The sequence below is a fragment of the Ventrimonas faecis genome (assembly GCF_040096075.1).
GTDB lineage: Bacteria > Bacillota > Clostridia > Lachnospirales > Lachnospiraceae > Brotaphodocola > Brotaphodocola faecis.
The window spans coordinates 1-54,923 of sequence record NZ_JBBMFJ010000009.1 but is presented as its reverse complement, the minus strand read 5'-3'; the positions used below and the strand labels follow the sequence as shown (position 1 = coordinate 54,923).

Below are 54,923 nucleotides of genomic sequence, written 5' to 3'. Positions count from 1 at the left end.
ACCGGAAAGGATCGCGCGGTCTACAGAGAAGCAGTCAATCTGCTTGGTAGCCAGGGCCTGAGCCAGTGCCGGGTAACCGTCAAATTCCTGGAACTCCGGATTTACGTTGAGGGCTTTTTCCTCCACATAGGCTTTGAAGCCATCCTTGGTGGTGGAGGACTGGGCTACGCCGATGATCTTGCCGTCCAGATCTTCAATGGACTCGATGCCGGAATCGTTGTTTACCAGAAGGCCAACGGCGTCGGTGTAGTACGGAGTGGAGAAGTTGTAGGTTTCTTTTCTCTCATCGGTAATGGTAAAGGTTGCGATAACCAGGTCAATCTCGCCGTTCTCCAGAAGCGGTCCTCTGGTCTTGGCGGTAACGCCCTGGAACTCAACCAGTTTCTTGTCTTTGGCTTCCTCCGGAGTGCATCCGAAGATTTCACCGGCAATGTTGTACGCCAGATCATCTTCAAAGCCTTCGTATTCACCGGTTGCGGTGTTCTGCAGGGAGAAGTTCGGAACATCGGATTTGCATCCTACTTTTAAAACGCCGCGGTCAACAATTTTCTGTACGTCTGCGCTGACATCGCCAGAAGCAGCAGCCTCTGTGGAACCAGCTTCGGAAGCTGCGGCAGTGGTTTCCTCTGCTTTTGCGGTAGTGGCAGCAGCGGTGGTCTCAGAGGATGAGGAACCACATCCGCCTAACAGTGCGGCCATCATAGCGGCCATGGTCATGGCAGTTACTTTTTTCATGCTCTTTTTCATAATTGTTTCCTCCTCATAGAAAAATTAATGTAAAATCTTGCTTAAGAACGCTTTGGTGCGCTCATGCTCCGGGGCGGTGAAGAAATGCTCCGGTGTCCCTTCCTCAACAATATATCCACCGTCCATGAAGATCACCCGGTCAGCGACCTGTCTGGCAAATCCCATTTCATGAGTGACACAGATCATGGTGATATTTTCCTTGGCCAGCTCGACCATAACATTTAAAACCTCCTGGACCATTTCCGGATCCAGTGCTGAGGTAGGTTCATCAAAAAGAATCAACGGCTGATTCGTGCAGAGTGCTCTGGCAATGGCTACACGCTGCTGCTGCCCGCCGGAGAGCTGTACCGGATAATTGCCGGCCTTGGCCTTTAATCCAACCCGGTCCAGACATTTTAACGCAGTGGCTTTGGCTTCTTCCTTTGGAACGTGCTGCAGCTTGATGGGAGCGAGTGTCAGGTTTTCCAGTACCGTCAGGTGCGGATAAAGGTTAAACTGCTGGAAGACCATGGAAGAATATTTCTTGGCCATGTCCAGGTAGTTCTTTTTGGTAACAGGGGTTCCGGCGATGGAGATGGTACCCGAGGTCGGATCCTCCAGATGGTTGATGCACCGGATAAAGGTGGATTTACCGGAACCGGACGGGCCGATGATGACCAGCTTTTCGCCTTCCTTTACCGTCAGATTGATATCTTTCAGGACCTCAAGGTCCCCGAAATTTTTTTTCAGATGTTCGACTTTTACCATGTCAGCCATGTCATTCACCTTCCAGAACTGCTGGAACAACCGGCACTCCTGGCCTTTCTGAATAAGATGCGAAAAGGCGCTCAGAGAATCAGATCTCCAAGCGCCTTTGCCTGTTTTATTGATCCGGAATGCGCGGCGGCACATTCGCTGTGATCGGTTTGGGTCTTAAGTTTATGGTTTGCATTATAGGCAGACAAAAATAAAATGTCAAGTTAAAAAATGAATGAAATTTTGACAGAAATTTTCTGTTTTCCACAAAAATAAGCAGATAAATTATTTGAATAATAATAAAAGGAGAGGACAGTGCGCCTTCCCTTGACAAAGCGGGCAAAATGGCTTAAAATCAAGCATTAGAAAACGACAGTGAAGAGGATTAGTAAGCGGACATTACATTACAGAGAGAGGGCCATCAGGTGCAAGGCCTTTATGTCACTGGAAGCTGAACCGGCCTTGGAGTCCTGCAGCGAACTGCAGCGTAGTTTCCGGCGTTAACGGAGCATAGAGTGAGTGATTCTGCACGTATTGCAGCGCTAATCAGGGTGGTACCGCCGAATTTATCTGGTCATTCGGTCCCTTGTCAGAGATGGCAGAGGACCGGGTGACTTTTTTTATAAATAAAGGAGATTAAACATGGCAAAGGATAAGAAAATGGTAGAAGCCATCACATCCATGGACGAGGATTTCGCCCAGTGGTATACGGATGTGGTAAAAAAAGCAGAGCTGTGTGACTACGCGAGCGTAAAGGGCTGCATGGTCATCAAACCGGCTGGTTACGCAATCTGGGAGAACATTCAGCATGAACTGGACCGCCGCTTCAAAGAGACCGGCGTACAGAATGTATACATGCCGATCTTCATTCCGGAGAGTCTGCTGGAGAAAGAGAAAGATCACGTAGAAGGTTTTGCGCCGGAGGTTGCATGGGTAACCCACGGTGGTCTGGAGCCGCTGCAGGAGCGCCTGTGCGTACGTCCGACTTCTGAGACTTTGTTCTGTGACTTCTATGCAAAGGATATTCACTCTTACCGTGATCTGCCGAAGGTATATAACCAGTGGTGTTCCGTAGTAAGATGGGAGAAGACCACCCGTCCGTTCCTGCGTTCCAGAGAGTTCTTATGGCAGGAGGGACACACCGCTCACGCAACCGCAGAGGAGGCTGAGGCAAGAACCATCCAGATGCTGAATCTGTACGCAGATTTCTGTGAGCAGGTTCTGGCTATTCCGGTGATCCGCGGCCAGAAGACCGATAAAGAGAAATTTGCAGGTGCAGAGGCTACCTACACCATTGAGTCCCTGATGCACGACGGAAAAGCCCTACAGTCCGGTACCAGCCATAACTTCGGTGACGGATTCGCAAAGGCATTCGGCATTCAGTACGCAGCAAAAGACAACACCCTGCAGTATGTGCACCAGACTTCCTGGGGCATGACAACCCGTATGATCGGCGCTATCATCATGGTACACGGTGACAACAACGGCCTGGTACTGCCGCCGAGAATTGCTCCGACTCAGGTTGTGATCGTTCCGATCCAGCAGCAGAAGGAGGGCGTTCTGGACAAAGCATTTGAATTAAGAGATGTTCTTTCCAACTTCAGGGTAAAGGTAGACGATTCCGACAAGAGCCCGGGCTGGAAGTTCAGTGAGTCTGAGATGCGTGGAATTCCGGTACGTGTGGAGATCGGACCGAGAGATATCGAAAACAACGAGGCTGTTCTGGTTCGCCGTGATACCCACGAGAAGATCACGGTTTCCTTAGACGAGATTGAGGCAAAGGCAGGCGAGCTCTTAGACACCATCCAGAATGATATGCTGGAGCGCGCAAGAGCACACCGCGATTCCCACACCTACGTTGCAACCACTTACGATGAGTTTGTAAAGACCATCAATGAGAAACCTGGTTTTGTAAAAGCTATGTGGTGCGGCGATCAGGCCTGCGAGGACAAGATCAAAGAAGACACCGCTGCAACCTCCCGCTGCATGCCGTTCGCACAGGAGCACCTGTCCGACAAGTGCGTATGCTGTGGAAAACCGGCTAAGAAGATGGTTTACTGGGGCAGAGCATACTAAAAATTTGATATTGCAATAGAAAAATGGTTCTGGAAGACGCCGGATGTGGTGGTTTTCCAGAACCATTTTTGTTGAAATATTTTATTATGTCCAGAATTCACGGACCAGTTCGATGAAGTATTTTGCTGCTTCACTTAAGTATCCGTTCTTGCGGTAGTTGGCCACAATATCCCAGGACGGATGGGAAGCAAACGCGAAACAGCTGATCCCTTCTGGCAGTCTGCGCACATAGTATTCTGGAACCACGCCGCAGCAGAGGTTTGCCTCAATCATGGATAATACCGTGTTGTTGCTGGCAGTTTCAAACAGCACGTTTGGGGTGAAGCCGGACTTGCGGAAAATCTCATCGGTGATGGCCCGGATCGTGGATTCCTTGTACATCAGGACAAACGGCTCGTACTGAAACAGGGCCAGGTTGGCAATGGGATATGGCACGGCTGACTGCTGATTGGTGGCGTGATGTGGACCTGGTGCAACTGTTTGTGCGGCCGTCAGCTGTTCCACAGCCGGATGAATGCTGGGCACCAGGAGAAAAATCTCCTCCTCACCAAGCTTTATGTACTCACTGTCGGTTCTCTGGCGTTCGGAAAGTGTCTGAAAACCAATATCCAGATTACCCTGGGATATCATCTGCTGCTGGCGGTGTACGCTCAGTTCATGGGGTTCCACGACAACATTCGGGTAGGACTGGTGAAAGGCCGGGTAGACATGGGTAAACATTTCACTGCCGCGCCCAGGCGTAAAGCCGATGGAGAGGCGGCCTTTTTTTGCATCGGTCATGTCGTTGATCAGATTGTAGGTACGCTGCTTGATCCGCAGGATCTCCCTTGCGTTGTCTAAATAGACCTGACCAATTTCGGTGGGGCGCATATCTACCTTGCTGCGGTGGAAGAGTGGCGCACCCAGCTCCTTTTCCAGCCGCAAAAGCTGCTGGTTTAAGGCAGACTGGGTCACGAACAGCTTCTCCGCCGCGCGGGTAATGCTGTGCTCATCATCAATTTTTACGATGTATTCAATTTGTTTTAAATCCATAAAAATGCCTCCGATATGACATGCAGGCCGGGCAGCCGGTACCTTGTCCTGTTACGCATGCTTCTGTTTCTCCCATTCATTGTAAAGCTCTTTCCAGGCATCGGCAAAGCGTCTGGACACTGCGGTTGGGTTGCGGCGCAGGATGGATGGGCGAATCGCGGTTTTTTTGCTGTTTAAGAGACGGGTGGTTTCGTTCATCTTTGCGTTCAGTGTGCTGATGCGTGCAGCCAGGGCAGCTTTGTGTGCAGCGGCAGTTTCGGCCAGTTCCTCCCTGCGGGCAGCCACAGTTTCTCTGTGGGCTTCCACAGCCTCGACCAGTTCCTCCTTCCGTGCCTCAATTGCTTCTTTGTGAATCTCAGCCGCAGTAGCCAGCATTTCCCTGTGAGCCGCAGCGGTTTCCGCGAGACGATCCTTTTGAATCGCAGCCGTCTCGGCCAGTTTTTCTTTTCCGGCGGCAACGGCATCTTCCAGTGCTTCTTTGCGGGCAGCCACCATTTCTTTGTGTGCTTCGACACTCTCAGCCACGGTTTCACGCAGCTCTGCCTTAGCGGTTTCAATATTCTGCGCGGTCTCAGCTTTTAAGAGTGCAAGCTGCACCTGCATATCTTCCAGCTCGGCCCGCAGCTTTGCAACATTCTCCAGGGCCTTGGCCAGGTTGAGCGCTTCCTTCGTGGACTGGATGGTATCCATGACAAAGCATCCGCTGATTACGCCCAGCAGGCACCATTCCAGTGCCGGCGGCAGGTTCAGCACAAAACGTTCGATGGGTTTGTGGATGACTTCCGTCATAAAGATGGTTAAAAATCCCCAGGCAATGGAGGAGGTCAGGCAGATGTAACCGTGGAGGTTAAACCTCTGATTGCTGTAATCCCAGTAGCGGACCTTGAACAGCCGTTCCATCACGTAGCCGGTCACATATTCCAGCAGGGTGGCAGCCACCACGCCGGAGCAGTAAACGAGAAACAGATTGTCTTTGACTGGCAGGGATACCCACAGCATCATGACTGCGCCGGTGCCATAAAGGGGCAGCATGGGGAGCCGCAGAAAACCACGATTGACAAAATGGTGCTGTTTTAAGGAAACATAGGTGGATTCAAAGATCCAGCCGCAGAAACAGTAAATATAGAAGAAAGTAAGCCAGTGATACCAGGCGTAAGTGTACATAATCAAAGTCCTCTTGCTGTATTCAATAATTTCCCGTAACTGTGAAGGTACTGAACAGTTACAATTTTCCTCAGTTTAGCATATCCGAAAAAAACCTTCAATACACATTGAATGCCTTTTGTTCACAAAGAAAGCATGGACAAATGATATTTGCCTGTGCTACAATCAACAAAAATGTAGTTACACAAAATTGTAGCTGTATAAAACGTATTCACTGAAAAGGGAGAAAGGAAAGAGAGCTATGAACTTAACATATCAGAGCACAAGAGGCGGCGAGAGCGGACTGACTGCATCTCAGGCTATTTTAAAAGGACTGGCTGACGACGGCGGCCTGTTCATGCCGACTTCAATCCCGAAGCTGGATGTAACGATGGAAGAGCTGGCAGGCATGACCTACCAGGAAACGGCTTACCGCGTTATGAAGCAGTTCTTAACAGACTTCACCGAGGAGGAGCTGCGCTACTGCATCGACCACGCTTACGACAGCAAGTTTGACACCGAGGAGATTGCTCCGCTTGTCAAGGCAGACGGCGCTTATTATCTGGAGCTGTTCCACGGAAGCACCATTGCCTTCAAAGACATGGCGCTGTCCATTCTTCCGTACCTGATGACCACATCCGCAAAGAAGAATCATGTGGAGAATGAAATCGTCATCCTGACTGCAACCTCCGGAGATACCGGAAAGGCCGCTATGGCTGGTTTTGCGGATGTACCGGGAACCCGTATCATCGTGTTCTATCCGAAGGGCGGCGTCAGCAAGGTTCAGGAGCTGCAGATGGTAACCCAGAAGGGCGCAAACACTGCGGTTGTTTCCATTCACGGCAACTTTGACGATGCCCAGACCGGCGTAAAGAAAATCTTCGGTGACAAAGAGTTTGCTGCAAAACTGGCTGCAAAGGGCTTCCAGCTCTCTTCCGCAAACTCCATCAACATCGGCCGTCTGGTTCCGCAGGTGGTTTACTATGTTTACGCTTACGCAAAGCTGGTTCAGAATGGCGAGGTCCGGAACGGCGATCTCATCAACGTGACGGTTCCGACCGGAAACTTCGGAAACATTCTGGCTGCCTACCTGGCAAAACAGATGGGCGTGCCGATCAAGACCCTCATCTGCGCATCCAACGACAATAAGGTCCTGTATGACTTTTTCAAGACCGGCACCTACGACCGCAAGAGAGAGTTTATCCTGACCAATTCTCCGTCCATGGATATCCTTATCTCCAGCAACTTAGAGCGCCTGATTTATTTAAGCACCGGATGTGACGCGGCAGCAAATAAAAAGCTCATGGAAGATTTAAGCACCAAGGGCGCATACACCGTTACCGACTCCATGAAAGCCTTCATGAAGGATTTTGTGGGCGGTTACGCAACCGAGGCTGAGAATGCTGCCGGCATGAAACATCTGGCAGATGAGACTGGATACATCATTGATACGCATACTGGCGTAGCTTCCTGCGTATATAAAAAGTATGTGGCAGAGACCGGAGACAAGACACCGACCGTCATTGCGTCCACCGCAAGCCCGTACAAGTTCTCCCACAGCGTTATGGCAGCTGTAACCGGCAAAGAGGCAGAGACCGATGAATTCGCTTCCATCGACGCCCTGTGCAAGGCATCCGGCGTAGCCATCCCGCGCGCAGTCGAGGAGATCCGCAATGCTGAGATCCGTCACACCAGAGAGTGCGACGCAGCCGACATGGAGAAGAACGTGGCAGAAATCCTGGGCCTGTAAGGATTGTCAGAATTGTAGAAACAACTGACGCCGGAATTTTGTTATCCGCTTCACAAAAAACTGTTTTTGTAATATAATAAAGACAGTTGTAACCCCGCAGCCTGTATTTGGGACAGGCCGTAGGGCAAACTATAGAAAAACGGAGGTTTTGAACATGTTAGTATCTGCAACAGAAATGCTGAAAAAGGCAGTAGAAGGACACTATGCAGTAGGTCAGTTCAACATCAACAACCTGGAGTGGACCAAGGCCATCCTGGCAACCGCACAGGAGTTAAATTCCCCGGTTATCCTGGGCGTATCTGAGGGCGCAGGCAAGTATATGACCGGATTTAAGACCGTTTCCGCTATGGTAAAAGCCATGATCGAGGAAATGAACATTACCGTTCCGGTAGCACTGCACTTAGACCACGGCACCTATGACGGCTGCTATAAGTGCATTAAGGCAGGTTTCTCATCCATCATGTTCGATGGTTCTCACTATGCCATCGAGGAGAACATAGAGAAAACCAAAGAGTTAGTAAAGGTTGCTCACGCTATGGGCCTTTCCATCGAGGCTGAGGTTGGTTCCATCGGCGGTGAGGAAGATGGTGTCATCGGTATGGGCGAGTGCGCAGATCCGAACGAGTGCAAGATGATCGCAGACCTGGGTGTAGATTTCCTGGCAGCAGGCATCGGCAATATCCACGGCAAATATCCGGCAAACTGGAAGGGCTTAAGCTTCGAGACTCTGGCAGCAGTCAAAGAAAAAGTAGGCGATCTGCCGTTAGTTCTTCACGGCGGTACCGGTATCCCGGCTGACATGATCAAGAAAGCCATTGACCTTGGCGTAGCAAAGATCAACGTTAACACCGAGTGCCAGTTATCCTTCGCAGATGCTACCCGTAAGTACGTTGAGGCAGGCAAGGATTTAGAGGGCAAGGGCTTCGATCCGCGTAAGCTGCTTGCACCGGGCGCAGAAGCAATCAAGGCTACCGTAAAAGAGAAAATGGAACTGTTTGGTTCCGTTGGAAAAGCCTGAAAATCAGTGCTTTGAAAAAAATACGGAAAAATGCAAAAAAACACTTGCTTTTTCCAACCTGATGGTTTATTTTAATTAGGGAACGATGGTGTTCTTCCACAAAGGAAGAGCACCATTTTTTTTAACCAGATACCCAGCTTAAGAAAATTAAGTATAAATAAAAATAATTTAGGGCAGGGTGAGGAGACCGGGAACGGCAATTCTAAGTGAGAGGAAGGAAAAGTCTATGAGCGAAGTTATGAATGTAGCTGAGATTTTTGGCAAGAACGTCTTCAACGAAACCGTTATGAGAGAACGCTTACCAAAGAGTGTTTTCAAGAAAATGAAAAAGACCATCGAAGATGGCGCTGAGCTGGATCCGTCCATTGCAGATGTGGTTGCACACGCAATGAAGGACTGGGCGATCGAGAGAGGGGCAACCCATTATACCCACTGGTTCCAGCCGCTGACCGGCGTAACCGCAGAGAAGCATGATTCCTTCATTTCTGCGCCGGATGCAGAAGGCAAGGTCATCATGGAGTTCTCCGGCAAAGAGCTCATAAAAGGCGAGCCGGATGCATCTTCCTTCCCGTCAGGCGGCCTGCGTGCTACTTTCGAGGCAAGAGGCTATACCGCATGGGACTGCACCTCTCCGGCATTCTTAAGAGAAGATGCCTGCGGCGTAACCCTTTGCATTCCGACCGCGTTCTGTTCCTACACTGGCGAGGCACTGGATCAGAAGACTCCGCTTCTTCGTTCCATGCAGGCCATTGATGAGCAGTCCTTAAGAATCTTAAGACTCTTCGGCAACACCACCGCAAAGCGTGTATGCCCGTCCGTTGGACCGGAGCAGGAGTACTTCATCGTAGATCGTCAGAAGTACTTACAGAGAAAAGACTTAATCTACACCGGCCGCACCCTGTTCGGTGCTATGCCTCCGAAGGGGCAGGAGCTGGATGACCACTACTTCGGTGCCATCCGTGAGCGCATCGGTGCTTATATGAAGGCAGTCAACGAGGAACTCTGGAAACTGGGCGTTACCGCCAAGACCCAGCACAACGAGGTTGCTCCGGCACAGCACGAGCTGGCTCCGATCTACGATCAGGCAAACCTGGCAGTAGACCACAACCAGATGGTTATGGAAACCTTAAAGAAGGTTGCAGGACGTCAGGGCCTTACCTGCCTGCTTCATGAGAAGCCGTTTGCAGGCGTGAACGGTTCCGGTAAGCACAACAACTGGTCCCTCACCTCCGATGATGGTGTAAACCTGTTAAACCCGGGCGACACCCCGCACGAGAACATCCAGTTCCTTCTGGTTCTGGCCTGCATCTTAAAGGCAGTGGATACTCACGCAGACCTGCTTCGCGAATCCGCAGCCGACATCGGTAACGATCACCGTCTGGGCGCAAACGAGGCACCGCCAGCCATCATTTCCGTATTCCTGGGCGAGCAGCTGGAGGATGTCATCGATCAGCTGTGCAGCACCGGTGAGGCAACCCACTCCAAGAGCGGCGGCACCTTAAAGACCGGCGTTGCAACCCTTCCGGATCTGGACAAAGACGCAACCGACCGTAACCGTACTTCACCGTTTGCTTTCACCGGCAACAAGTTCGAGTTCCGTATGGTAGGTTCTTCCGATTCCATCGCTCCGGCAAACGTAGTCCTGAATACCATCGTGGCAGAGGCCTTCAAAGAGGCAGCAGATGAGCTGGAGAAGGCAGATGACTTTGATACCGCAGTTCATGACATGATCAAGAAACTGTTCCGCGACCACAAGCGCATCATCTTCAACGGCAACGGTTACTCCGATGCGTGGGTAGAAGAGGCTGGCAGACGCGGTCTTCCGAACATCCGCTCCATGGTAGAGGCAATTCCGGCTCTCACTACCGACAAGGCAGTAAAACTTTACGAGTCCTTTGGCGTATTCACCAAGGCAGAGCTGGAGTCCCGTGCTGAGGTTGAGTACGAGGCATATGGCAAGATGATCAACATCGAAGCAAGAACCATGATCGATATGGCAGGCAAGCAGATCATCCCGGCAGTCATCAAGTACACCACCCAGTTAGCCGGTTCTCTTGGCGCAGTCAAGGCTGCATGCCCGGAGGCAGACACCAGTGTACAGGCTGAACTGCTCACCGAGACCTCCGCACTGCTTTCCGATATGAAGGTAGCTTTGGCTGCCCTGATCGATATCACCGAGGAAGCAGCAGGCGTGGAAGGCGCAGAAACTCAGGCGCATGTTTACCACGAGAAAGTGGTTCCGGCTATGGCAGCACTCCGCGCACCGGCTGATAAGCTGGAGATGATCGTGGACAAAGATCTGTGGCCATTCCCGAGCTACGGCGATCTGATGTTTGAGGTATAAACATTATTACATAACAGAAAATTCAGACAGGCTTCCGCATTTTCGCGGGGGCCTGTTTCTTTATTTAATCGTAAGAATCAATTTTCGAGAATTGGTTGAATAATCTGCCTGTTATTGCTAAAATGAAAAACATAAGAGACCGCCTTGGGAAAGAACGCGTTCACAGACTGACTGAACGAAAGAAACAAGCAGCGGCGCAACGATACGAAGGAGCTTTTATATATGAAGAAAACGGGGTTGGCAGTATTTGTCCTGGCGGCAGTCATGAGCCTGGGCGCGGTGGGTGTCACCGCTTTCGCGGCAACAGGCTGGGCACAGGAGGGCAATAACTGGGTATACTACAATAACAATGGAAGCAAGGTAACCAACGCATGGCGTCAGGCGCAGGACGGAACCTGGCGTTATCTGGAAAGCAGCGGCGCCATGGCAGCTGACAAATGGGTCGATAACGACGACTATTATGTAGATTCCAGCGGTATCATGATCACCAACAAGTGGCTGCAGGTGGCAAACAGCCGCAAAGCATCCGGGTATGACTGGTATTATTTTGGAACCAACGGCAAGTGCCTCAAAGAAAAATGGGCGCAGATTGATGGCCAGTACCGTTATTTCGGTGATACCGGAGCCATGGAGACTGGTTGGATCCTCGATAACATGTACTACTGCGACGATTCCGGTGTCATGGTAACCGGTTGGAAGAAGCTGACTCCGCCGGAGGAATATCAGGATGAAGATACGCACACCGGTCCGTTTGAGACTGCCAGTGACGGTCAGTACTGGTATTATTTTGGCACAAATGGAAAAAAGGTAGTTCCGAATGAGAACGGAACCAATGTAAAACAGAAAAAGATTAACGGAACCTACTACTGTCTGCGGGAAGACGGAGCGGTTCAGACTGGCTGGGTCTGTGTTACCGGCGACGAATCGGACAGCATTGAAGATTACCGCTTGGTGGATACGGACGGCAAGGTCCGCACCGGCTGGTACTCTGCAGAGCCGCCGGAATATCTGGCGAGCCATTATGACCACGATGTGGAATGGTTCTATTTCAATTCCAAGGGCGTTCCGGAAGTGGGCCCGGCAAAGGGCAGTGCCAAAACCAGTGATTTAAAGCGCATCAACGGATACACACATCTGTTTAACGAGTACGGAACTCCGGTATACGGAATTCAGAAGGTCTATACCAGCAGCAATGGAAACGAATACACGGCATATTATTTCGGAAATTATCCGCAGAGCAGTATGCTTACCGGCAAGTACAACATTACCGAGGGCGGCGTTTCCTGGCCGTATTATTTCAATTCTACCGGAAAGGGTTATACCGGTGTGTACGACAATTGCCTGTATTACATGGGCAAGCTGCAGAAAGCGGATTCCGGAAGCAAGTATGAGGTATTCACCATTCCAACCGGAAACAGCTACAAGAACTATGTGGTGAACACGTCCGGCAAGATTGCCAAGAACACTACGGTAAAGGACAGCAATGGCGTAAAATACAAGACCAACAGCAGCGGCATCCTGGTAAAAGAGGATGACGAGAGCGTAGCTGGAGGAGATTACCGCAGCCCGGAGGAGCCGGAGTGGGATAACGATTAAAATAAAAAATGAAAGAGAGCTGATACAGTAAATTGCTGTGCAGCTCTCTTTTTCATTTTCTTATTTATTCCAATAGCTGAAAAGCGTAATGACAGTTTGAAATGGAATTAGATTGTATACAAATAAAAACATAAAAATAATGGCTAAAATGCTTGCTTTTATGGAAAGACTATGGTAATATACAAAGGCTGTGACATGATAGCGATGAAACGTGAGGTTGCTGCCCACATGGCAGGTTTTCCGTGGAGCGAATGTCAAGTTAGGAAACTGACGACAAGTCACTGTACCAATTTAACAGCTGTAGTAAAAGAGTAATTGCAGTAACGCAGTGTGTAGTCCGCGCGACACACACGGAGATGTGTACAGTCACCGCTTGTCGTACTTCAAACAAAAGTGCGAAAAGGAGGCGACTTTTTTTATGGCAAGTCAAGTAATGAGAATCACATTAAAAGCTTATGATCATCAGTTAGTTGATCAGTCTGCTGGAAAAATCATCGAGACCGTAAAGAAGACAGGGGCTCAGGTGAGCGGACCGGTACCGTTACCGACCAAGAAAGAGGTAGTAACTATTCTGAGAGCGGTACACAAGTACAAAGATTCCAGAGAGCAGTTCGAGCAGAGAACTCACAAAAGACTTATCGATATCACCACTCCGAGCCAGAAGACAGTTGATGCATTAAGCAAACTGGAAATGCCGGCTGGTGTTTATATCGACATCAAAATGAAACAGAAATAAGCTTTAGTATGATTGCCGTAAAAGGTAATCCGCTGTAAGGAGGAAATTGAAATGAAGAAAGCTATCTTAGCTACCAAAGTCGGAATGACTCAGATCTTCAACGAAGATGGCGTGTTAGTTCCGGTAACCGTTCTTCAGGCTGGCCCGTGCGTAGTAACCCAGGTTAAGACCGTTGAGAACGATGGCTACAAAGCAGTTCAGGTTGGTTTTGTAGACAAGAGAGACAAACTGGTTAGCAAACCGGTTAAGGGACACTTCGACAAGGCAGGTGTTTCCTACAAGAGATTCGTCCGCGAGTTCCGTTTCGAGAACGCAGAAGAGTATTCTGTAAAGGACGAGATCAAAGCTGACATCTTCGCTAACGGCGATAAGGTGGATGCAACCGCTGTTTCCAAAGGTAAAGGTTTCCAGGGCGCGATCAAGAGACACGGCCAGCACAGAGGACCTATGGCTCATGGTTCTAAATTCCATCGTCATCAGGGTTCCAACGGTGCTTGTTCTGATCCGAGCAAGGTATTCAAGGGTAAAGGCATGCCGGGACATATGGGTTCCAAGCAGGTTACCATTCAGAACCTTGAGATTGTCCGCGTAGACATTGAGAACAATCTGCTTCTGGTTAAGGGCGCTGTTCCAGGACCGAAGAAATCTTTAGTAACGATCAAAGAAACAGTGAAAGCTTCCAAGTAAGCTTTGACGAGAAAGGAGGAACACACAGATGGCAAACGTATCTGTTTACAATATGGAAGGTAATGAAGTAGGCAAGATGGATTTAAACGATGCTGTATTCGGTGTTGAGGTTAACGAGCACTTAGTACACATGGCAGTCGTTGCACAGCTTGCTAACAATCGTCAGGGTACTCAGAAAGCAAAAACCCGTTCTGAGGTATCTGGTGGCGGTAGAAAACCGTGGAGACAGAAAGGAACCGGACATGCACGTCAGGGTTCAACCAGAGCTCCGCAGTGGACCGGCGGCGGTATCGTATTCGCTCCGACTCCGAGAGATTACACAATCAGACTCAACAAGAAAGAGAAGAGAGCAGCTCTGAAGTCTGCACTGACCAGCAGAGTGCTTGAGAACAAGTTCATCGTTGTTGACGAGCTGAAGCTTGATGAGATCAAGACCAAGAAATTCCAGAACGTTCTGAATAACTTAAAGGTTAACAAGGCTCTGGTAGTAGTTGACGAGAACAGCGACAACGTTGTTAAGTCCGCTAAGAACATCCAGTCTGTAAAGACCGCTTATGTCAATACCATCAACGTATATGACATTCTGAAATACAACACCGTAGTAGCTACCAAGGCTGCTGTTGCAAATATCGAGGAGGTGTACGCATAATGGCTAACGTTCAGTACTATGACGTCATTCTGAAACCGGTTGTAACCGAGAAGAGCATGAACGCAATGAGCGAGAAGAAATACACTTTCCTGGTTCACACCGATGCGAACAAGTCCATGATCAAAGAAGCTGTTGAGAAGATGTTCCCGGGAACCAAAGTTAAGAGTGTAAACACCATGAACAGCGAAGGCAAGAACAAGAGACGTGGTATGACCTTCGGCAAGACCGCTGCAACCAAGAAAGCTATCGTTCAGTTAACTGAGGACAGCAAAGAGATCGAGGTATTTGCAGGTCTGTAAGATTTAGAGAAACTATACGGCTGCCAGTGAAAAGAATATACTGCGCCGTGATAAAGAGATACACGCGAGTGCGTTGATAACGCACGACCGTGTACGGAATTGAAAGGAGTTCAAGTCATGGGAATTAAAACATACAACCCATATACACCTTCCAGAAGACATATGACCGGATCTGACTTCAGTGAGATCACCAAGTCCACTCCGGAGAAGTCTCTGGTTACTTCTTTAAAGAAGAATGCTGGCCGTAACAACCAGGGTAAGATCACTGTTAGACATCGTGGTGGCGGTTCCAGAAGAAAATACAGAATCATCGATTTCAAGAGAAACAGCAAGGATGGTATCCCGGCAACCGTTATCGGTATCGAGTACGATCCGAACAGAACTGCAAACATCGCACTGATCTGCTACGCAGACGGCGAGAAAGCTTATATCCTGGCTCCGGCTGGTTTAACCGACGGCATGAAGGTTATGAGTGGCGAGACTGCAGAGGCTAAAGTTGGTAACTGCTTACCGCTGGCAAACATTCCGGTTGGTGCGCAGATTCATAATATTGAGCTGTATCCGGGCAAGGGTGGTCAGCTGGTTCGTTCCGCTGGTAACGCTGCTCAGCTTATGGCAAAAGAAGGCAAATATGCAACCTTAAGACTTCCTTCCGGCGAGATGAGAATGGTTCCGATCGTATGCCGCGCAACCATCGGTGTTGTAGGTAACGGCGAGCACAACCTGATCAACCTCGGTAAGGCTGGTAGAAAACGTCATATGGGTATCCGTCCTACAGTTCGCGGTTCCGTTATGAACCCGAATGACCATCCGCACGGTGGTGGTGAAGGTAAGACTGGTATCGGTCGTCCGGGTCCTTCTACTCCGTGGGGCAAGCCTGCTCTGGGTCTGAAGACCAGAAAGAAAAACAAGCAGTCTAACAAGCTGATTGTAAGAAGACGCGACGGCAAGACCATTAAATAATTCAAGGAGGATACAAAACCTATGGCACGTTCATTAAAAAAAGGACCATTTGCAGATGCACACTTACTGAAAAAAGTTGATGCAATGAACGCAGCAGGACAGCATCAGGTAATCAAAACCTGGTCCCGCCGTTCTACAATCTTCCCGCAGATGGTTGGACATACAATCGCAGTACACGATGGCAGAAAGCATGTTCCGGTATATGTTACCGAGGATATGGTTGGCCACAAACTGGGTGAGTTCGTAGCTACCAGAACTTACAGAGGACATGGAAAAGACGAGAAGAAATCCAAACGATAATCGTCAGGATTGAAAGGAGGTTAATTAGCAATGGCTAAAGGACATAGAAGTCAGATTAAGAGAGAGAGAAATGCCCAGAAGGACACCAGACCGAGCGCAAAGTTATCTTACGCACGTGTTTCTGTTCAGAAGGCTTGCTTCGTATTAGATGCCATCAGAGGCAAAGATGTACAGACCGCACTTGGTATTGTAACTTACAACCCAAGATATGCTTCTTCTTTAATTAAAAAATTACTGGAATCTGCAATTGCTAATGCAGAGAACAACAACAACATGGATCCGGCAAAACTTTACGTGGAGGAGTGCTTCGCTAACAAGGGACCGACCATGAAGAGAGTAAAACCGAGAGCACAGGGCAGAGCTTACAGAATCGAGAAGAGAATGAGCCACATCACTGTTGTGCTGAATGAGAGATAAGAGGAGGCAATTATGGGACAGAAAGTTAATCCGCACGGCTTAAGAGTCGGTGTTATTAAAGACTGGGATTCCAAGTGGTATGCAGAAGGCAACTTCGCTGATTGCCTGGTAGAGGATTACAACATCCGTAAATTCCTCAAGAAAAAACTGTATAGCGCTGGCGTTTCCAAAATCGAGATCGAGAGAGCATCTGCTGCTGACAGAGTGAAAATCATCATCTTCACCGCTAAACCGGGCGTTGTTATCGGTAAGGGCGGCGCAGAGATTGAGAAGCTCAGAGGCGAAGTTCAGAAGCTGACCGACAAAAAAGTATTTATCGACATCAAAGAGATCAAGAGACCGGACCGCGATGCTCAGTTAGTAGCTGAGAACATTGCACAGCAGCTGGAGAACCGTGTTTCCTTCCGTCGTGCTATGAAGTCTACCATGGGTCGTTCCATGAAGGCTGGCGTTAAGGGAATCAAGACCGCTGTTGGCGGACGTCTTGGCGGTGCTGATATCGCTCGTACCGAGTTCTACAGCGAGGGCACCATTCCGTTACAGACATTAAGAGCAGATATTGACTATGGTTTCGCTGAGGCAGATACCACCTACGGCAAGCTTGGCGTTAAGGTTTGGATCTACAAAGGCGAGGTACTTCCTACTAGAGGAAACAAGGAAGGGAGCGATAAATAATGTTAATGCCTAAGAGAGTAAAGCGCCGCAAACAGTTCCGTGGAACTATGACCGGTAAGGCTTTAAGAGGAAATAAAATTAACTACGGTGAGTTCGGTCTGGTGGCTACTGAGCCGTGCTGGATCAAGTCCAATCAGATTGAGGCAGCCCGTGTTGCTATGACCCGTTACATCAAACGTGGTGGTAAAGTCTGGATCAAGATTTTCCCGGACAAACCGGTTACTGCAAAGCCGGCTGAGACCCGAATGGGTTCCGGTAAGGGCGCTCTGGAGTACTGGGTAGCAGTTGTTAAACCGGGCAGAGTAATGTTCGAGATCGCTGGTGTTCCGGAGGAGACCGCGCGTGAGGCATTACGTCTTGCTATGCACAAGTTACCATGCAAATGTAAGATTGCTGCTAAAGCAGATTTAGAAGGCGGTGATAACAGTGAAAACTAATAAATTCGTAGAAGGCTTAAAGGCAAAATCAGCGGCTGAGTTACAGGAAGAATTAGTAGCTGCAAAGAAAGAACTTTTCAACTTAAGATTCCAGAATGCAACCAACCAGTTAGATAATACCAGCAGAATCAAAGAGGTTCGCAAGAATATCGCTAGAATTCAGACTGTTATTACAGAGAAATCTAAACTGGCTTAAGGTTTGAAAGGAGAACATGACCGTGGAAAGAAATTTAAGAAAAACCCGCGTAGGTAAAGTCGTAAGCGACAAGATGGACAAGACCATCGTTGTAGCAATCGAGGACCACATCAAACATCCTTTATACGGCAAGATCGTAAAAAAGACCGTTAAGTTAAAAGCTCATGACGAGAACAACGAGTGCGGCAAGGGTGATACCGTTAAAGTTATGGAAACCAGACCGCTGTCCAAGGACAAGAGATGGAGACTGGTTGAGATTATCGAGAAGGCTAAATAAGTTATCCAGGAAGGAGTATCAGGCATGATTCAGCAGGAAACCAGACTGAAGGTTGCTGATAACACCGGAGCAAAAGAGTTACTTTGCATCCGTGTTATGGGTGGCTCTACAAGAAGATATGCTAACATTGGTGATGTAATCGTCGCTTCCGTTAAAGATGCAACACCAGGCGGCGTTGTAAAGAAAGGCGATGTTGTTAAGGCCGTTGTAGTTCGTTCCGTTAAGGGCGCACGCAGAAAAGACGGTTCTTATATCAAGTTCGATGAGAACGCAGCAGTTATTATCAAAGATGACAAGACCCCAAGAGGAACCCGTATCTTTGGACCGGTAGCAAGAGAATTACGTGAGAAGCAGTTCATGAAGATCGTATCTCTGGCTCCGGAAGTACTGTAAGGAGGTATTGGCTGTGCAGAAAATTAAAAAAGACGACCTGGTAAAGGTTATCGCAGGTAAAGATAAAGACAAAACCGGTAAAGTCCTGAGCGTTAAGGGCGGTAAAGTTCTGGTTGAGGGCTGCAACATGGTTACCAAGCACTCCAAACCGAACGCAGCTAACCCGCAGGGCGGCATCGTAAATCAGGAAGCAGCAATGGATATTTCCAACGTTATGCTGGTTGTTGATGGCAAAGCTACCCGTGTTGGCTTTGAAGTAAAAGATGGTAAGAAAGTCCGCGTTGCAAAGGCAACCGGTAAAGTTATCGACTAATTGCAGAGAGGAGGAACAGAGAGTTGGCTAGATTAAAAGAACAGTATCAGAGCGAGATGGTTGACGCACTGATTAAGAAATTTGGTTACAAGAACATCATGGAAGTCCCGAAGCTTGATAAGATCGTTATCAACATGGGCGTTGGTGAGGCAAAAGACAATGCTAAGGTTCTGGATTCTGCAGTTAGAGATTTAGAGCTGATTACCGGACAGAAAGCAGTTACCACCAAGGCTAAAAAGTCCGTTGCAAACTTCAAAATCAGAGAAGGTATGCCGATCGGTTGTAAGGTTACCCTTCGTGGTGAGAAGATGTATGAGTTCGTTGATCGTCTGATCAACCTGGCTCTGCCGCGTGTACGTGACTTCCGCGGTGTTAACCCGAACGCATTTGATGGCAGAGGTAACTACGCTCTGGGTATCAAAGAGCAGTTAATCTTCCCTGAGATTGAATACGATAAAGTTGACAAGGTAAGAGGTATGGATATCATCTTCGTTACCACTGCCAAGACTGATGAAGAAGCTCGTGAACTTTTGACATTATTCAATATGCCATTTGCTAAATAACAGGAGGAAAGATCCATGGCTAAGACTTCAATGAAGATTAAGCAGCAGCGTCCGGCGAAGTTCTCCACCAGAGAGTACAATCGTTGCAGAATCTGTGGACGTCCGCATGCATACTTAAGAAAATACGGCATCTGCCGTATCTGCTTCCGTGAGCTGGCATATAAGGGCCAGATCCCGGGCGTAAAGAAGGCAAGCTGGTAGGCCGAAAGCAAATCAGCAGATGTCCCTCCCGAAACTTATGAGCCCCAGCGGCTTCGTAAGTTTCGAAGGAGTGAGGTCCAACAAAAAGGAAACCAACTAACAATATTAAGGAGGAATTATCCATCATGACTATGAGTGATCCGATCGCAGATATGCTTACAAGAATCCGTAACGCAAACACTGCTAAACATGACACTGTTGACGTACCGTCTTCCAAGATGAAACTTGCTATCGCAGACATCCTGGTAAAAGAGGGTTACATTCAGAAATACGATATCGTTGAGGACGGCGCATTCAAGACCATCCGCATCACATTAAAGTACGGTGCAGATAAGAATGAGAAGATCATCAGCGGCATCAAGAGAATTTCCAAACCGGGTCTGCGTGTATACGCAAACAAAGAGGACCTTCCGAGAGTACTTGGCGGTCTGGGAATCGCAATCATTTCTACCAACCAGGGCGTTATCACCGATAAGGAAGCACGTCGTCTGGGCGTAGGCGGAGAGGTATTAGCATTCGTTTGGTAATTTGTTGCCGCGAAGCTACTTCTATATATTATGTAACTGAAAACAGAAAACGCACAGAGCGTTTTCCGAAAATTTAAGTAGGAGGTAAATGGCATGTCACGTATCGGAAGAATGCCAATCGCAATCCCGGCAGGCGTAACTGTAACGATTGCAGAGAATAATAAAGTGACTGTAAAAGGTCCTAAGGGAACCCTTGAGAGAGAGTTACCGGTAGAGATGGACATCAAGGAAGAAGATGGACATATTGTTGTAACCAGACCGAATGACTTAAAGAAGATGAAATCTTTACACGGTCTGACCAGAACCCTGATCAACAACATGGTAGTTGGTGTTACCGCTGGCTACGAGAAAGTTCTGGAAGTAAACGGTGTAGGTTACAGAGCATCTAAGCAGGGCAAGAAATTAACCCTTAACCTGGGCTATTCCCATCCGGTAGAGATGGAAGATCCGGAAGGTCTTGAGACTGTTCTGGACGGCCAGAATAAGATCACGGTTAAAGGTATCGATAAAGAGAAAGTTGGCCAGTACGCTGCAGAGATCAGAGACAAGAGAAGACCTGAGCCGTATAAGGGCAAGGGTATCAAGTATGCTGATGAGACTATCAGACGTAAAGTTGGTAAGACTGGTAAGAAATAATTAAGGAGAGTACAAAGATGGTTAGTAAGAAATCAAGAAGCGAAATTCGCGTTAAAAAGCATACCAGATTACGTAATCGCTTTGCAGGTACTGCAGAGAGACCGCGTCTGGCTGTTTTCAGAAGTAATAATCATATGTATGCTCAGATTATTGACGACACAGTCGGCAATACTCTGGTAGCAGCATCCACCAATGAGAAGGCAGTTAAGGCTGAGCTTGAGCACACCAATGACACTGCAGCAGCAACTTATGTTGGAACTCTGATCGCTAAGAGAGCTCTGGAGAAGGGTATCGAGGAAGTCGTTTTCGATAGAGGCGGTTTCATTTACCAGGGTAAGATCCAGGCACTTGCAGACGCAGCTCGTGAAGCTGGTCTGAAATTCTAGTAGAGAGGAGAACGGCATGAAGCGTACAATTATTGACCCAAGTCAGTTTGAATTAAATGACAACGTAGTAGCAATCAAGCGTGTATCCAAAACCGTAAAAGGTGGACGTACCATGAGATTCTCTGCTCTGGTAGTAGTAGGTGATGGCAATGGTCACGTAGGTGCAGGTCTTGGTAAGGCTGGTGAGGTTCCGGAAGCAATCCGCAAAGGAAGAGAAGCAGCTATGAAGAACCTGGTAGAGATCCCGGTTGACGAGAACAAGAGTATCCCGCACGACCATATCTGCAAATTCGGCAGCTCTTCTGTACTGTTAAAGAAGGCTCCGGAAGGTACTGGTATCATCGCTGGTGGTCCGGCTCGTTCCGTACTGGAGCTTGCTGGTATCAAGAACATCCGTGCTAAGTCTTTAGGCTCCAACAACAAGACCAACGTTGTTCTTGCAGTGATCAACGGTCTGACTCAGCTTAAGACTCCGGAAGAGTATGCAAGACTTCGCGGCAAATCTGTTGAAGAGATCTTAGGCTAAGGAGGGTAATGAAATGGCAGAGAAGTTAAAAGTAACGTTAGTCAAATCCCCGATCGGTGCTATCCCGAAGCAGAAAGCTACCGTAGAGGCTCTGGGCCTGAAGAAACTCAACAAGACTGTTGAGCTTCCGGATAACGAGGCTGTCAGAGGTATGATCTGGCACGTAAAGCATTTAGTTAAGGTAGAAGAAATCTAATTATAGAAGTAAGGAGGTGCAGTGCAATGGATTTATCCAATTTACAGCCTGCTGTTGGTTCTAAACATAGTGATAATTTCAGAAGAGGACGCGGTCACGCTTCCGGAAACGGTAAGACTGCTGGTAAGGGCCACAAGGGTCAGAAAGCACGTTCTGGCGCACCGAGACCTGGTTTCGAGGGCGGCCAGATGCCGTTATACAGACGTCTCCCGAAGAGAGGCTTTAAGAATCGTAACACCAAAGTTATCGTTGGTATCAACGTAAGCGCTTTAGAGTGCTTCGAGAACGATGCAGTTGTTACTGTTGAGACTCTTCTTGAGAGCGGAATCGTTAAGAATCCGAGAGATGGCGTTAAGATCCTGGGTAACGGCGAACTGACCAAAAAGCTGACCGTAAAGGCAGATGCATTCAGTGAGGGTGCAAAGGCTAAAATTGAAGCTTTAGGTGGAACCTGCGAGGTGATCTAATATGTTAAAAACACTCCGAAATGCATGGAAGGTTAAGGAGATCAGAATGAAACTGATCTTCACTTTCCTCATGCTGGTAGTCATCCGTTTTGGATCTGAACTGCCGATTCCTGGAGTAAAGACGGACTTTTTCGCGAATTTCTTCGCGAATCAGTCCACTGACGCATTTGGATTTTTCAATGCGATGACGGGTGGATCTTTCTCTTCCATGTCTATTTTCGCATTGAGCATCACCCCATACATTACATCTTCCATCATCATGCAGCTGCTCACAATCGCAATTCCAAAACTGGAAGAGATGCAGCGTGACGGCGAGGATGGCCGGAAGAAAATCGCAGAGTACACCCGTTACTTAACGGTTGCACTTGCACTGATCGAGTCCATTGGTATGGCAGTCGGTTTCGGCGGTCAGGGACTTCTGATCAACTATGATGTATGGAGCGTGATCATTGCAGTCGCTACCATGACTGCAGGAAGCGCATTCCTGATGTGGATCGGTGAGCGTATTACCGAGAAGGGCGTAGGCAATGGTATTTCCATTGTCCTGCTGTTCAATATCGTATCCTCCCTTCCGCAGGATGTGAACACCTTGTACACCAGATTTTTAAGCAACAGCAAGAATATTGGATCCACTGTACTGATCGTGCTCATTATGATTGCGATTGTTGCAGCTATGGTTGTGTTCGTAATCATCCTTCAGGATGGCGAGCGCAGAATTCCGGTTCAGTATTCCAAAAAGATGGTAGGCAGAAAGTTAGTGGGCGGTCAGGCTTCCCACATTCCGTTAAAGGTGAACACCGCAGGTGTCATCCCGGTAATCTTTGCTTCCTCCATCATGTCCTTCCCGATTGTAATCGCACAGTTTTTCCATCCGGATTACACCACCATCGGCGGTAAGATCCTGATGGTTCTGAACTCATCTTACTGGTTCAGACCGGAAATGCCGGCATATTCTGTGGGACTGGTGATCTACCTTGTACTGATCGTGCTTTTCGCATATTTCTATACATCCATCACCTTCAATCCGCTGGAAGTGGCAAACAATATGAAGAAGTCCGGCGGTTTTATCCCGGGTATCCGCCCAGGTAAACCGACTTCCGAATATCTTGACAAGATCCTGAATTACATCGTATTTATCGGTGCAATCGGCCTGATCATTGTCAGCATTATTCCGATCATCATTTCCGGAGTATTCACCGTAAGCCGTCTGTCCTTCATGGGTACTTCCCTGATCATTATTGTCAGTGTTATCCTGGAGACCATCAAGGCTATTGAATCCCAGATGATCGTTAGAAATTACAAAGGCTTTTTAAATGATTAAGCGTTCGTAAGAGAAAGCTGCTGCACGCATATGGGCAGCAGCTTCTTTTGTATGACAGGAGGATTAACCAGATGAAAATCATCATGTTAGGTGCTCCGGGCGCCGGAAAAGGCACCCAGGCAAAGAAGATTGCAGCGAAATATGGTATTCCGCACATCTCCACCGGAGATATTTTCCGTGCAAACATTAAGGGCGGCACAGAGCTGGGCATGAAGGCAAAGTCCTACATGGATCAGGGACAGCTTGTTCCGGATGATGTTACCATCGGTATGCTGTTAGACCGCATTGCAGAGGCTGACTGCAAGAACGGATATGTGCTGGACGGTTTCCCAAGAACCATTCCGCAGGCAGAGAGCCTGACTGAAGCACTTGACAAGCTGGGACAGAAGATGGATTTCGCAATCGATGTAGACGTACCGGATGAGTCCATCATTAATCGTATGTCCGGCAGAAGAGCATGTCTCTCCTGCGGCGCTACCTACCACATCGTTTACAATCCAACCAAAGTTGAGGGTGTCTGCGACGCGTGTGGCCAGAAACTGGTGCTGCGTGACGATGATAAGCCGGAGACCGTAAAGAAACGTCTGACGGTATATCATGACCAGACCCAGCCGCTGATCGACTACTACAAGAAGGCTGGAATCCTGAAATCTGTAGACGGAACACAGGATTTAAATAAAGTATTTGCGGACATCGAAGCTGTCCTGGAGGCGTAATATGTCAGTAACGATCAAATCCGCAAGAGAGATTGAACTGATGCGGGAAGCCGGAAGAATCCTGGCGAAGGTGCATGAGGAACTGGAAAAGGCGATTCACCCGGGCATGTCCACTCTGGATATCGACCGTCTGGGAGAGAAGCTGATCCGTGAGTTCGGATGTGTTCCTTCCTTTAAGAATTACAACGGCTACCCGGCATCCATCTGTGTTTCCGTAAATGACGAGGTGGTACACGGTATCCCGAATAAGCACCACATCATCAAGGAAGGCGATATCGTCAGCCTGGATGCAGGTGTCATTTACAAAGGATATCATTCCGACGCGGCGAGAACCCATGCGGTTGGAACCATCAGCCCGGAAGCGCAGAAGCTGATTGATGTTACCAGACAATCTTTCTTTGAGGGGATTAAGTTCGCGAAAGCTGGCAATCATCTCAATGATATCTCTTCCGCGATCCAGGCTTATGCAGAAAGCTTTGGATACGGTGTAGTCCGCGATCTGGTGGGCCACGGTATCGGATCCCATCTGCATGAGGAGCCGGAGGTGCCGAACTTCGCGCAGAAGCGCAAGGGCATCAAACTGGTTCCGGGTATGACACTGGCCGTTGAGCCTATGATCAATATCGGAACCCCGAACGTAGCATGGATGGATGATGACTGGACGGTTGTCACAAAAGACCACAGTCTGTCCGCTCACTATGAGAACACCATCCTGATTACCGAGGGCGAGCCGGAGATCTTATCTCTGTAAAGGCGGTGTGCGATGAAAATGGAACTGTACTGTCCGGCAAGATCCCTTGCGGGACATGACAAAAACCAGTATTTTATCATAGTATCCGACGAAGGGGAATACGTTGCCATGGCAAATGGAACCACCCACAAGGTGGACGACCCGAAGCGGAAAAACAAGAAACATATTCAGGCAGGGAAGACGCCGCTCTTTACGGCGCCTCCCACTGATAAAGAAATCCGAGACGAGCTGAATGCCTGGGTGGAACGCCACGGCGCTATTTAGGAGGAATTGATTACATGTCTAAATCAGATGTTATTGAAATTGAGGGAACTGTTGTTGAGAAGCTGCCGAACGCAATGTTCCAGGTAGAGTTAGAGAACGGCCATCAGGTACTGGCTCATATCAGCGGTAAGCTGCGTATGAACTACATCCGTATCCTGCCGGGCGACAAGGTTACTCTTGAGATGTCTCCGTATGATTTAAGCAAGGGCAGAATCATCTGGAGAGATAAATAAGGTTATAGAAGCAGCTGCTTTTATAAATAAAAAATAGTAAAAAATATTTAGAAAAACACTTGCATAATAGAAACCATGATGTTATAATATCATGGCGACTTTGTTGAGATGCTGGGCGAAGTTTGTCTAAAATTAGTCCGGCTGTACCAATATATCTGGACAGATATATGCAACTGTAGAAAGGAGAATTGCCGTGAAGGTGAGATCATCAGTAAAACCGATTTGCGAAAAGTGCAAAATCATCAAACGCAAAGGCAGTATCAGAGTAATCTGTGAAAATCCTAAGCACAAACAGAGACAAGGTTAAAAACAAAAAGTTATAGGAGGTTACGACGCAAATGGCTCGTATTTCAGGTGTTGATTTACCAAGAGAAAAACGTGTTGAAATCGGTCTGACTTACATCTACGGAATCGGTAGAACAAGTGCAAACCGTATCCTTGCTGAGGCTGGCGTTAATCCTGACACCCGTGTTAAGGATCTGACCGATGACGAAGTAAAGAAGCTGGCAGCTGTTATTGCTGACACTCAGACTGTTGAGGGTGATCTTCGTAGAGAGATCGCAATGAACATCAAGAGACTGCAGGAGATTGGCTGCTATCGCGGAATCCGTCATAGAAAAGGTCTCCCGGTTCGTGGTCAGAAGACCAAAACCAATGCAAGAACCCGCAAAGGTCCTCGTAAGACTGTTGCAAACAAGAAGAAATAAGTAATTCGTAACATTATGTAGAATCACGTTGCATGTTTTAAAAACAGGAAACAGGATTCGGAAATTCAAGAAAGTAGGTTAGTTTAAAATGGCTAAAAAAGTGTCCACTGCAAAAAAAGTGACAAAAAAGCGCGTAAAGAAAAACGTTGAACGCGGACAGGCACATATCCAGTCTTCTTTTAACAACACCATCGTTACCTTAACCGATGCACAGGGTAACGCGTTGTCCTGGGCAAGTGCCGGTGGTCTGGGATTTAGAGGTTCAAGGAAATCTACTCCATATGCAGCTCAGATGGCTGCAGAAACTGCCGCTAAAGCAGCTTTAGTACATGGTTTAAAATCTGTAGACGTTATGGTTAAAGGACCTGGTTCAGGCCGTGAAGCAGCAATTCGTGCGCTTTCCGCATGCGGTATTGAAGTAACTAGCATTAAGGACGTAACTCCGGTTCCACATAACGGATGTCGCCCGCCAAAACGTAGAAGAGTCTAATTAGGAGGTACTAAAAGTGGCAGTAGATAGAGTTCCTGTTCTTAAAAGATGCAGATCTCTTGGTTTAGATCCGATCTATTTAGGAATTGATAAAAAATCAAACAGAGAATTAAAAAGAGCTAACAGAAAAGTAAGTGAGTATGGTCTCCAGTTACGTGAGAAGCAGAAAGCAAAATTCATCTATGGCGTATTAGAGAAACCGTTCCGTAACTACTACACCAAGGCTGAGAAAATGGAAGGCCAGACTGGTGAGAACATGATGATCCTTCTGGAGCGCAGACTGGACAACGTTGTATTCCGTATGGGATTCGGCCGCACCAGACGCGAGACCAGACAGATGGTAGATCACAAGCACATCCTGGTAAACGGCAAGTGTGTAAACATTCCGTCCTACCTGGTAAAGGCTGGTGACGTTATCGAAGTAAAAGAGAAGGCTAAATCTTCTCAGAGATACAAAGATGCTCTTGAGGTAACTGCAGGACGTCTGGTTCCGGCTTGGCTGGATGTTGACCAGGAGAATCTGCGCGGTACCGTTAAAGAGATGCCGACCAGAGATGAGATTGATGTTCCGGTAAACGAGATGCTTATCGTCGAGTTGTACTCCAAATAATTAAGAGTACCAATTTCCCTCGATAGAAGAACCCAAAAGGAGGGGCTAGAGTCGTGTTCGATTTTGAGAAACCAAACATTGAGATTGTTGAGATTTCTGATGATAAGAAATATGGCAAGTTTGTAGTTGAACCACTTGAGAGAGGCTATGGCACAACGCTGGGTAACTCCCTGAGAAGAATCATGCTTTCTTCTCTGCCGGGTGCAGCTGTCAGCCAGGTGAAAATCGACGGCGTTTTACATGAGTTCAGTTCTATTCCGGGTGTTAAGGAAGATGTAACTGAAATCATTATGAACATCAAGAGCTTATCTATTAAGAACAACAGCGATAGCAACGAAGTAAAGACCGCTTACATCGAGTTCGAGGGTGAGGGTGTCATTACTGCTGCTGATATCCAGGCTGACCCGGACATTGAAATCATGAATCCGGATCAGGTGATCGCACACTTAAGCGGCGGCGCAGACAGCAAGTTCTACATGGAGCTTACTATCACTAAGGGCCGCGGATACGTGAGCGCAGACAAGAATAAGAGTGAGGATATGCCGGTTGGTGTGATTGCGGTGGATTCCATCTACACACCGGTTGAGCGTGTCAACATGTCCATTCAGAATACCCGTGTTGGACAGGTTACCGATTACGATAAGCTGACCTTAGACGTGTATACCAATGGAACCTTAGCTCCAGATGAGGCTGTAAGCCTTGCAGCGAAAGTTCTGAGCGAGCACTTAAATCTCTTCATTGACCTTTCTGAGAATGCCAAGACCGCTGAGATCATGGTAGAGAAAGAGGACAATGAGAAAGAGAAAGTTCTCGAGATGAACATCGATGAACTGGAACTGTCTGTTCGTTCCTACAACTGCTTAAAGAGAGCCGGAATCAATACTGTGGAGGAGCTGTGCAACAGAACTCCGGAGGATATGATGAAGGTTCGTAACCTCGGCAGAAAGTCCCTCGAGGAAGTTCTGGCGAAGTTAAAAGAATTAGGCCTTCAGCTCAACCCGAGCGAGGAGTAATTCTTCAATCACTGATAACTTTAAAGTGGCGGCTCCGTAAGTCCATTAGGCAGAGAGCCGCTACATTATGAAAAATTGGAAGCTGTGGTCCGGTAAGACCAAAGGGCACGGGACTGCACTCCACATTATATGGAGGAAAATAAAATGGCAGGTTATAGAAAGCTTGGAAGAACTTCCAGCCAGAGAAAAGCAATGATCCGCAGCCAGGTAACTGCACTGCTGTATCATGGAAGCATCAAAACTACTGAGGCTAGAGCAAAAGAGATCCGCAAAGTTGCTGAGGGTCTGATCGCACTGGCTGTTAAAGAGAAAGACAACTTCGAGACCGTTACTGTTACCGCTAAGGTTGCTAAAAAGGACGCTGAGGGTAAGAGAGTCAAAGAAGTAGTAAACGGCAAGAAAGTTACCGTTTATGATGAAGTTCAGAAGGAAATCAAGAAAGATAAGCCGTCCAGACTTCATGCTCGTCGTCAGATGCTCAAAGTTCTCTACGATGTAACTGAGGTTCCGACCGCAGCTGCAGGCAAGAAGAAAAACACCAAATCCGTAGATATCCCGGCAAAACTCTTTGATGAGGTTGCTCCGAAGTACGTTTCCCGTAACGGTGGTTACACCCGTATCGTTAAGATCGGCCAGCGTAAGGGCGACGGCGCTATGGAAGTGCTGTTAGAGCTTGTTTAATCTTATAATTTTATGAGCTTAGGGCTCCTGGAGATTCGTTCTCCAGGAGCTTTTTTTCGTTTTCCGGGAGTTGTAATAATTTGTTCAGAATCTTTCAATTTGTGGCAATATTGCGGAAAAACGGTAAGGAATACGTAAGTTGACCGGACATCTTCCTTCACTTATAATAAAGTTACAAAAGAAGAGAACCTGCCGGATGAGGCATTGATTAAATAGAAGTGAGCAGTCTGACAGAACATCAATTTCAAAATCAAGAGAGTGAGGGATGAGCATGACAAAGAGAAGGTTTGCAGTATGGGGACTGATTCTGGCATTATGCACAGGCACAGCAGGCATGACAACCGTTTACGCGGCTGACAAAACAATTTCCAGTGTAAAATTACAGATTTACACGGATCTGGAAGTGGGAGACAAGATTGGAGATGCTTCCATTGACATTGACAGCACCACCGCACCGGGCGGCGGTATCGCGATTTCCGGTTCCACCGACCGTTACCAGATCAAGGAAGCAGACTGGACGACTTCTTCTTCCAAGGAGATCACTGTAGGTTATCAGCCGGAATTAAAGATCCGTCTGGAGGTGATTGATTCCGACTATGCCTTCAAGGGAACCTACCGCTCCAGTAACGTCACCGTTAAGGGTGCTGAGTTTGTCAGTGCCAGCAAGAGCAGTGGTGACCTGATCATCAAAGCAAAGTTAAAACCGATCAAGGGTACCTTTGAGGCACCGGAGGATGCATACTGGAAGGATAATGCCAAGGGAACTGCCAAATGGGAAGAGCCGGACAACGGCGGAACCGGTCAGTACGAGGTAGAGCTTCGCAAGGGCTCCACGAAGATTTACACCACAGAGACAACCAGTAAAACCTTCAACTTTTATCCGTACATGACGCAGGCCGGAACATATACCTTCCGTGTCCGCACCATTGCCAAGACATCCAAGCAGGATGACTACGGCAAGAACAGTGAATGGGTAGAGTCCGATGAGATTTATCTTGCCAAGGAAGATGTTTCCGATGGAAGCGGTCGCAACAACAACACAAGCGGCGGCCCGAACGGCAACACCAATGCCGGCTGGAGAAAATATGACAATACCTGGTATTACTACTATCCGGATGGCAGCTATGTGAAAAACGGCTGGGTTGAAGTTGGCGGACGCTGGTATCTGTTTGACGCAAGCGGCAGAATGCTCACCGGCTGGCAGGAACGCAACGGCCAGATGTATTATCTGGACGCAAGCGGCGCCATGATTACCGGCTGGCTTTCCTGGAATGGACGCTGGTGCTACATGAACGAGACTCAGGATGCGTATTACGGATGTCTGGTACGCGGTCACTGGCTTGGCAAAGACGGCAAGACCTATTATCTGGACAGCGTAGGCTACATGGCTGAGGGTTGGAACCAGGTAGATGGCAACTGGTACTACTTCTATCCGGGACAGGGCAACAAAGCTGTCAATACCACCATCGATACATTCTATGTGAATGATCAGGGGGTGTGGGTACACTAAAACGAAGACGGGAAATCAAATCTCCTGGTCCATGATGGGCCGGGAGATTTTTCGTTGTGTCACAGTAAAAATAAACCCCCTGCTCGGCAGCGGTTAGCCACCGCCTCCTACTCGATTCAGCATTCTTTTTTATGGAACTTGTATAAAAACGGCAAAGAAATCTGTATAAAACAGAAAAAAGCAGAAAACAGGACAAAATGGATTGCAGGCTGATAATATCAGTGATATATTAAGGTTAACGTTAAGAAAGAAAAGGAGTAAAGACATGACTAAAAAAGAGCGTGTAATTGCAGCAATTGAGCAGCGTGAGATTGACGGTGTTCCGTCTAGTTTCTCTCTTCATTTCCCGGCAGACAAGAAGCAGGGAGAGGCCTGTGTGAAAGCACATCTGGATTTCTTCAAGGACACGGATGCTGACATTTGCAAGATCATGAACGAGAATCTGGTGCCGGTATTCGGAACAATCCATACTCCGGATGATTATGACCGCCTGATTCCGGTCATGACCATGGAAGATGAGTTCATGAAGAAACAGATCGAACTGACCAAACAGATCCTGGCTGGCTGCGATAAGGATGTATTTACCATGGGTACCCTTCATGGCATCTGCGCATCCGGCATTCATCCGATTGAGCAGGCTGGCATCAACTACTATGCTGCAAGACAGATGCAGGTAGATTTCCTCAGATGGGACGAGAAGAAGATGCTTTCCGCTATGCAGCGCATCACCGATGTACTCTGCCAGCTGGCTAAGGCTTACATTGAGGCAGGTCTGGACTCTGTTTACTATGCATCCCTCGGCGGCGAGTACGAGTTCTTCACCGATGAAGAGTTCGCAAAGTGGATCAAACCTTTTGATATCCAGGTAATGAAGGCTATCAAAGAGGTTGGCGGATACTGCTTCCTGCATATCTGCAAGGACCACCTGAACATGGAGCGTTACAGAGACTATGCTCCGTACGCAGATGTTGTAAACTGGGGCGTATTTGAGGCACCGTTTGATCTGGAAAAGGGAAGAGAGCTGTTCCAGGGTAAGACTGTTATGGGAGGTCTGCCGAACCGTCATGGTGTTTTAGTAGATGGAACCAAAGAAGAGGTTGAGGCTGAAGTAAAGAAAGTCATCAGCGATTACGGAAGAAAAGGCCTGATCCTGGGTGCAGACTGCACTCTGGCAACGGAGCAGGATCTGGACAAGGTAAAAGCTGCTGTGCTTGCTGCACGAAACAGTTGACAAATTCCTATTTACCTATATAATAAGTATGTGAATGAAAGACCCACACAGATGTGAGAATTCATCGATCTGTGCGGGTTCTTTTTACATCATCGGCTTAGGTGAAGAGCTTAACGAGCTCCTTCAGCATTTCGGTGATTGCCTCCATGGACTGGATGGATACAAATTCATGGCGTCCATGACCATTCTGGCCACCGGTACAGATGTTGGGACACGGAAGTCCCTCATAGGAAAGACGCGCGCCATCTGTGCCGCCACGGATCGGAGTGATGATCGGGGTGATGCTGCAGTGCTCCATGGCAGTCATGACATTGGAGATGAGCTTTTCATGGTCTTTGACCTGCTGGTACATGTTCCGGTAAGTTTCGGTGATGGTGATCTCTGCAGTGCCGGCACCATATTTTTTATTGATGAAATCGGCTGCCGCCCGCATGATCTCCTGACGGTGCTGGAACAGTGCCTCGTCATGGTCACGGATCAGGTAGTTCATGATGGTGGTTTCGGTCCGGCCCTGGATCTTATCCAGGTGGTAGAAACCTTCCCGTCCTTCCGTGCAGGCCGGAGTCTCGTATGCCGGAAGCAGTGCCTGATATTCCATGGCAATCAGCATGGCATTTTTCAGGATGCCTTTGGAATAGCCGGTATGGGCAGTGATTCCGTGAATCGTAACGACTGCGGACGCGGCGTTGAAGTTTTCATAGGAAAACTCGCCGATCAGGCCGCCGTCGATGGTGTAGCCATAGGCAGCGCCGACTTCTTCGAGGTTTACATGGTCCGGTCCGCGGCCAATCTCTTCATCCGGAGTGAACAGGATGGAGATGGGCGGATGCGGATAATCCGGATTCTGCATCAGAAATTCTGCTAGAGTCATGATCTCTGCCACGCCGGCCTTGTCGTCAGCGCCAAGCAGGGTGGTTCCATCGGTGACGATGAGATCCTGGCCAATGAATTTCTTGAGATTCGGGAAGACGGAGACAGCAGTGACAATGTTTTTCCCCTCATTGAGGACGATGTCATTTCCATCATAATTGTGGATGATGCGCGGTTTGATATTGTCGCCGGACATATCCATGGCGGTGTCCATGTGCGCGATAAGTGCCAGGCATGGGCTGGTGCAGCCCTTTGCTGCCGGAATATGGCCGTATACATAGCCGTTTTCGTCGGTGTGGGCGTCAGCGATGCCCAGGCTTTTCAGTTCCTCTGCCAGCTGCGCAGCCAGGACAAGCTGTCCTTTGGTGGATGGCACGGTGGAGCTGGTGATATCGGACTGGGTGCCGTATTGTACATACTTTAAAAAGCGTTCACTTACATTCATGGTTGATTTCCTCCTTGTCAAGATACATTTAGCATGTTTCTACAGGTTCGTCAAGATCGGCCCTGGTAAAATGAAAAGATTGGTACATATGTATAGAAAAAACGGAAATAATGGTGGAAATTAACAAAAAACGCGTTTTCAAACCCATAGCTATTGACAAATATGATATGGGTGATATTATCAGTAATATAACAATGATATTCTTGAGACTCGATAAGCAGGTTTTGGGAATGATCAAGAAAATACGGAGGTCGATAGACGCATGCTAAAATATACCATCAAGCGGTTATTAGTAGCAATTCCAACATTTTTCGGAATTACAGTCCTGGTGTATTTGATTTCATTGCTCGCACCGGGCAGTCCACTGGAAATGCTAATGGCGGATCCAATGGCAACAAAGGAAAGTATGGAGGCCTTAAAAGATCAGATGGGTCTTAATGATCCAGCCATCATTCAGTATTTCCGCTGGTTGGTATCCATGCTTCATGGAAATCTGGGAATTTCATACCGGAACAGCTTACCGGTTCTGGGACAGGTCCTTGAGAAACTGGGACCGACTCTGATTCTCACCCTTTCCTCTACAGCATTATCCATGCTGATCGCGGTACCGCTTGGTATCATGTCAGCATACAAGCCTTACTCCGCATGGGATTACATTTCTTCCGGACTGGCTTTCGTAGGCGCTTCCACACCGACCTTCTTTACCGGTCTGGTTATGATCTATGTATTCGCTGTAAGACTGGGTATCCTTCCCATGGGCGGTATGTATGACGCAGGTATCCATACGGCGGCATCGGCGGCGCGGCATCTGATTCTGCCCTGCCTGGTACTGACCATCTTCAACATCGGAAGCATCCTCCGTCAGACACGAGGAAGCATGATGGAGGTCTTCAATGAGGATTACATCCGTACGGCCCGCGCAAAAGGCCTGATTGAGCCGAGAGTCGTAATCGTACATGGTTTACGAAACTCCCTGATCCCGGTTGTCACCGTATTAAGTACCATGATCCCGTTCATGTTCGGCGGCGCGGTCGTAGCAGAGCAGGTGTTCAGCTGGCCGGGACTTGGCAGCCTGATGGTTCAGTCCATCAATGCCAGAGATTATCCGATGATCATGGGAATCACCGTCGTGATCGCTGCAGCAGTTCTGGTCGGCAACGTTCTGACCGATATCGCTTACTGCTTATTGGATCCAAAGATAAGAGAGAGCCGTTAGGAGGAGAGAAATGTCCACAAAAACAGTTGAGAAAAAAGATTCATACTATCGTGACGTGCTCCGGAAATTTACAGCCCACAAGCTGGCCATGATCGGCGTAGTGATTATCGCCCTGGAAGTATTTCTGGTCATCTTCCTTCCTATGATCATGAAGCTGGATCCGTATACGTCCGATATCCTCGCATTCAGCGCAAAGCCGGGTGCGGGACACATTTTAGGAACCGATGATACCGGCCGTGATGTATTCGCCAGACTGGTTTACGGAGGCCGGATTTCCCTTTTGGTAGGCCTGCTTTCCGCCATCATTAGCCTTTGCATCGGCGTGCCGCTGGGTCTGATTGCCGGTTACTACAAAGGTATCTGGGAGACCATCGTCATGAGAGCCGCAGATATCTTCATGTCCTTCCCGTCCATGATCCTGATCCTGGTACTGGTATCCGTCATCGGACCTTCCGTATGGACCGTTACCCTGGTCATCGGTATTCTGGGCTGGACTGATTTCGCAAAACTGATCTATGGCAACGTGTTGTCCGTCAGAGAGAAAGAGTATGTGGAATCCGCAAAGGCAGTCGGAACGAAAGATATCCCGCTGCTGATCAAATACGTGATTCCGAACGCATTCGCTCCGATCCTGATCAACTTTACATTCCGTACAGCGCAGGCAATCATTCAGGAGTCTGCACTGAGCTTCCTGGGTATGGGCGTTCAGCCGCCGGAGGCATCCTGGGGAAATATCCTGTACGCGGCACAGTCCATCACCGTACTTTCCTCAAGACCGTGGCTGTGGGTACCGCCGGGAATCTTACTGGTACTCACCGTATCCAGTATTAACTTCATAGGAGATGGAATCCGGGATGCCCTGGATGCCAAAACCAAAATAAAAAAGAAATAAATAAAAGGAGGAATATTATGAAGAGAAACATGTTAAAAGTTGTTGCTGCATCTCTGGCCGGAGCAATGCTCCTTACCGCATGCGGCGGATCCAGCAGCGCAACCCAGACAACCGCAGCAGCAGGTGACTCCACAGAGACCAGCGCAGCTGCAGAGGCAGGAAGCACAGGTGGCGAGAAAGTCATTACCATGGCACAGACTGGTGACTGGGATACTTTCATGCCGATGAACACCACCAATGCAGGTGCTGATAACGTCATCGAGCTGATGTTTGACCGTCTGATGGTCATCAACACCGATGGTACTTTCGCACCGCGTCTGGCAGACAGCTGGGAGACCAACGAGGCTCAGGATAAGATCACATATCATCTGAACGAGAATGCCAAATGGCAGGACGGTGAGCCGGTAACCGCAGAGGATGTTGTATACTCCGCACAGGTTGCTTCCTCTTCCGAGTTCAACTATCTGCGCAGAATCCGTATGCAGTATTTTGCAGGAACTGACGAGACCGGATGTGAGACCGGCACTGACAGCGTCGAGGTCAAAGCTCTGGACGATCATACCGTAGAGTTCACCTTAAAGACCCCGATGGATCCGGCTATCATCTATGCACTGGTTAACCGTGACTTCTTCATCATGCCGAAACATCTGTTAAGCAACATTTCTGATGCAGATCTGGTAAATGACGCATTCTGGCAGAACCCGGTTGGTTCCGGCCCATGTATCTTCGACAGCATGGAGTCTGGCGTATCCATCGAGTTCAAGGCAAACAAAGATTACTATCTTGGCGCTCCGGACTTTGACCGTCTGGTATTCAAGAAAGTACAGTCCTCTAACCTGTTATCCGGCTTAATGAGCGGCGATATCGACGTTCTGTCCGGCAACAGCCAGATCCCGTTAGCAGACTGGGAAGCAGCTAAGAATACGCAGGGTATCGTTACGAAATCTGTACCGACCTTCGCATATCAGTACATGGCAATGAACACCTCCAGAGATTATCTGACCGAGGATGTCCGTCACGCAATCAGCCTTGCAATCAACCGCCAGGTTATCGTTGACCAGCTGTTGCAGGGTGAGGCACGTATCGCAATCGGACCTCTGGCTGAGGACCATCCGTACTTTGATGAGAAACTTCTTCCGATCGAGTATGATCCGGAGAAAGCAAAATCCATGCTGGAGGCTGCTGGCTGGGACAGCAACCGTGAGCTGGATGTACAGGTATCTACCGGTAACGAAGTTCGTGAGAAATCCGCAATCCTGATTCAGCAGGATTTACAGAAGATCGGCATCAAGACCAAGATCCAGACCTTAGACTTCCCGACCCTGCTTACCAACGCAAGAAACGGTGACTACGATCTGTGCTTCATCGGTTCCTCAGGTTCCGTTGATCCGTCTGAGTCTGTACCGAACGTAACTGCTGGTTACATGAACAACTTTGCACAGTTATCCGACCCGACCCTGGGCGAGATCGGTGAGTCCGGTGCAAAAGAAATCACCTTCGAGGCACGTAAGAAGATCTACGATCAGTATCAGGAAGAGTTATTCAAACAGATGCCGATGGCATTCCTGTATCACACCAACGATCTGTTTGCATATAGCGACAAGCTTGAGAACGTACGCGAAGGCGCACTCGATTACAACATCAACAAGAATGTATGGGAATGGAAAGTAAATAAATAAGCATCTGTTAAATACCATACGAAAAGCGAGGTATTGGAATGTCAGAGAATTTAATTGAAGTAAAAAAACTCGTTACTCAGTTTTCAGGAAAGAATGGAACCGTGACAGCGGTAGACGGAGTATCCTTCCACGTAAAAAAAGGAGAAACTCTTGGAATCGTGGGTGAGTCCGGGTGTGGAAAATCCGTTACAAGCATGTCGATCCTGCGGCTGATTCCTAAGCAGACAGGAAAGATCGCATCCGGTGAGATTCTGTTCGAAGGCCGCGATCTGGCAAAGCTGTCAGAAAAGGAGATGCGTCAGATTCGTGGAAATGAGATAGCGATGATCTTCCAGGATTCCATGACAGGCTTAAACCCGGTTATGACGATCGGAAAGCAGCTGGTAGAAACCATTACTGCGCACAGTAAGATGGATAAGAAACAGGCTTGGGCAAGAGCTGAGGAGATGCTGACGAAAGTCGGCATCCCTTCCCCGGCTCAGCGCCTGAAAGAGTTTCCGCACCAGTTATCCGGCGGTATGCGTCAGCGTGTCATGATCGCCATGGCGCTGTCCTGCAATGCAGCACTGTTCATTGCGGATGAGCCGACCACAGCCCTTGATGTCACGATTCAGGCCCAGATCCTTGAGTTAATGAAGGAACTGAAGGAGAAGGAGAACAAGTCCATCATGCTGATCACCCACGATATGGGTGTCGTGGCAGAGATGGCAGATGATGTCATGGTCATGTATGCCGGAAAAGAGATGGAATACGGAGACGTAAGAAGCATTTTCAAAGATCCGCTTCATCCGTATACCCGCGGCCTGTTAAAATCGATTCCGCGTCTGGATCAGAGTTCCGATGATCCGCTGTTCAACATTCCGGGATCCGTTCCGGATCTGAGCGAGATGCCGAAGGGATGCCGTTTCTGCACAAGATGTCCGGAAGCAGACAAGCGGTGTAGGGAGCAGGAGCCGGGGCTTTACGATGTAAATGGAAGACAGGTACGCTGCTGGAAGTACGCACCGGAAGGAGGTCAGGACGATGTCAGAGGATAAGAAGGTATTACTGGAAGTTCAAAAAGTAAAAAAAGAATTCGTAACATCAAAGAGCCTGACTGGAAAGCCGGTAAAGATCGTGCATGCAGTGGATTCTGTAGATCTGACCATCTATGAGGGCGAGACCATCGGCGTTGTAGGTGAGTCCGGATGCGGCAAGTCCACACTGGGCCGCTGTATCCTCCAGCTGATCAAACCGACAGCCGGACATGTGTTATACCGTGGTGAGGATATCACCAAACTGAACAAAGAGCAGATGCGCCAGATGCGGCGCAAGATGCAGCTGATTTTCCAGGACCCGTACGCTTCCCTGAATCCGCGTATGACGGTTCTTGAACTGATCATGGCCCCGCTTGAGGCCTTCGGAATCGGAACCATGGAAGAGAGAGTCCAGAGAGTCAAAGAGATCATGGAACTGGTGGGCATGCCGGAGAATATGATGAACCGCTACCCGCATGAGTTCTCCGGTGGACAGAGACAGAGAATCGTCATTGCGCGCGCGCTGGTCTTAAACCCGGAATTTGTTGTCTGTGATGAGCCGGTATCTGCACTGGATGTATCTGTCCGTGCGCAGGTGCTGAACCTGATTCAGGAATTAAAGAAGAAAAAACACTTAACGTACATGTTTATCTCCCACGATCTGAGTGTCGTAAAGTACATTTCCGACCGAATTGCCGTGATGTACCTGGGCCGGATTGTAGAGATTGCAGAGAAAAATGAGCTTTACAACAATCCACAGCATCCGTATACGAAAGCACTGCTTTCCGCAATCCCGATTCCGGATGTGGATAATAAAATGAAACGGGAAATTCTGACAGGGGATGTTCCAAGTCCTCTGAATCCGCCGTCTGGCTGCTATTTCCATACCAGATGCAAATATGCTACGGAGCGATGCAAAACCGAGTGTCCGGCACTGCACGATGTAGGAAACGGACATATGGTAGCATGTCATCTGAACTAAAAGGAGGAATGCAGAATGTATAAACCGGACGAATCGTTTAAACAGACCATCGATCAGTGGATCGAGGCCAATCAGGAAGATTTTGTAAAGGACCTGGCAAAACTGGTTGCGATACCGAGTATTTCGGTAGAGAACGACGGGCCATGGCCATTTGGAGAAGAATGTAAGAACGTACTGGATAAAGCAACAGAGATTGCCAGAGGATATGGGTTTACGGTTGTAAACCATGAATATCACTGCGGCAGCTGTGTGGTACCGGGTACCGGGGAACATCCGAAGCGAATCGGCATGTTTGCCCACCTGGATGTTGTCCCGCTGGGAGACGGATGGCAGTATCCGCCCCTTGGCTGCACCTTAAAAGACGGTTATCTGATCGGACGCGGTGTGGGTGATAACAAAGGCCCGGCCATCTGTGCGCTTTATGCGCTGCGCTTTTTAAAAGAGCATAAGATAGAATTAAAAAATGATGTGATGATTTATTTCGGATTGTCGGAAGAAACCGGCATGAAGGATATTGAGTATTTCTGTAAGACCCAGCAGATCCCGGATCTGTGCCTGGTTACAGATACCAACTTTCCGATCTGTTACGGAGAAAAAGGTCTGCTGCGTGCAGAACTGAATTTCCAGACAGAGGGAAATCTGGTTGATTTTCATGCAGGAAGCGTTGTGAATGTGATCCCGTCCAAGGCAGAGGTATTACTTTCCGGCGTATCCCTGGAAGAGGTGAAGAGCCAGCTTGGAGAGCAGGCGGCGCTTACCGTGGAAGCGGATGGTCCGAATGTACGGATCACGGCAGCCGGAGTTTCCAGGCATGCGGCATTCCCGGAGGGCGCCGTGAACGCGGTTCAGGTTCTGGCAGCAGCGCTGTCTGGCACCACCTTGCTTCATGGCAGCTGTGCTGATGCGGTGAAAGGTCTTGCGGAACTGACTTCCGACTTTTACGGCGAAGGAGCTGACATTGCGTTTGAGGATGAAGCATCCGGAAAGCTTACTGCTGTCGGCAGTGTAGTCCGCATGGAAGAAGGCAATCTGAAGGTGCTCTTCGATGTCCGTTACTCGGTTACAGCAGACGGCGAGGAAGTCAGCCGCCGTTTTGGAGCATGCAGTGAAAAGAAGGGATTTTCCTTTAAGGTGACAGAACTTTCCAGACCGGCGTACCAGCCGATCGACCGTCCGTACATTCCGCTGCTGTGTGACATCTGTGACGATGTGCTTGGAAAACATTACGAGCCCTACACCATGGGCGGCGGAACCTATTCCCGCAAGCTTCCGGTGGCAGTTGGATTTGGCCCGGGCGTGCCGGATGCAGTCAATCCGTTTGAGAGCGGTCACGGCCAGGGACACCAGCCAGACGAGTGTGTTCCGCTGCAAATGTTGCTAAACGGACTGAAAACATATATAATTGCTTTAATAGAGCTTGATAAAATGATGTAGGGGAAGGGTAAAAGGGAACGGTATGAGTGGAAAGTCATCTTTGAAAGACGATATTTACGCTGCTGTTTTGGATGATATCATCGAGGGAATTTACAAACAGAATGAAATTATCACGGAGAAGCAGCTTATCGCCAAGTATGGTGTTAGCAAATCTCCAATTCGGGATGCTTTGATCGAACTTTGCAAAGAGGGCGTTCTGATCAGCCATCCGCGCTACGGCTATGAGGTGGTACGGATCAATGAGCGGGAGATCCGCGATGTTGTGGATTTCCGTATTCTGATCGAAACCGGCTGTTTCCGGGTTGCCGCGCCGACATTCACAAAGGAAGACATTGAGGAATTGAAAAACTTCACCCTGAATGAATGCTGGTGGAATGGAAAAGACGAGCTTCCTGCCCTGAAGCATTGGGAAAATAACATGCGCTTCCATCTGAAGCTGATTTCCTACAGCGGCAATGATTACTGTTACCGCATGGTAGAAAACAGTACCGGACTTCTGACCCGTGCATACGCGCAGCGTTTCTGGGACCAGCGGGATAACCGCGCCTGGAATATCGATATCGAAGGCCATCTCTGCATTATCCGGTGCATGGAGGAAGGCAGATTCGACCTGGCAGAGCAGGAATTGAAGAAGGATATCGCATCGTTCCTGGATATCATTTGCCCGAATTACGCAAGGGCTGTTGATTTATAGCACATTATGAAATAAGAGGGGACTGTCTCGGCAGTCTCCTTTTTTCTGCCATCTTTTTTCTTTTGCTTTTGGGAAAGAAGGCGTATAATGAAAGGCAGAATTTTAAGGAAAGAATGGAGGAGACAGAATATGGGGAACGGATTATCAGATAGAAAAGCGGACAAACAGGAGCTCATGGAAATTACGAAAGAAGCGTATGAGGCAGCATCCCAGCTTCTGGCAGCGGCGCATCCGAAGAAAGGCAGTGTCTTTGTGGTGGGCTGTTCTACCAGCGAGGTGGCCGGAGAACGGATCGGAAGCTTTTCCAGTCCGGAGCTTGGCCAGGCATTGTTTGATGGCATTTACCAGGCAGCAAAGGAGGCGGAGGTCTACCTGGCAGCCCAGTGCTGCGAGCATTTAAACCGGGCGCTGATCCTGGAAGAGGAAGCGGCAGAGCGTTATGGCTACGAGCAGGTGAATGTAGTTCCGCAGCCAAAGGCAGGCGGTTCCTTTGCAACGGCGGCATATCACAGTATGGAACATCCGGTGGCAGTGGAACATATCCGGGCATCAGTCGGCATGGACATTGGAGATACCCTTATCGGCATGCATTTAAAGGAAGTGGCGGTGCCGGTGCGCATTGAGCGGCGCCAGATCGGGGCAGCCCGGGTGATCTGCGCCAGAACGAGACTGAAGTTCACCGGCGGGGCAAGAGCCGTGTACGATGAGCGTCTATTATAGGAAGAATTGCATCTATCGCAGACCAATGTGGATAACAGATTGATTTTTTCTTGACGCTGTGTATAATTTCGCTTAAAATGAAAAAACGACAACGCATACAGCTGTACACAGGAAAGGAAGCATTTGTTTATGGGTATCATAAAAGCTTCAAAGTTAATATACGACTATATCCGGCGGGATGAGGATGACCATGTGGAAGAAGTCAAGCGCGCCATTGATGATCTGACCCTGGATATCAAACAGGGGGATTTTGTGGCTATTCTGGGGCACAACGGTTCCGGAAAGTCCACCTTTGCCAAACAGATAAATGGCATTCTGCTTCCTACAGATGGAACAGTCTGGATTTCCGGTATGAATACTGCGGATGATGCCCATATCTGGGATATCCGCAAGACTGCCGGTATGGTGTTCCAGAACCCGGATAACCAGATCATCGGCAACATTGTGGAAGAAGATGTAGGATTTGGACCGGAGAATCTTGGTGTGCCAACGGACGAGATCTGGAAGCGGGTGGACCAGAGCCTGGAGGCGGTTGGCATGACTGCGTACCGCTTAAAGTCTCCCAACAAGCTGTCCGGCGGACAGAAACAGAGAGTGGCCATTGCCGGTGTCATGGCTATGCGTCCGCAGTGCATCATTCTGGATGAGCCAACGGCCATGCTGGATCCGAATGGCCGCAAGGAGGTCATTGCTACCCTGCATGAGCTGAACCGCCAGGAGAAGATCACAGTTCTTCTCATTACCCATTACATGGAAGAAGTCATTGACGCAGACCGTGTCATTGTCATGGATGACGGAAAGCTGGTGATGGATGGAACTCCGCGGGAAATTTTTTCCCGGGTAAAGGAACTCAAAGAGTACCGCCTGGATGTACCGCAGGTGACAGAGCTTGCCTACGAGTTAAAGCAGGCAGGTCTGGATCTTCCGGATGGAATTCTTACGATGGATGAGCTGATGGATAAGCTTCTCCCGATGTTTCGGGAAGAATTTCCAGAGGTAAAATAAAGGAGGAAGCTATGTCGATCAGGGCAGAGCATTTGAATCATATTTATGGCGAAGGAACAGCCTTTGAGCAGTATGCCTTAAAGGATGTCAGCTTCGAGATTGAAGATGGACAGTTTATCGGACTGATCGGTCATACCGGTTCCGGAAAGTCTACGCTGATCCAGCATCTGAATGGTCTGCTGCGGGCCAGCAGCGGAGCCATCTATTATAATGGAGAAAACATTTATCAGGACGGCTACGATATGAAAGCCCTGCGCAGCAAGGTGGGACTGGTGTTCCAGTATCCGGAGCATCAGCTGTTTGAGGTGGACGTATTTTCCGATGTCTGCTTTGGACCGAAGAACCAGGGACTTTCCAAAGAAGAGGTGGAAGAGCGGGCCAGGGAGGCCCTCACCCAGGTAGGACTGGATGAAAAACTGTGGCAGCAGTCTCCCTTTGAGCTGTCCGGCGGCCAGAAACGGCGTGTAGCCATTGCCGGTGTCCTGGCCATGCACCCGGAGGTGCTGATCCTGGATGAGCCGACTGCCGGCCTGGACCCGAAGGGGCGTGATGAGATTCTGGACGAGATCTCCGCGCTGCACCGGGACCGTCACATGACCATCATTCTGGTGTCCCACAGCATGGAGGACATTGCCCGCTACGCGGACCGGATTATGGTGATGAACCACGGTGAAAAGATGTTTGACGCACCGCCGAAGGAAGTGTTCCGCCATTACAAAGAGCTGGAGGCCATTGGGCTGGCTGCCCCGCAGATTACTTATATTGTGCATGGCTTAAAGGAGCATGGCGTGCCGATCGCAGACGATATTACCACAGTGGCAGAGGCCAGGGACGCAATCCTGCAGCTGCTCGGGAAGGATAAGAAATCATGATTCGCGATATTACATTAGGACAATATTATCCGGTGGATTCCGTGCTGCACCGCATGGATCCGCGGACGAAGCTGTTTGGAACGCTGGTGTTCATCGTTTCTCTGTTTTTTGCAAACAGCATTGCCTGCTACGTGGCGGCAACCCTGTTTCTCATCACGGCCATCCGCATGTCCAGGGTGCCATTTTCCTTCATGGTACGGGGCTTAAAGGCAATCGTATTCCTGCTTTTGATCAGTGTCAGCTTTAACCTGTTTCTGACGCCGGGCACACCGGTGGTTCAGTTTGGAATCTTCAAGATTACCCAGGAAGGTATCCGCACGGCTGGATTTATGGCGCTGCGCCTGATTTATCTGGTGATCGGTTCCTCGGTTATGACCCTGACCACCACGCCAAACGAACTGACCGATGGCCTGGAAAAGAGCCTGGGATTCTTAAATAAGGTGGGCGTGCCAGTACATGAGGTTTCCATGATGATGTCCATCGCCCTGCGGTTCATCCCGATCCTGGTGGAAGAGACCGATAAGATCATGAAGGCGCAGATGGCAAGAGGTGCCGATTTTGAGAGCGGAAACCTGATCCAGAAGGCCAAGAGCATGGTTCCGCTTCTGGTGCCGCTGTTTATCTCCGCGTTCCGCCGCGCAACGGACCTGGCTATGGCTATGGAGGCGCGCTGTTATCACGGAGGCGAGGGAAGAACCAAGATGAAACCGCTGAAATACGCAAAGCGCGATCATATGGGCTATCTGGTGTATGTGATCTATCTGGTGATCGTGATCCTGCTTCGCGCGTAGTATTGATAAGATGTAACTGTGAGGGTACTGAACAGTTACGATAAGATAACAATGAGAATGTGATTGCTTCCCGGAATTTTGTGCCGGGAAGCAATTTTTGACTTTTTTGCATCTGGCGGAGTGTCTGGCGATGTGATAGAAATACGCTGTCGGGCATTCGCTTCAGGAGGATAGAAATTCATGAAACGAGTAAGAATGGTGGTATCTTATGATGGGACCGCCTACCGTGGCTGGCAGCTTCAGCCAAACGGCATTACCATAGAGGAAGTGCTGAACCGGGAACTGACTGCCCTTTTAAAAGAACCGATTTCCGTGATCGGCGCAAGCCGTACGGATTCCGGCGTACATGCCCGGGGAAATATTGCAGTTTTTGATACGGAAAACCGCATGCCGGCCGACAAAATCTGTTTTGCGTTAAATCAGCGCCTGCCGGAGGATATCCGGGTGCAGCGTTCGGAAGAAGTACCGGCGGACTGGCATCCCAGAAAGGCGAACTGTACCAAGACCTATGAATATAAAGTACTGAACCGCAAAATTTCCATGCCATTGGAGCGTTTGTATGCCCATTTCTGTTATTTTAACCTGGATCTGGATAAAATGAGAGAAGCGGCAGCTTATCTGGTGGGTGAGCATGATTTTAAGAGCTTCTGTACCGTGCGGACTCAGGCAGAGGAGACGGTGCGTACCATCTACAGCCTGGACATTACAAAGCAGGAGGACATGATCACCATCCGCATCAGCGGAAGCGGTTTCCTTTATAATATGGTGCGGATCATTGCGGGCACCCTTCTGGAGGTTGGTATGGGCGCATATCCGCCGGAGCACATGGAAGAAATTCTGGATGCCAGAGACCGCCAGGTAGCAGGACGCACGGCACCAGCCAGAGGCCTGACCCTGGTGAGCATGGAATATCAGAAGGAGCTGCCGGACTGGCATCGCCGGGAGAATCAATACTGGGAGTATGATATTCTGCAGTCCCATATTAAAACCGAAAAGACTGCATATTTTGTGATCACGCGCTGCGCGGATGAGGAACTGGATGGCATTTTAAGGAGAAATATCCACCATGCGTTCCAGAATGGGGCAGAGCGGGTATATGTGACGGATCTGGAGCAGCCAGAACGGCTTAAGGTCGGTGATGTGCATGGCCGGTATGTGTTTGGAGAGCAGATTGAAAACGAAGAAAACTGGTTTGGAGCGGAGGAGCGCGAAAAACTGAAGCAGCTGGAGAACAGCGCAGAAGCAGCAGGTCTGCGCAGGACAGAGACCGGGGAAGCCGGTTCTGAAGCAGCCGGTATTGTTTCAGATTCACAGCCGAAAAAGATTCTCCGGTGGGTAACCGCCCTCCCGCTTGTGGATAATGCTTCCGAAAAATAAAAAATCTGTGGAAAACCCTTCAAAAAGGCGTAAATTCAAGGAAAAAGCGCTTGACACAAAGAATTGCTTATTATATAATATACAACTGTGACGTTAGGTGGAAATGCTTAGGCCAAAGCCCCGGAATAGGCATTTTACTATACATTTCAAAACAATTGCGGTGATGAACCGTTAGGATCAGATAGTTTAACAGGAGGTTAACCAATGAAGAGTTTTATGGCTAGTCCAGCGACGATTGAGAGAAAATGGTATGTAGTAGATGCTGCCGGATGTACTTTAGGACGTTTGGCTTCAGAAGTAGCAAAAGTATTAAGAGGAAAGAATAAACCGATCTACACCCCGCACATCGACTGCGGCGATTATGTGATCGTTGTAAATGCAGATCAGATCAAAGTAACCGGTAAGAAGTTAGATCAGAAGATCTACTATCATCATTCCGATTACGTAGGTGGTATGAAAGAGACCACTCTGCGTGAGATGATGGCTAAGAAGCCGGAGCGCGTTATCGAGCTGGCTGTTAAGGGTATGCTTCCGAAGGGACCTTTAGGAAGAAGCATGATGACCAAGCTTCATGTATATGCAGGACCGGATCATGAGCAGGCAGCTCAGAAGCCGGAAGCTCTGGAAATCAAATTCTAAGGAAAGGTACTGAAAGGAGGAAGTTATATCATGGCAAACAAATATTACGGAACAGGTAGAAGAAAAAAATCTATCGCAAGAGTATATCTGGTACCGGGTACCGGTAAAATCACCATCAACAAGAGAGACATCGACGAGTATCTTGGTCTTGAGACCTTAAAGGTAGTTGTTCGTCAGCCGTTAGTAGCAACCGAGACTGTTGACAAGTTCGACGTTCTGGTTAACGTTCGCGGCGGCGGCTTCACCGGCCAGGCTGGTGCAATCCGTCACGGTATCTCCAGAGCACTGCTTCAGGCAGACGCTGAGTTCAGACCGGTTCTGAAGAAAGCAGGCTTCCTGACCAGAGATCCGCGTATGAAAGAGAGAAAGAAATACGGTCTCAAAGCAGCACGTCGTGCTCCGCAGTTCAGCAAGCGATAATCTACAGCTTAAAAATGCTAAAAAAGCCCGGAAATACGCCATTTTCTGGGCTTTTTCTATGCCCAAAATTCTGTCTGGCCTGTTCGGTTTTGATGGAATTTGAACGGAAATTTATGGGTTTATAGTGGTCAAATTACTGGTGGACAAGCCCATTTTGACCTCTTATGGGTTAAATTACTGGTGGACAATAGGAGCAAATGAAGTCCAATTTTGCCATCGACTGACGAACACATACTTGACTGATTTACATAGAGCCTTGGCTCATTCTTTGAAAACGAGAATGGGTCGAGGCTCTATTTTTTTCGCCCGAAATCCGGCGAGACAAATTTGAGTAGGAGGTAACAGGTATGACGGATTTCAATCAGAAGACCCATGACACTGATCTGGGCAGTCATGGCGGACAGTCAAGGCAGATGATGGAGGTGTTTGAGAACTAGGAGTTTGGTTCGATCCGCGTGTTGCAGGAGGCAGGCAAGCGTGGAGAATTACCGAGGGAGCAGATATGTCTGAAAAGCTCCTCGGCTTTCTTTCTGCCCTGGGTGCAGCCTTTTCCAATCCGATGCCAAGTTTGCATCCGATGGATTTGCTGATTGGCGTGTGCTTCGGAGCAGGTCTTCGGTTTGCCGTGTACCTGAAAGGCAAAAATGCCAATCAAACTCCATCCAGAACCAAAAGAAATATCTTGAAGAATATGCCCGTCAGCATGGGCTGAGAAATATCCGGCACTTCTATGATGGCGGCTATTCCAGCACGAACTTTAATCGACCCGGCTTTGCCGCACTGCTGGAAGAAGTTGGAGCCGGACGAGTGGAGACCCTTGTGGTAAAGGATCTCAGTCGTTTTGGTAGAAATTATCTGCAAGTTGGCTACTACACAGAAATCCTTTTCCCGAAAAAGGGCGTTCGGTTCATAGCCATGAAGGATATTCGCTATTGGGTCAGCAAAGTCCTCACGCCGGAGCGGTCCGAGGTCGAAAAGAAGCCCGAACCGAAGCACTCCGTCACGGAGAAGATGAAGTTTCTGCAAGAGTAGAGCAACCATCAGCCGGAGCAGAAAACCCCGCAACAGAAAAAACAGAATATGGAACTGTAAGGCACTTGCCGTTTTCGACTTTGAAGATAGCAGGTGCTTTTTCATTTCTGCGAAAAGAAAAATGCACCCGGCGTTTGTACCGAGTGCATTTTCTTACTTTCCAAATAAATCGCTGTGCGTTCCTGTTCGGGATAATGTCAAGACGAGCAAATCATTCTCAATCCGATAGACCAAAAGCCAATCCGGCTGAATGTGGCACTCACGATGCCCGACCCAGTTTCCAGTTAAAGCGTGGTCTTTATTCTTTTCTGGAAGTTATTCGCTGCTTGCCAGTTTGCGAATGATGTCGTCCAGAAGGTCAATATCAAGATGACGTTTCATCGCCAGCTTGTAGTCCTTCTTAAATTGATTTGTCCAAACAATGTCTAAATGTTTACTCATTCTTTCAACGCCCTCAATGCTTCCTCTACATCAGAGTAGCGTTTTACAGACGGATCACGGGCAATGCGTTCTGCTTCCAGCATTGCTGCCATCGTTTCCTTGTTCGGCTGCTCCATGCGAACATCAAAAGGAAAACCGCCGACACGGAGCGACTGGCGAAGAAACACATTGATAGCGGTAGTAAGGTTGATACCTAATTCACCATACATTGCTTCGCACTGTTTCTTAATTTCGCTGTCCATACGGACACTGAAATTAGTTGTGGTAGCCATGAATGTCAACTCCTTTCCTTGCTATTGCACTTATATTATATGCGATTTGCATTGCACAGTCAATCTATTAGACGGAAAATTCACAGAAAAGTCAACAATTATTTTTGGGAGAGGTAAAGGATATCCATGCTGAACTGGCAGACTATATCCGCTTGGGTGGCTTCCCTGCAACACACCTGCGAGAGTATTCACAGGATGAGGTTTATACGATTGTCCGGGATATCTATAATTCCACGATTTTCTCAGATATCGTAAAGAGAAACCAGATTCGTAAGATCGACCAGCTGGAGCGGATGGTTCGGTACACATTTGCGAATGTGGGAAATTCATTCTCGGCAAAGTCAATTTCGGATTATCTGAAATCAGAGCATCGTTCTATCGACAATGAAACGGTGTACAGCTATCTGGAAAAACTGGAGAAAGCATATCTCCTTCATCGTTGTTCTCGCTATGACCTGCGTGGACAGGAGATTCTGAAAACGCAGGAGAAGTTTTATCTTGCCGATACTGCTTTGCGTTACAGTGTGCTGGGCTATACACCGGACAGCGTCGCTTTCAGTCTGAAAAATGTGGTGTATCTGGAGCTTTGCAGACGAGGCTATACCGTGACGATTGGGAAGACACCGGACGGTGAGGTCGATTTTGTGGCGCAGAAGCAAAATGATCGGTTGTACGTGCAGGTCACACAGGAGATTAAATCCGAGAAGACAGAAAAGCGTGAATATGAACGACTGCTGGAAATCCGGGATAACTATCCAAAGTATGTTTTGAGAACCGATGAATTTGCCGGAGGCAATTATCAGGGAATCAAGAGTATGCACATTGCAGATTTTCTATTGAGCACTGAATATTAACGATGAGGGCGGCGGTGAGCCGCCCTTTTTACATAGCCAGGTTTCTGATTGAAATTGGAGACCTGGCTATTTTCTGCGCTCTCCGGCAGGTGCACATGTTGGAAGTATGACGCAGAACCGCAGTTTAGAATCGCACCGGCTGAGAGGCCGGACAAATTACAGGAGGACAAATCTATGGCGTTTCTTACTACAACTGCATCGGCACTGTCTCTTTTCTCACAGCTGTTCATGCTTCTGTCCTGGATGGCGAAGCTGTTCGGCGTGTTTGCGTAAGGAAGGAGGCGGCTCATGCAGAGTATCCTTGAACAGATCACAGATTGGCTCAAGAGCATGATCATCAGCGGTATCATGGGAAATCTTTCAGGGATGTTCGATTCGGTCAACCAACAGGTTGGACAGATCGCAGGCGATGTGGGAACCACACCTGCGAACTTTTCACCTGCGGTCTTTTCTATGATCCGCAACATCTCGGAATCCGTGATCCTGCCCATTGCCGGAATAGTGCTGACATTCATCGCCTGTTATGAGCTGATCCAGATGCTCATCGAGCATAACAATCTGGCAAATTTCGAGACCTGGACATTTTTCAAATGGGTCTTTAAGACCTTTCTGTCAGTGACCCTGATCTCGAACACATTCAATATCACGATGGCTGTCTTTGATGTAGCGCAGCAAGTGATCTCCAGAAGCGGCGGTCTGATTTCCGGCAGTACGTCCGTCAGCGAGGCGACCCTGACAGCGATGCAGGCCACACTGGAAGGCATGGACTTGGGACCGCTGCTGGGACTGTATTTGCAGACCTTTGTGGTTCAGGTCACGATGCTGGCGATGTCGGCGGCTATCTCTATATCAAGATGAGGGGCATAAAGCCTGCATCCAAGAAAAAACAGCCGGACCCGGATGCGGATTATCACGATGACGATGAAGATGCGCTCCAGCTGCCGGAGGATGATGGTGACGAGGATGAAGAAGTGGATGTCAATGAGGATTACGAAGCAGAATCGGACGATGAACCTGTCTGATTAAGGCAGAGTTGACCTATGGGGGCGGCTGAGAAGCCGTCCCTTTTACATAGCTAAATGGTTTGTGGATGAACTATTTTGAGCTATGAAACTATGGAATCCGTAGGCGATATCTGATAAAATAGAGAGTAAGAGCAGTGATACAAATCCGAATTGACCGAGCCGAAGGTGGAATGTTGAATAAAGTAGGAAGTTTGGGAGAAGCAAAATGAAAATTGAGCATGCAGCCATATATGTGAATGATTTGGAAAAGGCAAAATATTTTTTTCAGACTTATCTTGGTGCAAAATCAAATGAAGGTTATTACAATCCGAAAACAGAGTTTCGTTCCTATTTTTTGTCATTTGATGATGGAGCAAGATTGGAAATTATGAATAAGCCTGGAATGGATGATGGGGAAAAGAGTCTGAATCGAACAGGATATGCGCATCTTGCATTTAACGTTGGCAGTAAAGAACAGGTTGATGCGCTTACAGCTCGTCTGAAATTGGATGGGTATGAAGTCATCAGTGGCCCGAGAACAACGGGGGATGGGTATTATGAGAGCTGTATTATTGGAATAGAGGGAAATCAGATAGAAATTACGGTGTAGACAACTCCCAGTTTGATGAAATAAAGAAATTATTGGAGAGGGAAAATATGGTTGGAAGAATTTATCACGTTGGATTAACCGTTTCTGATTTGGATCGCTCAATTGCTTTCTACAGAGATATTCTTGGACTTGAATTTCAGGGCGAAATCTTTATGGAAGGCGAAGAGACAGATAAAATGTTCCGTAAGGAAAATTGTAAAGCAAGGGTTGCATATTTGAATGGTTCGAAGGCTCTTGAAGCGCCACCGGTTGAATTGATTCAGTTCGTAGACAGCAAGATCCATAAAGAACGATCAGACTTGTTTACGACATCTATCTCAGAAGTATGCTTTTACACGGATGACATTGATTCTGTCTACAAAACCCTTATCGCAAATCATGTGGAGTGCTTGTCTGAACCGCAGTATTTCGATTTCAGGGCAGATGGATTTGGGGAAAGCAGAGCGTTTTATTTCAGAGACCCGGATGGAATCATTCTTGAGATGATGCAACCGTTATAAAAGGACACTAAATCTGGATTTGTGGAGGTATGGAATGGCAGGAACACAAGAAAAAACACAATTGCTGCTGAGAATTGCACATCGACTGAACGAGGCTCATGTCGAATGGGCCTTGGGTGCATCCATGCTGCTGTATTTCAAAGGAATCACCTCTGAGTTCCATGACATTGATTTAATGGTCGCTGACCGTGATGCGGAATGTGTCCGTACGATTTTATCGGAAATGGGTGAAAGTTGTCCATCTGATTCAATTCCAAACCCTATGTACCGGACAAAAACCTTTATGGAGTTCCTGATTGATTCTGTCGAGGTCGATGTGATGGCTGGTTTTGCAATCGTGAAGGATGGAAAGGTTTATGATTGCGCTCTACGCAAAGAACAAATCGTGGAGAAAATGCCGCTGGGAGAAGAAGTTGTTCCGCTGCAATCACCGTTGTTGTGGTGTAAATACTATCGGCTGATGGGAAGAACAGAAAAAGCTGAGATGATTGAGAAGGCAATAGAAAGATAACAATTCCAGTTTAACGAACAGGAGATGATGATCGCATGAAAATCCTACATGAACTTTCTTGGTTATGGGAAACGCTGGGCATTGCACTTGTGGCTGCGGCTGTTTGCACGGCTTGCGCTGCGCTGATCTGCAAGGCAGCGAAGAAGAAACTCAGCAAAAAGGTGTTGGCAATCATAGGGGCTGCGGCATTTGTGGGCGCGATTCTGGCGGTCATTCTGATTGCCCGAACGCCGATGCCGCTTTGATAGGGCGGAGCGTTTGCAGGAAGCGTATACGTTTGGGAAAAGAATTTACTAAACAAATCGGAATTTGAAGAAGTGGGCGAGAGTACATGAAAAAATATATTCAGACTATTGGAAAAGTAATTCGCAGCATACCAGCATGGATAACTGTTCTGCTGTTTGGCAGAATTTTTTATGATAAAAAATATCTAAATACAAGTTGGTTTTCAACTCCATTTAGTGAGGGGTGGATGTGGGCATATCGTGACATCTGGCATAGAATTATTTATGGCAAAAATATAGGTATTAAATGGCCTTGCTCTCCCGACATAGAATGTGGAAAGAATGTTATATTTGAACCTGAAGATTTACCAAACTTTATTAATTTTGGAAATCACTTTCAGACATATGACGCAAAAATCGTGCTTGGTCAAGGAACCTATATTGCAAAAAATGTCGGTATTATCACATCCAATCATGATTTTCAAAACCTCGCTGAACATCAGAAAGGGAAGGATGTGATTATTGGCAAGCATTGCTGGATTGCTATGAACAGCGTTATTTTACCAGGCGTTATTTTAGGAGACCATACCATTGTTGGCGCAGGAGCCGTTGTAACGCATAGCTTCCCAGATGGATATTGTATAATAGGAGGTAATCCCGCAAGGATAATCAAAACCTTAGACATATCGGAATAAGCCAAAATTCCAGTTTGCAGACCTAAAACAGAATACAGTTCCTTACATAGCAGTCATGTGCTTCGGTGCCTGGCTGCTAATTTTTTTGCGAAAGGAGCAGTATCAAATGAAGCTTGTATTAGCGGAAAAGCCCTCGGTTGCCATGAGCCTCTCGAAGGTGATTGAGGCAAATCAGCGCGGGGATGGTTATATGGAGGGCAATGGCTACCTTGTCAGCTGGTGTGTAGGGCATCTGGTGGAACTTTCCCAGCCGGAAGCCTATGATGAAAAGTATGCCAAGTGGAGGTATGATGATCTTCCGATTTTGCCGGAACATTGGCAGTATCAGGTGTCCGCCAGCACGAAAAAGCAGTTTGGAATCCTGAGAAAACTCATGCGGCGGAAAGATGTGGAGAGCCTGATCTGTGCAACCGACGCAGGGCGCGAGGGAGAACTGATTTTCCGACTGGTTTACCATCAGTGCGGCTGCAAAAAGCCGGTGGAACGACTTTGGATTTCCTCGATGGAGGACAATGCTATCCGGGAAGGCTTTCAGAAGCTCAGACCGGAATATGATGCCTTATATGAGGCGGCTTTATGCCGGGAGCGTGCCGACTGGATTGTCGGAATCAACGCCACCCGGCTTTTTTCATGTCTGTATGGGCAGACCCTGAATGTAGGGCGCGTGATGACACCAACGCTTGCGATGGTGGTCATGCGGGATGCAGCAATCCGGGCGTTCAAGCCGGAGCCGTTCTACTCGGCAGAATTGAAATTTCGGGATTTTCAAGCGGGCGGTGATCGGATGAAAGAAAAAGCAGAAGCAGAAAAACTGGTGGCAGAGTGCTGTCAGGCGGGGAGTGCCATCATTACCAAGGTGGAGCAGAAAGAAAAATCAGAGAAGGCCCCGGCCTTGTTTGATCTGACATCGCTTCAGAGAGAAGCAAACCGGCAGCTGGGATTCACTGCCCAGCAGACCCTTACCCATTGCTATTCCAAGAAGTCTGGACGTTACTATGACACAACCGTTCATGTAGAGACAGGAGAGGACGGCGCAGCAGCATTTAAGCTGGAGTTTGGAGGTAAAAAATGAGCATGAAAATGATGAATGCAGCTTATCTGGTGGATAATGTCGCTCTGCTTTCCTTGCAGGAAAAGCAGGACGGCGTGGAGTTCCATTGCTTTGATATGGACAGCAAGGTACAGATTGCCGAGGGACACATGGGGTGGGATGTGTTGGATAAACAGCCGTTTTCTACTCTGGAAGAAAGCGCGAGGATGGCAGCACTCCAGAAGATTCCCCAGCTTGCAGGTCTTACCGTTGCGCCGGTAGCTCCGGAGATGCTGGAGCAGGTACGCGGCGGCAGAAAGGTTCTTTGGCAGATGAAAAAGGCTGATCCTGAGCTGGAGAATGCTAAAAATATCCGGTTTATCACCAGCAGCTACGAAGATCGGTTCAAAATTCCGGATGGCAGTGCGGTGGAGATCGAGTATCCGAATCGGAAGTTTTCGGCCCGCTGTGAGTATATGGACGAATATCATCTGCGCCTTGGGTATGATGTCCTGCACATCTGTCAGCTGGCAGAAATGCTGGAACGCGGCGGTGGCACATGCCGCCCAGAGCCGCTGATTACGGAAGAACGCAGCGCATGGGATTTGGGAAGCAAGGGCGTTCTTGCCATTCAGACCTGTGAGGACGGTTACGACTACACCTTATATCATAAGGACCTATCTTCCTGCACTGCTTCTTTTTTTGCACATATCAAACCACAAGCACCCTGTGTGTAAAATAATGTACATTGCATCTGTCATTCTATGGGTGGACGATATATAATAATATCAAAGCGAATGATGGGAAAGTGTAACTGTTCAGTACCCTCACAGTTACGGGCAAAAATCCATTGAAAATTGCCTTCGGCAATGGGATTTTTGCCTGC

67 protein-coding genes, 5 pseudogenes and 1 other annotated feature (1 of these 73 running past the window's edge) are annotated in these 54,923 nt (G+C 48.3%); of the genes and pseudogenes, 65 read left to right on the top strand and 7 right to left on the bottom strand.

Annotation, left to right across the window (positions count from 1 at the left end; translation table 11 throughout):
• Window positions 1-747: the 5' portion of a transporter substrate-binding domain-containing protein gene (locus WMO41_RS06165; protein WP_349228988.1), read on the bottom strand. It extends 171 nt beyond the left edge of the window; the window shows 747 of its 918 coding nt (coding positions 1-747); its start codon is at window positions 745-747; the stop codon falls past the left edge of the window.
• A gap of 24 nt (window positions 748-771) precedes the next feature.
• Window positions 772-1,503 (bottom strand): amino acid ABC transporter ATP-binding protein, encoded by a 732-nt coding sequence (locus WMO41_RS06160; protein WP_494338430.1) that lies wholly within the window; start codon window positions 1,501-1,503, stop codon window positions 772-774.
• 345 nt (window positions 1,504-1,848) lie between these two features.
• Window positions 1,849-2,072, top strand: a binding site (T-box leader).
• A 52-nt stretch (window positions 2,073-2,124) separates the two neighbouring features.
• Between WMO41_RS06160 and proS the strand changes: the two genes are divergently transcribed.
• The gene (gene proS / locus WMO41_RS06155; RefSeq protein ID WP_349228987.1) at window positions 2,125-3,558 is read left to right on the top strand and encodes a proline--tRNA ligase; all 1,434 of its coding nucleotides are present in this window, start codon (window positions 2,125-2,127) and stop codon (window positions 3,556-3,558) included.
• A gap of 84 nt (window positions 3,559-3,642) precedes the next feature.
• Here proS and WMO41_RS06150 read toward each other — a convergent pair whose 3' ends face one another.
• Together WMO41_RS06150 and WMO41_RS06145 are read right to left on the bottom strand one after the other, a co-directional pair.
• Window positions 3,643-4,590 carry a LysR family transcriptional regulator gene (locus WMO41_RS06150; RefSeq protein WP_349228986.1) on the bottom strand — a complete coding sequence of 316 codons (948 nt, stop codon included), beginning with the start codon at window positions 4,588-4,590 and terminating at the stop codon, window positions 3,643-3,645.
• Window positions 4,591-4,641: 51 nt separating this feature from the next.
• Window positions 4,642-5,754: a putative ABC transporter permease gene (locus WMO41_RS06145; protein ID WP_349228985.1), complete on the bottom strand. Its 1,113-nt coding sequence runs from the start codon at window positions 5,752-5,754 to the stop codon at window positions 4,642-4,644.
• A gap of 241 nt (window positions 5,755-5,995) precedes the next feature.
• Between WMO41_RS06145 and thrC the strand changes: the two genes are divergently transcribed.
• From thrC to WMO41_RS05955, 38 genes are all read left to right on the top strand, one after another.
• Entirely contained in the window at window positions 5,996-7,483 is a 1,488-nt protein-coding gene (gene thrC / locus WMO41_RS06140; protein ID WP_349228984.1) for a threonine synthase, read from the top strand.
• A 154-nt stretch (window positions 7,484-7,637) separates the two neighbouring features.
• Window positions 7,638-8,501 carry a class II fructose-1,6-bisphosphate aldolase gene (gene fba / locus WMO41_RS06135; RefSeq protein ID WP_349228983.1) on the top strand — a complete coding sequence of 288 codons (864 nt, stop codon included), beginning with the start codon at window positions 7,638-7,640 and terminating at the stop codon, window positions 8,499-8,501.
• A 226-nt stretch (window positions 8,502-8,727) separates the two neighbouring features.
• Window positions 8,728-10,845: a glutamine synthetase III family protein gene (locus WMO41_RS06130; protein ID WP_349228982.1), complete on the top strand. Its 2,118-nt coding sequence runs from the start codon at window positions 8,728-8,730 to the stop codon at window positions 10,843-10,845.
• A gap of 222 nt (window positions 10,846-11,067) precedes the next feature.
• Window positions 11,068-12,441, top strand: a complete 1,374-nt coding sequence (locus WMO41_RS06125; RefSeq protein ID WP_349228981.1) for a cell wall-binding protein — start codon at window positions 11,068-11,070, stop codon at window positions 12,439-12,441.
• 418 nt (window positions 12,442-12,859) lie between these two features.
• Complete coding sequence (rpsJ, locus tag WMO41_RS06120) at window positions 12,860-13,177, top strand: 30S ribosomal protein S10 (protein ID WP_118533463.1); 318 nt, start codon at window positions 12,860-12,862, stop codon at window positions 13,175-13,177.
• A gap of 51 nt (window positions 13,178-13,228) precedes the next feature.
• Window positions 13,229-13,864, top strand: coding sequence for a 50S ribosomal protein L3 (gene rplC, locus WMO41_RS06115; RefSeq protein ID WP_349228980.1), 636 nt, complete (start codon window positions 13,229-13,231; stop codon window positions 13,862-13,864).
• A gap of 28 nt (window positions 13,865-13,892) precedes the next feature.
• Complete coding sequence (gene rplD / locus WMO41_RS06110; RefSeq protein WP_118533459.1) at window positions 13,893-14,513, top strand: 50S ribosomal protein L4; 621 nt, start codon at window positions 13,893-13,895, stop codon at window positions 14,511-14,513.
• The gene (rplW, locus tag WMO41_RS06105) at window positions 14,513-14,812 is read left to right on the top strand and encodes a 50S ribosomal protein L23 (RefSeq protein ID WP_118533457.1); all 300 of its coding nucleotides are present in this window, start codon (window positions 14,513-14,515) and stop codon (window positions 14,810-14,812) included. The genes rplD and rplW overlap by 1 nt, the downstream gene beginning before the upstream one ends.
• Window positions 14,813-14,929: 117 nt before the next feature.
• On the top strand, window positions 14,930-15,775 hold the full coding sequence (gene rplB / locus WMO41_RS06100; protein ID WP_118533455.1) for a 50S ribosomal protein L2: 846 nt from the start codon (window positions 14,930-14,932) through the stop codon (window positions 15,773-15,775).
• Between the two features lie 21 nt (window positions 15,776-15,796).
• Window positions 15,797-16,075, top strand: coding sequence for a 30S ribosomal protein S19 (rpsS, locus tag WMO41_RS06095; protein WP_006782235.1), 279 nt, complete (start codon window positions 15,797-15,799; stop codon window positions 16,073-16,075).
• 30 nt (window positions 16,076-16,105) lie between these two features.
• Window positions 16,106-16,492 carry a 50S ribosomal protein L22 gene (gene rplV, locus WMO41_RS06090; RefSeq protein ID WP_118533453.1) on the top strand — a complete coding sequence of 129 codons (387 nt, stop codon included), beginning with the start codon at window positions 16,106-16,108 and terminating at the stop codon, window positions 16,490-16,492.
• Between the two features lie 12 nt (window positions 16,493-16,504).
• Window positions 16,505-17,167, top strand: coding sequence for a 30S ribosomal protein S3 (rpsC, locus tag WMO41_RS06085; protein WP_349228979.1), 663 nt, complete (start codon window positions 16,505-16,507; stop codon window positions 17,165-17,167).
• Window positions 17,167-17,604 carry a 50S ribosomal protein L16 gene (rplP, locus tag WMO41_RS06080; RefSeq protein ID WP_118533449.1) on the top strand — a complete coding sequence of 146 codons (438 nt, stop codon included), beginning with the start codon at window positions 17,167-17,169 and terminating at the stop codon, window positions 17,602-17,604. Before rpsC ends, rplP begins: the two co-directional genes overlap by 1 nt.
• Window positions 17,594-17,800 (top strand): 50S ribosomal protein L29, encoded by a 207-nt coding sequence (gene rpmC, locus WMO41_RS06075; protein WP_118533447.1) that lies wholly within the window; start codon window positions 17,594-17,596, stop codon window positions 17,798-17,800. The genes rplP and rpmC overlap by 11 nt, the downstream gene beginning before the upstream one ends.
• 22 nt (window positions 17,801-17,822) lie before the next feature.
• Window positions 17,823-18,077: a 30S ribosomal protein S17 gene (rpsQ, locus tag WMO41_RS06070; RefSeq protein WP_373244534.1), complete on the top strand. Its 255-nt coding sequence runs from the start codon at window positions 17,823-17,825 to the stop codon at window positions 18,075-18,077.
• Between the two features lie 24 nt (window positions 18,078-18,101).
• Window positions 18,102-18,470, top strand: a complete 369-nt coding sequence (gene rplN, locus WMO41_RS06065; RefSeq protein ID WP_118533444.1) for a 50S ribosomal protein L14 — start codon at window positions 18,102-18,104, stop codon at window positions 18,468-18,470.
• Window positions 18,471-18,483: 13 nt separating this feature from the next.
• On the top strand, window positions 18,484-18,783 hold the full coding sequence (gene rplX / locus WMO41_RS06060) for a 50S ribosomal protein L24 (RefSeq protein WP_118533442.1): 300 nt from the start codon (window positions 18,484-18,486) through the stop codon (window positions 18,781-18,783).
• 23 nt (window positions 18,784-18,806) lie between these two features.
• A complete protein-coding gene (gene rplE, locus WMO41_RS06055) occupies window positions 18,807-19,346 on the top strand; it encodes a 50S ribosomal protein L5 (RefSeq protein WP_118533440.1) in 540 nt (179 codons plus the stop codon).
• Window positions 19,347-19,361: 15 nt separating this feature from the next.
• Entirely contained in the window at window positions 19,362-19,547 is a 186-nt protein-coding gene (locus tag WMO41_RS06050) for a type Z 30S ribosomal protein S14 (protein ID WP_002566501.1), read from the top strand.
• Between the two features lie 125 nt (window positions 19,548-19,672).
• A complete protein-coding gene (gene rpsH / locus WMO41_RS06045; RefSeq protein WP_349228978.1) occupies window positions 19,673-20,074 on the top strand; it encodes a 30S ribosomal protein S8 in 402 nt (133 codons plus the stop codon).
• A 93-nt stretch (window positions 20,075-20,167) separates the two neighbouring features.
• Complete coding sequence (gene rplF / locus WMO41_RS06040) at window positions 20,168-20,710, top strand: 50S ribosomal protein L6 (protein ID WP_118540162.1); 543 nt, start codon at window positions 20,168-20,170, stop codon at window positions 20,708-20,710.
• A gap of 17 nt (window positions 20,711-20,727) precedes the next feature.
• Window positions 20,728-21,096, top strand: coding sequence for a 50S ribosomal protein L18 (gene rplR, locus WMO41_RS06035; protein ID WP_118540161.1), 369 nt, complete (start codon window positions 20,728-20,730; stop codon window positions 21,094-21,096).
• A 16-nt stretch (window positions 21,097-21,112) separates the two neighbouring features.
• Window positions 21,113-21,622 (top strand): 30S ribosomal protein S5, encoded by a 510-nt coding sequence (gene rpsE / locus WMO41_RS06030; protein ID WP_118533432.1) that lies wholly within the window; start codon window positions 21,113-21,115, stop codon window positions 21,620-21,622.
• A 13-nt stretch (window positions 21,623-21,635) separates the two neighbouring features.
• Window positions 21,636-21,818: a 50S ribosomal protein L30 gene (gene rpmD, locus WMO41_RS06025; protein ID WP_118718804.1), complete on the top strand. Its 183-nt coding sequence runs from the start codon at window positions 21,636-21,638 to the stop codon at window positions 21,816-21,818.
• 26 nt (window positions 21,819-21,844) lie between these two features.
• Window positions 21,845-22,285, top strand: a complete 441-nt coding sequence (gene rplO / locus WMO41_RS06020; RefSeq protein WP_118533428.1) for a 50S ribosomal protein L15 — start codon at window positions 21,845-21,847, stop codon at window positions 22,283-22,285.
• Between the two features lies 1 nt (window position 22,286).
• Window positions 22,287-23,606 (top strand): preprotein translocase subunit SecY, encoded by a 1,320-nt coding sequence (secY, locus tag WMO41_RS06015; protein ID WP_349228977.1) that lies wholly within the window; start codon window positions 22,287-22,289, stop codon window positions 23,604-23,606.
• Window positions 23,607-23,677: 71 nt separating this feature from the next.
• On the top strand, window positions 23,678-24,322 hold the full coding sequence (locus WMO41_RS06010; RefSeq protein WP_349228976.1) for an adenylate kinase: 645 nt from the start codon (window positions 23,678-23,680) through the stop codon (window positions 24,320-24,322).
• Between the two features lies 1 nt (window position 24,323).
• Window positions 24,324-25,073: a type I methionyl aminopeptidase gene (gene map, locus WMO41_RS06005; protein ID WP_349228975.1), complete on the top strand. Its 750-nt coding sequence runs from the start codon at window positions 24,324-24,326 to the stop codon at window positions 25,071-25,073.
• Window positions 25,074-25,085: 12 nt separating this feature from the next.
• Window positions 25,086-25,337 (top strand): KOW domain-containing RNA-binding protein, encoded by a 252-nt coding sequence (locus WMO41_RS06000; protein ID WP_349228974.1) that lies wholly within the window; start codon window positions 25,086-25,088, stop codon window positions 25,335-25,337.
• Between the two features lie 14 nt (window positions 25,338-25,351).
• Complete coding sequence (infA, locus tag WMO41_RS05995; RefSeq protein WP_118533418.1) at window positions 25,352-25,570, top strand: translation initiation factor IF-1; 219 nt, start codon at window positions 25,352-25,354, stop codon at window positions 25,568-25,570.
• Between the two features lie 193 nt (window positions 25,571-25,763).
• Window positions 25,764-25,877 carry a 50S ribosomal protein L36 gene (gene rpmJ / locus WMO41_RS05990; RefSeq protein ID WP_003497809.1) on the top strand — a complete coding sequence of 38 codons (114 nt, stop codon included), beginning with the start codon at window positions 25,764-25,766 and terminating at the stop codon, window positions 25,875-25,877.
• Between the two features lie 31 nt (window positions 25,878-25,908).
• On the top strand, window positions 25,909-26,277 hold the full coding sequence (rpsM, locus tag WMO41_RS05985) for a 30S ribosomal protein S13 (protein ID WP_118533416.1): 369 nt from the start codon (window positions 25,909-25,911) through the stop codon (window positions 26,275-26,277).
• Between the two features lie 88 nt (window positions 26,278-26,365).
• Entirely contained in the window at window positions 26,366-26,767 is a 402-nt protein-coding gene (gene rpsK, locus WMO41_RS05980) for a 30S ribosomal protein S11 (RefSeq protein WP_118533414.1), read from the top strand.
• Between the two features lie 16 nt (window positions 26,768-26,783).
• Window positions 26,784-27,377 (top strand): 30S ribosomal protein S4, encoded by a 594-nt coding sequence (gene rpsD, locus WMO41_RS05975; RefSeq protein ID WP_349228973.1) that lies wholly within the window; start codon window positions 26,784-26,786, stop codon window positions 27,375-27,377.
• A gap of 53 nt (window positions 27,378-27,430) precedes the next feature.
• Window positions 27,431-28,390, top strand: a complete 960-nt coding sequence (locus WMO41_RS05970) for a DNA-directed RNA polymerase subunit alpha (RefSeq protein WP_118533410.1) — start codon at window positions 27,431-27,433, stop codon at window positions 28,388-28,390.
• A gap of 144 nt (window positions 28,391-28,534) precedes the next feature.
• A complete protein-coding gene (locus WMO41_RS05965) occupies window positions 28,535-29,071 on the top strand; it encodes a bL17 family ribosomal protein (RefSeq protein WP_118533408.1) in 537 nt (178 codons plus the stop codon).
• A gap of 271 nt (window positions 29,072-29,342) precedes the next feature.
• Window positions 29,343-30,581 carry an N-acetylmuramoyl-L-alanine amidase family protein gene (locus tag WMO41_RS05960; protein WP_349228972.1) on the top strand — a complete coding sequence of 413 codons (1,239 nt, stop codon included), beginning with the start codon at window positions 29,343-29,345 and terminating at the stop codon, window positions 30,579-30,581.
• Between the two features lie 265 nt (window positions 30,582-30,846).
• Window positions 30,847-31,812, top strand: coding sequence for a uroporphyrinogen decarboxylase family protein (locus tag WMO41_RS05955; protein WP_349228971.1), 966 nt, complete (start codon window positions 30,847-30,849; stop codon window positions 31,810-31,812).
• Window positions 31,813-31,909: 97 nt separating this feature from the next.
• Here WMO41_RS05955 and pepT read toward each other — a convergent pair whose 3' ends face one another.
• A complete protein-coding gene (pepT, locus tag WMO41_RS05950) occupies window positions 31,910-33,127 on the bottom strand; it encodes a peptidase T (protein ID WP_349228970.1) in 1,218 nt (405 codons plus the stop codon).
• A 262-nt stretch (window positions 33,128-33,389) separates the two neighbouring features.
• On the opposite strand from pepT, the gene WMO41_RS05945 reads away from it, so the two are divergent.
• The 16 genes and pseudogenes from WMO41_RS05945 to WMO41_RS05870 form a co-directional block, all read left to right on the top strand.
• Complete coding sequence (locus WMO41_RS05945; RefSeq protein ID WP_349228969.1) at window positions 33,390-34,343, top strand: ABC transporter permease; 954 nt, start codon at window positions 33,390-33,392, stop codon at window positions 34,341-34,343.
• A 10-nt stretch (window positions 34,344-34,353) separates the two neighbouring features.
• A complete protein-coding gene (locus tag WMO41_RS05940) occupies window positions 34,354-35,235 on the top strand; it encodes an ABC transporter permease (RefSeq protein WP_349228968.1) in 882 nt (293 codons plus the stop codon).
• A 17-nt stretch (window positions 35,236-35,252) separates the two neighbouring features.
• A complete protein-coding gene (locus WMO41_RS05935; RefSeq protein ID WP_349228967.1) occupies window positions 35,253-36,914 on the top strand; it encodes an ABC transporter substrate-binding protein in 1,662 nt (553 codons plus the stop codon).
• Window positions 36,915-36,952: 38 nt separating this feature from the next.
• Window positions 36,953-37,951, top strand: a complete 999-nt coding sequence (locus WMO41_RS05930; RefSeq protein ID WP_349228966.1) for an ABC transporter ATP-binding protein — start codon at window positions 36,953-36,955, stop codon at window positions 37,949-37,951.
• Entirely contained in the window at window positions 37,938-38,912 is a 975-nt protein-coding gene (locus WMO41_RS05925; protein WP_349228965.1) for an ABC transporter ATP-binding protein, read from the top strand. Before WMO41_RS05930 ends, WMO41_RS05925 begins: the two co-directional genes overlap by 14 nt.
• Window positions 38,913-38,927: 15 nt before the next feature.
• Entirely contained in the window at window positions 38,928-40,346 is a 1,419-nt protein-coding gene (locus tag WMO41_RS05920; RefSeq protein ID WP_349228964.1) for a Sapep family Mn(2+)-dependent dipeptidase, read from the top strand.
• 22 nt (window positions 40,347-40,368) lie between these two features.
• Entirely contained in the window at window positions 40,369-41,040 is a 672-nt protein-coding gene (locus tag WMO41_RS05915; protein WP_349228963.1) for a GntR family transcriptional regulator, read from the top strand.
• Window positions 41,041-41,169: 129 nt separating this feature from the next.
• Window positions 41,170-41,760, top strand: coding sequence for a TIGR01440 family protein (locus tag WMO41_RS05910; RefSeq protein ID WP_349228962.1), 591 nt, complete (start codon window positions 41,170-41,172; stop codon window positions 41,758-41,760).
• A gap of 129 nt (window positions 41,761-41,889) precedes the next feature.
• The gene (locus WMO41_RS05905) at window positions 41,890-42,765 is read left to right on the top strand and encodes an energy-coupling factor transporter ATPase (RefSeq protein ID WP_349228961.1); all 876 of its coding nucleotides are present in this window, start codon (window positions 41,890-41,892) and stop codon (window positions 42,763-42,765) included.
• Window positions 42,766-42,776: 11 nt separating this feature from the next.
• On the top strand, window positions 42,777-43,637 hold the full coding sequence (locus WMO41_RS05900) for an energy-coupling factor transporter ATPase (RefSeq protein ID WP_349228960.1): 861 nt from the start codon (window positions 42,777-42,779) through the stop codon (window positions 43,635-43,637).
• On the top strand, window positions 43,634-44,428 hold the full coding sequence (locus WMO41_RS05895) for an energy-coupling factor transporter transmembrane component T family protein (protein ID WP_349228959.1): 795 nt from the start codon (window positions 43,634-43,636) through the stop codon (window positions 44,426-44,428). The genes WMO41_RS05900 and WMO41_RS05895 overlap by 4 nt, the downstream gene beginning before the upstream one ends.
• 180 nt (window positions 44,429-44,608) lie before the next feature.
• Window positions 44,609-45,343, top strand: a pseudogene (gene truA, locus WMO41_RS16060) (tRNA pseudouridine(38-40) synthase TruA); the annotation flags it as partial.
• 666 nt (window positions 45,344-46,009) lie between these two features.
• Window positions 46,010-46,444: a 50S ribosomal protein L13 gene (gene rplM / locus WMO41_RS05885; protein ID WP_118533980.1), complete on the top strand. Its 435-nt coding sequence runs from the start codon at window positions 46,010-46,012 to the stop codon at window positions 46,442-46,444.
• Between the two features lie 27 nt (window positions 46,445-46,471).
• The gene (gene rpsI, locus WMO41_RS05880; protein WP_177303693.1) at window positions 46,472-46,864 is read left to right on the top strand and encodes a 30S ribosomal protein S9; all 393 of its coding nucleotides are present in this window, start codon (window positions 46,472-46,474) and stop codon (window positions 46,862-46,864) included.
• Between the two features lie 472 nt (window positions 46,865-47,336).
• Window positions 47,337-47,519 (top strand): annotated as a pseudogene (locus WMO41_RS15995) (VirD4-like conjugal transfer protein, CD1115 family); the annotation flags it as partial.
• A pseudogene (locus WMO41_RS05870) lies at window positions 47,513-47,788 on the top strand (recombinase family protein); the annotation flags it as partial. The pseudogenes WMO41_RS15995 and WMO41_RS05870, both read left to right, overlap by 7 nt.
• Before the next feature lie 261 nt (window positions 47,789-48,049).
• On the opposite strand, the pseudogene WMO41_RS05865 reads toward WMO41_RS05870, so the two are convergent.
• Window positions 48,050-48,337, bottom strand: a pseudogene (locus WMO41_RS05865) (type II toxin-antitoxin system YafQ family toxin).
• Entirely contained in the window at window positions 48,334-48,609 is a 276-nt protein-coding gene (locus WMO41_RS05860; RefSeq protein ID WP_349228957.1) for a type II toxin-antitoxin system RelB/DinJ family antitoxin, read from the bottom strand. The pseudogene WMO41_RS05865 and the gene WMO41_RS05860 overlap by 4 nt, the downstream one beginning before the upstream one ends.
• A 104-nt stretch (window positions 48,610-48,713) precedes the next feature.
• Between WMO41_RS05860 and WMO41_RS05855 the strand changes: the two genes are divergently transcribed.
• The 10 genes and pseudogenes from WMO41_RS05855 (at window position 48,714) to WMO41_RS05810 (ending at window position 54,774) form a co-directional block, all read left to right on the top strand.
• The gene (locus WMO41_RS05855; RefSeq protein WP_349228956.1) at window positions 48,714-49,463 is read left to right on the top strand and encodes an ATP-binding protein; all 750 of its coding nucleotides are present in this window, start codon (window positions 48,714-48,716) and stop codon (window positions 49,461-49,463) included.
• 288 nt (window positions 49,464-49,751) lie between these two features.
• The gene (locus tag WMO41_RS05850; protein WP_435435853.1) at window positions 49,752-50,321 is read left to right on the top strand and encodes a VirB6/TrbL-like conjugal transfer protein, CD1112 family; all 570 of its coding nucleotides are present in this window, start codon (window positions 49,752-49,754) and stop codon (window positions 50,319-50,321) included.
• The gene (locus WMO41_RS05845) at window positions 50,318-50,485 is read left to right on the top strand and encodes a hypothetical protein (RefSeq protein ID WP_349228955.1); all 168 of its coding nucleotides are present in this window, start codon (window positions 50,318-50,320) and stop codon (window positions 50,483-50,485) included. Before WMO41_RS05850 ends, WMO41_RS05845 begins: the two co-directional genes overlap by 4 nt.
• Before the next feature lie 208 nt (window positions 50,486-50,693).
• Window positions 50,694-51,077, top strand: a complete 384-nt coding sequence (locus WMO41_RS05840; RefSeq protein ID WP_349228954.1) for a VOC family protein — start codon at window positions 50,694-50,696, stop codon at window positions 51,075-51,077.
• Window positions 51,078-51,124: 47 nt separating this feature from the next.
• The gene (locus tag WMO41_RS05835) at window positions 51,125-51,577 is read left to right on the top strand and encodes a VOC family protein (RefSeq protein ID WP_349228953.1); all 453 of its coding nucleotides are present in this window, start codon (window positions 51,125-51,127) and stop codon (window positions 51,575-51,577) included.
• Between the two features lie 34 nt (window positions 51,578-51,611).
• Window positions 51,612-52,088: a DUF1897 domain-containing protein gene (locus WMO41_RS05830; RefSeq protein WP_349228952.1), complete on the top strand. Its 477-nt coding sequence runs from the start codon at window positions 51,612-51,614 to the stop codon at window positions 52,086-52,088.
• Window positions 52,089-52,123: 35 nt separating this feature from the next.
• Window positions 52,124-52,333, top strand: a complete 210-nt coding sequence (locus tag WMO41_RS05825) for a hypothetical protein (RefSeq protein WP_349228951.1) — start codon at window positions 52,124-52,126, stop codon at window positions 52,331-52,333.
• 86 nt (window positions 52,334-52,419) lie between these two features.
• A complete protein-coding gene (locus tag WMO41_RS05820) occupies window positions 52,420-53,007 on the top strand; it encodes an acyltransferase (RefSeq protein ID WP_349228950.1) in 588 nt (195 codons plus the stop codon).
• 106 nt (window positions 53,008-53,113) lie between these two features.
• Window positions 53,114-54,001, top strand: a pseudogene (locus tag WMO41_RS05815) (DNA topoisomerase); the annotation flags it as partial.
• 74 nt (window positions 54,002-54,075) lie between these two features.
• On the top strand, window positions 54,076-54,774 hold the full coding sequence (locus WMO41_RS05810; protein WP_349228949.1) for an LPD16 domain-containing protein: 699 nt from the start codon (window positions 54,076-54,078) through the stop codon (window positions 54,772-54,774).
• Window positions 54,775-54,923 lie beyond the last annotated feature (149 nt).

Coding starts and splice junctions, on each gene's coding strand:
- WMO41_RS06160 (WP_494338430.1), bottom strand. CDS start 1,503: ATGGCTGACATGGTAAAAGTCGAACATCTGAAAAAAAATTTCGGGGAC.
- proS (WP_349228987.1), top strand. CDS start 2,125: ATGGCAAAGGATAAGAAAATGGTAGAAGCCATCACATCCATGGACGAG.
- WMO41_RS06150 (WP_349228986.1), bottom strand. CDS start 4,590: ATGGATTTAAAACAAATTGAATACATCGTAAAAATTGATGATGAGCAC.
- WMO41_RS06145 (WP_349228985.1), bottom strand. CDS start 5,754: ATGTACACTTACGCCTGGTATCACTGGCTTACTTTCTTCTATATTTAC.
- thrC (WP_349228984.1), top strand. CDS start 5,996: ATGAACTTAACATATCAGAGCACAAGAGGCGGCGAGAGCGGACTGACT.
- fba (WP_349228983.1), top strand. CDS start 7,638: ATGTTAGTATCTGCAACAGAAATGCTGAAAAAGGCAGTAGAAGGACAC.
- WMO41_RS06130 (WP_349228982.1), top strand. CDS start 8,728: ATGAGCGAAGTTATGAATGTAGCTGAGATTTTTGGCAAGAACGTCTTC.
- WMO41_RS06125 (WP_349228981.1), top strand. CDS start 11,068: ATGAAGAAAACGGGGTTGGCAGTATTTGTCCTGGCGGCAGTCATGAGC.
- rpsJ (WP_118533463.1), top strand. CDS start 12,860: ATGGCAAGTCAAGTAATGAGAATCACATTAAAAGCTTATGATCATCAG.
- rplC (WP_349228980.1), top strand. CDS start 13,229: ATGAAGAAAGCTATCTTAGCTACCAAAGTCGGAATGACTCAGATCTTC.
- rplD (WP_118533459.1), top strand. CDS start 13,893: ATGGCAAACGTATCTGTTTACAATATGGAAGGTAATGAAGTAGGCAAG.
- rplW (WP_118533457.1), top strand. CDS start 14,513: ATGGCTAACGTTCAGTACTATGACGTCATTCTGAAACCGGTTGTAACC.
- rplB (WP_118533455.1), top strand. CDS start 14,930: ATGGGAATTAAAACATACAACCCATATACACCTTCCAGAAGACATATG.
- rpsS (WP_006782235.1), top strand. CDS start 15,797: ATGGCACGTTCATTAAAAAAAGGACCATTTGCAGATGCACACTTACTG.
- rplV (WP_118533453.1), top strand. CDS start 16,106: ATGGCTAAAGGACATAGAAGTCAGATTAAGAGAGAGAGAAATGCCCAG.
- rpsC (WP_349228979.1), top strand. CDS start 16,505: ATGGGACAGAAAGTTAATCCGCACGGCTTAAGAGTCGGTGTTATTAAA.
- rplP (WP_118533449.1), top strand. CDS start 17,167: ATGTTAATGCCTAAGAGAGTAAAGCGCCGCAAACAGTTCCGTGGAACT.
- rplN (WP_118533444.1), top strand. CDS start 18,102: ATGATTCAGCAGGAAACCAGACTGAAGGTTGCTGATAACACCGGAGCA.
- WMO41_RS06050 (WP_002566501.1), top strand. CDS start 19,362: ATGGCTAAGACTTCAATGAAGATTAAGCAGCAGCGTCCGGCGAAGTTC.
- rpsH (WP_349228978.1), top strand. CDS start 19,673: ATGACTATGAGTGATCCGATCGCAGATATGCTTACAAGAATCCGTAAC.
- rplF (WP_118540162.1), top strand. CDS start 20,168: ATGTCACGTATCGGAAGAATGCCAATCGCAATCCCGGCAGGCGTAACT.
- rplR (WP_118540161.1), top strand. CDS start 20,728: ATGGTTAGTAAGAAATCAAGAAGCGAAATTCGCGTTAAAAAGCATACC.
- rpsE (WP_118533432.1), top strand. CDS start 21,113: ATGAAGCGTACAATTATTGACCCAAGTCAGTTTGAATTAAATGACAAC.
- rpmD (WP_118718804.1), top strand. CDS start 21,636: ATGGCAGAGAAGTTAAAAGTAACGTTAGTCAAATCCCCGATCGGTGCT.
- rplO (WP_118533428.1), top strand. CDS start 21,845: ATGGATTTATCCAATTTACAGCCTGCTGTTGGTTCTAAACATAGTGAT.
- secY (WP_349228977.1), top strand. CDS start 22,287: ATGTTAAAAACACTCCGAAATGCATGGAAGGTTAAGGAGATCAGAATG.
- WMO41_RS06010 (WP_349228976.1), top strand. CDS start 23,678: ATGAAAATCATCATGTTAGGTGCTCCGGGCGCCGGAAAAGGCACCCAG.
- map (WP_349228975.1), top strand. CDS start 24,324: ATGTCAGTAACGATCAAATCCGCAAGAGAGATTGAACTGATGCGGGAA.
- WMO41_RS06000 (WP_349228974.1), top strand. CDS start 25,086: ATGAAAATGGAACTGTACTGTCCGGCAAGATCCCTTGCGGGACATGAC.
- infA (WP_118533418.1), top strand. CDS start 25,352: ATGTCTAAATCAGATGTTATTGAAATTGAGGGAACTGTTGTTGAGAAG.
- rpsM (WP_118533416.1), top strand. CDS start 25,909: ATGGCTCGTATTTCAGGTGTTGATTTACCAAGAGAAAAACGTGTTGAA.
- rpsK (WP_118533414.1), top strand. CDS start 26,366: ATGGCTAAAAAAGTGTCCACTGCAAAAAAAGTGACAAAAAAGCGCGTA.
- WMO41_RS05965 (WP_118533408.1), top strand. CDS start 28,535: ATGGCAGGTTATAGAAAGCTTGGAAGAACTTCCAGCCAGAGAAAAGCA.
- WMO41_RS05960 (WP_349228972.1), top strand. CDS start 29,343: ATGACAAAGAGAAGGTTTGCAGTATGGGGACTGATTCTGGCATTATGC.
- WMO41_RS05955 (WP_349228971.1), top strand. CDS start 30,847: ATGACTAAAAAAGAGCGTGTAATTGCAGCAATTGAGCAGCGTGAGATT.
- pepT (WP_349228970.1), bottom strand. CDS start 33,127: ATGAATGTAAGTGAACGCTTTTTAAAGTATGTACAATACGGCACCCAG.
- WMO41_RS05945 (WP_349228969.1), top strand. CDS start 33,390: ATGCTAAAATATACCATCAAGCGGTTATTAGTAGCAATTCCAACATTT.
- WMO41_RS05940 (WP_349228968.1), top strand. CDS start 34,354: ATGTCCACAAAAACAGTTGAGAAAAAAGATTCATACTATCGTGACGTG.
- WMO41_RS05935 (WP_349228967.1), top strand. CDS start 35,253: ATGAAGAGAAACATGTTAAAAGTTGTTGCTGCATCTCTGGCCGGAGCA.
- WMO41_RS05930 (WP_349228966.1), top strand. CDS start 36,953: ATGTCAGAGAATTTAATTGAAGTAAAAAAACTCGTTACTCAGTTTTCA.
- WMO41_RS05925 (WP_349228965.1), top strand. CDS start 37,938: ATGTCAGAGGATAAGAAGGTATTACTGGAAGTTCAAAAAGTAAAAAAA.
- WMO41_RS05920 (WP_349228964.1), top strand. CDS start 38,928: ATGTATAAACCGGACGAATCGTTTAAACAGACCATCGATCAGTGGATC.
- WMO41_RS05915 (WP_349228963.1), top strand. CDS start 40,369: ATGAGTGGAAAGTCATCTTTGAAAGACGATATTTACGCTGCTGTTTTG.
- WMO41_RS05910 (WP_349228962.1), top strand. CDS start 41,170: ATGGGGAACGGATTATCAGATAGAAAAGCGGACAAACAGGAGCTCATG.
- WMO41_RS05905 (WP_349228961.1), top strand. CDS start 41,890: ATGGGTATCATAAAAGCTTCAAAGTTAATATACGACTATATCCGGCGG.
- WMO41_RS05900 (WP_349228960.1), top strand. CDS start 42,777: ATGTCGATCAGGGCAGAGCATTTGAATCATATTTATGGCGAAGGAACA.
- WMO41_RS05895 (WP_349228959.1), top strand. CDS start 43,634: ATGATTCGCGATATTACATTAGGACAATATTATCCGGTGGATTCCGTG.
- rplM (WP_118533980.1), top strand. CDS start 46,010: ATGAAGAGTTTTATGGCTAGTCCAGCGACGATTGAGAGAAAATGGTAT.
- WMO41_RS05860 (WP_349228957.1), bottom strand. CDS start 48,609: ATGGCTACCACAACTAATTTCAGTGTCCGTATGGACAGCGAAATTAAG.
- WMO41_RS05850 (WP_435435853.1), top strand. CDS start 49,752: ATGCAGAGTATCCTTGAACAGATCACAGATTGGCTCAAGAGCATGATC.
- WMO41_RS05845 (WP_349228955.1), top strand. CDS start 50,318: ATGAGGGGCATAAAGCCTGCATCCAAGAAAAAACAGCCGGACCCGGAT.
- WMO41_RS05840 (WP_349228954.1), top strand. CDS start 50,694: ATGAAAATTGAGCATGCAGCCATATATGTGAATGATTTGGAAAAGGCA.
- WMO41_RS05835 (WP_349228953.1), top strand. CDS start 51,125: ATGGTTGGAAGAATTTATCACGTTGGATTAACCGTTTCTGATTTGGAT.
- WMO41_RS05830 (WP_349228952.1), top strand. CDS start 51,612: ATGGCAGGAACACAAGAAAAAACACAATTGCTGCTGAGAATTGCACAT.
- WMO41_RS05825 (WP_349228951.1), top strand. CDS start 52,124: ATGAAAATCCTACATGAACTTTCTTGGTTATGGGAAACGCTGGGCATT.
- WMO41_RS05820 (WP_349228950.1), top strand. CDS start 52,420: ATGAAAAAATATATTCAGACTATTGGAAAAGTAATTCGCAGCATACCA.
- WMO41_RS05810 (WP_349228949.1), top strand. CDS start 54,076: ATGAGCATGAAAATGATGAATGCAGCTTATCTGGTGGATAATGTCGCT.